A 57,671-nucleotide genomic window follows, 5' to 3' on the forward strand; every position below is an offset into this window, starting at 1 on the left:
CATTCCGGCGGAGACCGCACAACGTCGAAACTCCTCGATCATGGGCCGGGCCGACTCCTCGTCCTGGCACAGGGTGTCGACGAGGATGAGAGGACGCGCACCGACACACAGCACCTCCAGGAGTGGCACTCGCGCAGCCAGGTGGGCGCACCAGATCGGGTCAGCCGGGTAGGAGTCGTCGGGACGTGGACCGATCCCGCCGGTGGTGTCGCAGGCAATGACGAGACGGGAAGCTGGGACATCGGCGATGAGCAGGTCACGCAGCCTCGTGACAGGCAGTGGGGAGGAGGTGGCATGGTTCGGGGCGGTCACGGTGACATTCAACCGCGACCGCCCCGAGACCACCGACTCGCTTTCACGGAGTGCAGGTTCCGCGAGATTTACTCGTGAGCTTTATCACATTCTATGGCGGTCGGTGTCAGGGCGCAATGTCGTGTCTGAGCCGGGTGCCATACTTGCCACTGGACACGGGGTGCGTCGTGTGGGCGCTGAGAACACACCCGTGGAACCTGATCTAGTTCGTACTGGCGAAGGGATGTCCGAGATGACTTCTTCCACCTTATCCGTCGATCTGTCGCAGGGTTCAATCCCGCGCGTGCTCTCCATTGCAGGGACGGACCCCTCCGGGGGTGCCGGCACCGCCGCCGACACTAAGTCGATCACCGCAGCCGGAGGCTACGCGATGACGGTCGTCACCGCCTTGGTTGCTCAGAACACCCAGGGGGTGCGGGCGATCCACACCCCGCCCACGGAGTTCCTGAAGCAGCAGTTGGCGGCGGTCACCGACGACGTGTCTATCGATGCCGTCAAAACCGGAATGCTTGGGAACGTCGAGATCATTAACACGGTTGCGGAATTCCTCGACGAGCACCGTCCTCCCGTTGTCGTCGTCGACCCGGTGATGGTCGCCACCAGTGGGGATCGCCTGTTGGACGCCGACGCCGAGGCTGCCATGCGCGACTTCTGCCGTCGGGCCACCGTCATTACCCCGAACATCCCCGAGCTCGCAGTGCTGTGCGAAACCGAGCCGGCGAAGAATGCCGAGGAGGCTTTGGAGCAGGCGCGCGGCTGGGCCAAGGAGACCGGGGTCGCCGTCATCGTCAAGACCGGGCATTTGGACTCCCCGCGCGTCGACAATATCTGGGTGACTCCGGAAGGGGCGACGTACACCGCCCAGGCCACTCGGGTGGAAACGACGAACACCCACGGCACCGGATGTTCCCTGTCTTCGGCCTTGGCAACCCGGTTAGGCGCAGGAGACGCTCCCGGTGACGCTCTGGTATGGGTCACCGACTGGCTGCATGAGGCCATCCAGTACGCAGCCGCCCTGAGGGTCGGCCAAGGGCACGGTCCGGTGGACCACTCCCACCGGACCCGACGACTCTGCGCCAATTCCTCGGCGTCCGCATGGTTCGGGCCGATCGAGCCGCTGGAATCGCCCGAGTCTCTCGCCAGAGTGTCTGAGTCCCTCGCCGGATCATCCGAGTCTGCACCTGCTGCTGCGGTGACCCCGGTTGGTCCGTGGACGACGGCTCTGTGGCACGCCAGCGCGGATCTGGCCCGCCAAATCCAGGCCTCGGACTTCGTCGCTGCCCTCGTTGACGGCACCCTTGCTGGTCACGCCTTCGACTTTTACCTCGGCCAGGACGCCCAGTACCTGACGTGGTACTCACGAGCCTTGGCATCTTTGGCGGCGCGCGCTACTGACCAGCAAGAGTCGGTGTGGTGGGCCCAGTCCGCCGAAAACTGCATTGTCGAAGAGGCCGAACTGCACCGCACCTGGTTGGGGGGACGCGACCAGGTCCCGGCCGGTCCGGTGACGACGGCGTACACGAACTTCTTGCTGGCTCACACCTTGGGTGACGACTACGTCGTCGGCGTGGCGTCAGTTTTGCCGTGCTTCTGGCTATATGCCCAGGTGGGGGCCGGCTTGCCGGAGGTTCCGCAGGACCACCCGTACGCGCTGTGGCTTGATACGTACCGTGACCCCGAGTTCACCAAGGCCACCTCTCACACCCTCGGGATCGTCGAGAAGGCTTTCGAGCAGGCTGGTCCTGCTGCTCGGGCTCGTGCCGCCCACACATACCTGACGGCGTGCCGTCATGAGTTGGAGTTCTTCGACCAGGCGACGCGTGTTTGACTGGCTCACTGCTCCCCAGACGCAACTTCCTAGGACCCGAGTTCATGACTACAACAGCATCACTGCCGACCACCTTGGACACGTCGCCGAAGGGGTTAATGCCCCCGGAGGGGCGGGCCGCTCTGCGCGCCGGGGTCGTCGGTAACTTGATCGATAACATCCACGTCTTCTTGCCTCTGACAGCACTCGCCCCAGCGATGGCAGTCCTCGCCGGGCCTTCGGCCAGCGCCAGCGCCGGTGCCCTCGTTGTCATCGCCATGTTGCTGGGGCGTCCCCTCGGCGGAGTGATTTTCGGGCGGATCTCTGACCGGTTGGGACGTACCCGGACCACCCGTCTGGCCATAGCCGGCACTGCCACCTGCGCCGGGCTGATTGCTGTTATGCCCACCCACCAGCTCATCGGGGCATGGACGATCGGACTCATTCTGCTGCTGCGGTTTTTGGGCGGAATCTTCGTCGCCGGGGAATACTCGGCTGCCATCCCGCTGGCCATGGAGTGGTCGTCACCGCACAAGCGTGGCTTGGCGTCCGGGGTCATCTTGTCCATGGCCCCCTGGGCCCAGGCATTGATCGCCTTCGCCGTTGCCGCCATGCTCGCCGTCCTCGGCCCGGATCAGTACGCAGTATGGGGGTGGCGTGTTCTTTTCGTCGCCGGTGCGGCCATGAGTATCGGGATGATCGTCTACTACTCCCGACGTGTTTGTGACGCCCCGCTGTTTCGCCGTGCCCGTGACTCTCGAGAAGCCTGGCAGACTCCGACCCCTGGTGTTCGTGAAGTCATCGCAGGGGCGTGGGCCCCGGCTTTTTGGCAGGTGTTTACCCTCATGACGGGGTTGTGGCTGCTCACCGACACCACCGTGCTGATTCTCACCGCGCGGCTGAGTGCCGACGCCCATCTGACGGCGACGGCGGCCTCCTGGGCGGTGGGGGTCGCCTCGGTGGGTCAGGCGGTCTTCATGGCCCTGGCCGGGCACTGGTCGACGAGGGTGGGGCGACGCCGCCTGCTGGTGTGCTGGGGTATCAGCGCTGCCGTTCTGGGGCCGCTGTTGTGGTGGGGGGCGATTAGTTCCTCCTCAGCCGGCAGGGCAGCCCTGTTCGCCGTCGCCCTCCAGGTAGCTACTGTGTCGGCTTACGGCCCGATTTCGGCCTATCTGTCGGAAAGATTCCCCACCGAGGTGCGCTCAACCGGTTATGGCATGGGATACAGCCTGTCCCTCATCCTGCCGGCCTTGTACCCCTTCTACCTTTCGGGCTTGGAGAGGGTTTTCGGACATCTGGGAGCGGTGCTCGTCTTAGTTGCTCTCGGTGGTGTGTTGGTGGTGCTCGGTGCCGCCCTCGGACCGCGACTGTCTCGGGATGACATCGACGCTGACATTGATGACGTGGCGAGGGTGTCATGACGATCGACAGGGTGGTGGCAGCCGTCAGATCGAGCCCGCCCATGGTTCACTGTCTCACCGCAACGGTGAGTATGTCCTTGGTAGCTGACGGATTGCTGGCTGCCGGGATGCGCCCGATGATGACCGAGACTCTTGAGGAGGCACCGGTTGTTGTCACCGCTGCTGATGCCCTGTCGGTGAATTTGGGCACCTTATCCACCGATGGCATGGCCGGTATCCCGGCCACAGTTGCTGGCCGTCCGAAAGACATCCCGTGGGTCCTCGACCCGACGGCGATCGGGCTGGCGCCAGTGCGCACCCGAATGGCCCGAGATTTCCTCGCTGAGGGGCCGGATGTCGTCAAGGGGAATGCGTCGGAAATTCTCGCCCTTGTCGGAGGACGAGGGGGACGCGGGGCCGATTCGGTTGACACTCCGGGACACGCCGTTGACGCAGCTGTCGAGGTGGCCCGCCGAACCGGAGGAGTCGTCGTGGTGTCAGGGCCGACGGATGTCATTGTGACTGCTGGCGGCGTAGCCGACAAGGTTTCCAGAGGTCATCCGCTCATGGCCCGGGTCACCGGGACTGGGTGTTTGCTGGGGGCGCTGACCGCAGGGTGTCTCGTGGCGGCCGACGATCCGGTGGAGGCCGCAGTAACGGCCGTGACTTGGTTCGACGTCGCCGGCGAGGTCGCGGCGGCCCGTGTCGGCGGACCCGGCAGTTTTCGTGTTCAACTGCTCGACGCCCTCGACGAGGTCGCGAGAACTGGAGTGGAGGAAACGAGATGACCCCGGATCTGCGTTGCTATGTGGTGACATCGGGAACTGAGCGTCGCACTGTCCAGACAGCTGCGTTGGCCGCCGGGGCAGGTGCCGGGATCATCCAGGTGCGAGCCAAGACGCTGACTACTCGCGATCTGTTGTCATTGGTCCTTCAGGTTGGCGAGGCAGTGCGTCGTTCGAATCCAGAAACCCGGGTGGTTGTCGATGATCGGGCTGACGTTGCTTGGGCTGCGATGAGGGCCCGAGGGAACGTCCACGGGGTGCATTTGGGGGTCCAAGACCTTCCGGTGCGTGACGCCAGGGCCTTGCTCGGACCCGAGGCCATCGTGGGGTACACCACCGGAACCCTGGATTTGGTGAGGTCGGCTGAGCCCTTCGCTGATGCCCTGGACTATCTGGGTGCCGGGCCTTTCCGACCCACCCCGACCAAGGACTCTGGACGCCCGCCGCTGGGGATCGAGGGATACCCGGCCCTGGTGCAAGCTAGTTCCCTACCCATTGTCGCGATCGGCGACGTTCAGGTTGACGACGTGGCTGCCTTAGCGGGGTCCGGTATCGCAGGCGTGGCCATGGTTCGTGCCGTGATGGGTGCTGAGGACCCGGCTGCGGTGGTTTCGAAGGTGATTGCGGCTTTCGACCGGGAGAGGTGATCCCCCGGTGCTCTTAGGTGAGGCAGAGCGGATGTCGTCGGCCCCGACATACGATCACTTTCGGCCCTGTTGGGTGGCCGGCCCACCTGCGAGTCGCACCGCCTGGCGCACGCTCACCTTCGACGCCATGCTCAGTCGGGGGCGGTGGCGCGGTTGGTGGCTTCGTCGCGGGCGGCGCGTAGTTTGGTGTTGTTGGCGCGTAGGTTTTGGATGAGGTCCCAGGCGCGTTGTGAGGTGAATTGGTCGTCAGAGCCAGCGGTGGGGTGTCGGTCATGGTGTTCCTCCTGGGCATAACAAAACCCCGCAGGAACTTCCCACGGGGTTGGTCTCGGGTCGGGCTAGCTGATCGCCGCCAATCGCTCCTCAACAGCGAGCATGTCAGTCAACGGTTACTTCTCATTGAGAGCATAGAACAGTTCCCGGGCCTCTTCGCCCCACTCGATCTGCTCCTTGACTGATTCAAGCATGGACTCAGGCTATCTTCTTCTGAGTATTCTTACGTTTGGTCTTCTTCTCGAAACGAGCGTCAACCTCGGTCCAGTTCAACGGCATAGAGGTTTGCTTGGTGCCCCCTGGGGTGTCCTTGTCTCTGTCGTTGCGAACGACACCGTTACCATTAACCGGATACGCGGAATAGAAACTCAGGCCTTCCGTCCGCTGGCGCCGGTACGGCGAGGTTGTGGCGTCGCAGATGGGTACTACGGCGCAGTTGCAGCCGGTGTGGAACCGGTTCGAGGGTGCTCCGACCCCGGGGGTTTCGGTGTGGCGCTCAACGCCCCGGCAATTTCGGCTGAGTTGTAGACCGGGCCTCGGGAGGCGATCACTATGCACCAGGGGCACTCCTTCTTGACACCCCGCCGACGCCCAATCCGGTCAAGATCCTGCAGGAGCATGGGCGTTTGCCCTAGTCAGAATCTTCACCCCGGCGAAGTCGACCATTGTCACGGCGTCACCCCGCTCACCACTATCGTGAACAATGGCTAGGGGTAAGGCCGCCCGGGCCACTGGTGGAGCATAGGGGATTCGAACCCCTGACCTACTGCTTGCAAAGCAGCCGCGCTACCAACTGCGCCAATGCCCCGTGGACTCGGACAGTCTAGGGGAACTTAGCCCGTTTAGGCGAGTCACACACCGGGGCATTCAGCCAAATCTGCCAAAAAACGGCCAAAATGGCGTTGATATCGCGATTTCGGGGCAGTTTTTGGCAGATTTGGCTGACATCGCTACGACAGCACCTCCGTGGGGTTGACAACGACGGGTTCCAATCCGCGCTCGGTCAGCGCTGGGGCCAAGTCCTCGGCTCGACCACAGATCCCGATTCGCCAATCGTTTTCGTTGAGGAGTTGGCGCCACGCATTGTTTGCCGACCATTCCTGGCCATCCGCCCTTACTGAGGACATCGCAGCTAGGTGATCGTCGACCCAGGTCGGGGCCAGATCTGCCCTCACGAGGGCGGCTACCTGGTGGGCGACCGCACCGGCAGTGTCGTATTGCAGCGGGGCGATACCCACCGAGTGATCGCGGGCAGCATTGACCTCTTCGTCACTCAGATCGTCATCGCAGGTGAGAATTCGAAGCGCCTCGGCAACAGCGGCAGCTCCGACCTCGGTCCGGAAAGACCCAGCGACTGTCGCCACCCCGCCATCAAGTAGCGGGCGAGAGGACATACCGACCCCGTAGGACCACCCCTTGTCCTCTCTGAGAACTTGGTTGAGTCGGGACCCGAAGGTTCCGCCAAGGGCACCGCAAGCCACTTTGAGGGCCGGCCATCCCGGATGAGTCCGCCCGACCGTGGTCTGCTGGATTCTCACATCGGCCTGCACGGCGTCTGGGCGGTCGACGACGATTACTCGTGGTCCATCAATCCGAGGCGTGGTCGGGGGCACCTCCACCGGCGACCCACTGGCCGTCCACTGTTCGAACACTGATAGATCGAGACCCTCGACCCCTTCGCCGGCGACCACCAGCACGGCGTTGCTGAGGGTCCAGTGCGCGGCCCAGAACTCCCGGGCTGCTTCCGCACTTAGCCTGTCCACCGATGACAAAGTGCCAATGGTGGGCAGAGCCGACCGCGACCCCTCCGGCCAGAGGGCACGAGCGGCTGCCTGCCCGGCCAGGGCCGACCCACGCTGGCTGGTCTGGGCCAAAGAGGCTCTCGCTACGTCGATCTGGCGGGAAATGTCAGCCTCGGCCAGGCTGGTCGTCTTCAGCAGCTCGACGAAGAGTTCGGCCGCAGTACCAAAGCGTGTCACGGGCACATCGACACCAATATGGCTGCTAGCCAACCCGGCTGCCCCGTCGTAGCTCGCTCCGATCGACTCCATGGCCTCGGCGAAGGCGGTGTCAGGATGGGGACCGGTCGATTCGTCGGCAGTGCGGACAACGAGTCCGGCGAGTCCCTCGAGTCCGGCCGGTTCAGCACGCAGAGGGGCGTCCAACCCGATTTCCATAGTGATAATGCGTTGCCCGGGTATCGGTACGCGTACTACCGTCAGGCCACTCGACAGGGTCTCGACCATGCACTCGGGGAAGGACCACGGCGAACCAATACGTACTTCAGGACGATCGTTGAGGGTCTTCATCACGCCTCCTTGTGGATGACAGTCGAAGCTCGGTCGGGAGAAAGCCAACGTTTCGCGGCCTCGGCGACCTGGTCGGCAGTGACCGCGCGAACCCGGTCGAGGTAGGTGTTAACGAGGTTGGCGTCGCCCAACAGGGTCTCGTGCATATTGAGCAGGTCAGCCCGTTCGTCGACGACCGCCAGGGACTCCAACCAGCCCCTCTCCACCTGGGCTCGGGCGCGTTCCAGTTCGGCTTGGCGCGGCCCCTCGGCGGCGACCGCGGCGATGATCTCGTCAACGGCCCCAGTCAGCTCTTCCTCACAGACCCCCGGCTTGAGGTGGGCCGACAGCAACGCAGCCGAGGATCCTCGCGATAGTCCGAAGTCGTTCATCGCGACCCCATCGACCAGATGACGTTCCCTCTCCAGGGTGCGGACGAGACGCGAACTCATCCCGGACCCGATGACGTCGATGGCCATCGCCACGGCGAGATTGTCGGGGTCGGTGATGGGCGGGGTGGCCCAGGACCGGGTCACCGAGGTTCGAGGTACCGCACGTTCGACGACCACTCTCGGGTTGTCGTGGCGAACTGGTCCCTGGATGCGCGTCGGGAGGCTTCCGGTGGCAGCAGGGACCGCCCCCAGATATTTCTCGGCGAAGGCGAGACCCTCGTCGGCCTCGACGCACCCAGAAATGACGAGAACGGCGTTGTCGGGCCGATACCAGGTGGAGTGGAAAGATGCCACGTCGTCGAGGCAGGCGGCATCGAGGTCGGGAACCGACCCGATCGTTGAATGGCCGTACGGGTGCGTTTTCCCGAATCTCCCGTCCAGGAGCAGATCGAGCAGATCGCCGTACGGGGTGTTGTCGTAGCGTTGCCGCTTCTCCTCCTTGACGACCTCCCGCTGGGTGGTGAGGTTCTCCTCGGTGACGGCGAGGTGGGCCAACCGCTCGGCCTCCAACCACAACGCCAGTTCGAGAGCCCCGGCGGGAACCGTCTCGAAATAGTTGGTGCGGTCGAAGCTGGTTGAGGCATTGGCCGATCCACCTACCGACTCAATGGTGGCCAGGTGTTCGCTCGACGCGATTCCGCTCGTGGTACCCGAGAACATCAGGTGCTCGAAAAGGTGGGCAAACCCGAAATGGCCCGCCTCCTCGTCAGCCGATCCCACCCGGTACCAGATGTTGACGGCCACCCCGGGAGAGGTGGTGTCCGGGTTGACGACCACGCGCATCCCATTGTCAAGGGCCGTGCGGTGTATGTGAAGTGACATGGCTTCGAGCATAGGGGCAATCGGTAACGATGTAACGCGGCTCATGGTGGTGATTCGGTGTGCAAACGGTGGTGCTGTCACCCCTCATGGCAGGGGCCGCAGTTTTACCCCGATCACCACAGGCGGGCAACACCAAGCTCCGTGTGACAACCGAGAACACCACCTACCCCAGTTCGTCGTTATCGCGCCGTACTCTGGAAGATATGCAGACGCAGCGAAACGTGGTGTCCCACGCCTTGCAACGCCGTCACACCCTGGAGGCGTTGCTCAGCCCCCAGGTCGACCTCAACGCTCCCACAGCGTGCGATGCCGACCCCATGCTGGTGCGCGCCGCCATGCACCACGGCGAACCTCTAGACCATGACTGCCCTGTCTGTGAGTCCCCTCGGCTGGTCTTGCTGCGCCACGTGTTCGGTCACCAATTGGGTCAGTACTCGGGGCGCATCCGTACTCTCGACGAGCTCGAGGAGATGGAGCACCAGTTCGGTGAGTTCCGTGTCTACGAGGTAGAGGTTTGCCCCGACTGCCGCTGGAACCACATCCTCGTCGATTACGTCCTTGGAGATGGTCGACGTCGCCGCCCGCCGCGCCATCAGCCAACCGTGGAGGACCTTTATGGCTGATCGCAAATCTGCCAAGCGGTCAGCCCGCCGAGGGGGTTCCACATCCAAGGGCGGTGCCCGATCAGCCCGCCGCGCTACCAGGCCACAGCTCAGCTCGCACCGCAAGACGGCCCCGCACCGCAAGACGGCAAGGCGCAACAAGATGACAGGGCGCAGCAAGAAGGCACAGCGCAGCAAGACGACCAAGTTCCTGCGGGGCCTGATCGGAACAATCTTGGCGTTGGCGATCATCGCCGTCATTGGCGTTTTCGTCGCATATCAGCGCACCGACCTTCCCGACCCCAACCACGACTTCCAGACGAACACCTCGTTTATTTATTACCGTGACGGGAGCCGACTCGGGTCGTTCTCGGTCCAGAACCGTCAGTCGATTCCGTATGAGTCAATGCCCAAGAACCTTCGCAATGCCGTCGTATCGGCCGAGAATCGCAGCTTCTGGACGGATCCCGGTATCTCGGTCAAGGGCATGATTCGTGCCGCATGGACCATTGCTCGTGGCGGTGAAATGCAGGGTGGTTCGACGATCACTCAGCAGTACATCAAGGTGTTGTACCTGTCCCAGGAACGCACCATAAGCCGTAAGTTCAAGGAACTCTTCCTTGCGGTCAAGACGAGTAAGGAGGTGCCCAAGGAGGACATCCTTGCGGGTTACCTCAACACTATTTATTTCGGCCGGGGCGCATACGGGGTCCAGGCTGCCGCGAAGGCGTTCTTCTACACGGACGCCTCCAAGCTCACCTTGTCCCAGTCGGCTGTGCTGGCCTCGGTCATCAACAGCCCGGGCAACTTCGACCCCAACGGCGGAGTGGCCGCCCGCGAGAGGTTGTTGCAGCGGTACCGCTACGTTCTCGACGGTATGCTCGAGGCCGGCAACATTACCCAGGCCCAGCATGATGAGGCCTATCGCGAGTTGCCGAAGTTCCCGAAGGTCCCCAACTACAACCGGTGGGCTGGAACCGACGGCTACCTGATGAAGATGGTCCATGACGAACTCATCGCGAACGGGTTCTCAGACCAGCAGATCAAGGGCGGCGGGCTGAAGGTGACGACCACCCTCGATCGAAAGGACCAGCAGGCAGCGGTTGCTGCCGGACAAAAGTACAAGAAGATCGCCGGTCGCAACGCGGGTTCCAAGGGGCCTCAGAACCTTCATCCTGCGCTTGCGTCGGTTGATGTCAAGACCGGTGGTGTGTTGGCCATGTACGGCGGTGACGACTACATCTCCAACACTCGTAACTGGACTCGCACTCCGCGCCCGGCAGCGTCCACCTTCAAGGTTTATGCGGCTGTGGCGGGAATGCGGCGTGGGTTTAGCCTGCGCTCTCAACTCAACGGCGACACCTTCACCCCTGACGGCGACACGGCTGCGGTTCACAACGACAGCAACGTGAACTACGGCACCGTCAGTCTGCGTCAAGCTACCGCGAAGTCGATCAACACTGCTTTCGTCGACATGGTCTCGCGGATGAAGGACGGCCCGAAGAATGTCGTCAAGGCCGCTAATGATGCCGGGGTTTCCAAGGGCACCGGATGGGACCTGAACAATCGCATTGCCTTGGGTACCGCTGAGGTGAGTCCACTGGCCCAGGCCGGCGGTTACGCCACGATCGCCAACGATGGGAAGAAGGTCACTCCTCACGTTGTGGACAGGGTCGTCGACCAGTCAGGCAAGGTCGTCTACCACGCTCCTTCGCCATCGAAACAGACCATCCAGGCCGATATTAGCCACGACCTCACCTACGCCCTGCAGTCGGTGGTTGACGAGGGTACCGGTCGGAGTGTGGCCGACTTCGACCACGAGGTCGCTGGAAAGACGGGCACCTCCGGCGTCGAGGACAGGGTCACAGCGGCGTGGTTCGTCGCCTACACCAAGCAGATTTCAACAGCCGTCATGTTCGTCGCCGGCGACACCGGCAACGAGGACCTTGACCCTTACGCTCGTGAAGGTGCCTCTGGATTTCATGGCGGCGATTACCCGGCACGAACTTGGCTCGACTACATGGACACGGCGATGAAAGGGATGTCTGATGAATCCTTTGCTGACCCCGACTGGGTGAACCTGTCCGGCAAGCATTACGGGGAGACTGCGCGTCCGGAAGTGGAGGGTGACGAGGATCCCCGGGATACCTCAGACGACACGACCTCTGACGACTCAAACTCTGACGGCTCAAACTCGGATGAATCGTACTCAAGCGATTCAGATTCAGGTGATTCAGACGCAGACTCGAACTCAGGCGAGTCGGAGACAGACGATTCAGACCCGGATGGCTCCTCGAGGTCGACTCCCCCGGCCACGTCGACCCGTCGCGCTAAGCCGAAGACCCGTCAGGAACCTCCCGAACCGTCGAGGAAGTCCGAGCCAACCCAGCGTCCAACCCATGCCGCCAGACCGACGCACACCAGCCACCCCACGACGGGAGACCCGCCGCGCAGCGAGCGTCAATCGAGCGATGAGGCACACAATGGGTAGCCTGACCACGTGACCATCCCCGACCCGAAAGATGACGACGTGGCTGCCGACAGCCATGCGAACACTGAACCCACCAGTTTCGTGGCTCGCCGGGGCCTTGACGTCCCGCAGCGATCTCGTGTTTCCCGGCTGGGACTGGATCGCCGCATTGGTGGACGCATGGGACGTCATGCTTGGCCACGCGGCATTTTCTTCGACCCAGCCCCTTGGGCCATCATGAGCGCGATTGTGGTGTGGCTGCTTACGATCTACCGTGTCACCCCCTGCGTGCAGCATGACGCAGCCAAGGCCGTCGATCCCTACCAGCGGCAGTGTTACTCGGATATTCCGACGATTTACCGGTCCTCGGGAATTGGTCACGGCGGGTCTCTCTTCACCAATCCCGACCTCGCCCAAACCCCCCTCGTCACCGTTCTGATGGCTTTCTGTCGTCGGGTGGCGTGGGCGTTCGGGGCAGAAGTCTCCCCGAAGGCCACAGACCAGCAGGTTCTTGACGCCGCCAATGCCTACTGGGGTGTCGCCCAGGTTGTGCTCTTTGTAGCCTTCCTGGCCGTTGTCATTTCTGTCATGCTGCTGGGACGCGGCTCGGACACCAACCTTCTCACCGACGACAAAGGACGCCCCACCCAGGTTCGACGCCGTTCCTGGGATGTCTTCTGGGTAGTGCTGTGCCCAGTGGTTTACCTGGCCGGACTTATCGACTTCTCCATGGTTCCGGTAGCCCTCGCCGCAACGTCCATGCTGGCCTGGGCTCGTCGCCGACCGTGGTTGGCTGGGATTCTGATAGGTCTGGCCTGTGCGGGAAGTCTACAGACGGCTGTGGTGGTTTTCGCTGTGCTGCTGTGCTGCCTGCGCGCTACTCGGCTGTCGGAGCTGGGTCGCTACCTGCTGTCGGCGGGAGCGGTCCTGGCGGTCTGTCACGTCAGCGCTGCCTGCCTGAGTCTGACGAGCTGGTGGACCTACCTGCGTTCGGCCTTCTGGTCCGGAACTGGCCTGGGCACGATGTGGTACGTCATCCAGGACGCTTCTGGCGCGACGATCCCCGGTATTGGCTGGATCACCGGCACCTTGACCATTGGCGGTCTGCTTGGCCTGGCCTGGATGTCGATGACGGTCCCGCGACGTCCGCGTATCGCCCAGATCGCCTGCGTGGCCTTGCTGATTCTTTTCATCACCAACAAGGTGTATTCGCCGCAGTGGGCGCTGTTGCTCGTCCCGCTAGCCGCTTTGGCCCGCCCCGATTTCCGCGACTGGGCTGTTCTCATGGTGGGGGAGTCCTTCTACTCGCTGGCCGTCTGGGCCCATCTCGGCGGGCTGTCCCTGCCGGGAGGTTCGGACGCCGACATTGTGTACTGGGCCTCCGTCATACTGCGTTTGGCCTGTGAGGTGTGGTTCGCATGGGGAGTTCTCGACGACATCCGACGACCATGGAATGACGTCGTCAGAGTGGGCTACGCCGACGATCCCACCGGCGGGGTGTTGGACCATGCGCCCGATCCCGTTCCTGAAGGTGATCTCGCTGCGGAGGCTGCCCAGTGACGCGCGCCGGAGCACGGAAATCGACACGGGTCGCGAAACCATTCACCCCCGCCGATGATGGGCGCTTGGTGGCTCAGACATGGCTGGGCAGTCGGGCGATCCTGTTCATCGTGGCCGTGATCGTGATGGCTGGGTATCACCGCACTTTCTCCCAAGTGGTAGCGAACTGGGACGTCCAGCACTTCATCTCCATCGCCCGCAATGGGTATGCCGACCCTCTTGAAATGGCTTTTTTCCCTGGCCTTCCGACGGTATTCAAGGCTGGCAGTTTCATCGGTGTGCCGATGGAGGTCACCGGAGTTCTGGTCGGCCTGGTCGGGTCGGCCTTGGCAGCCTGGGCGCTGTTTCGTATCGGTGGGACGGTGCCGGCATGTTTGTGGCTGATTGCCCCAACAGCGGTCTTCACTGTCGTCGGGTACACCGAGTCCCCGTTCTGTGCCGCCGCATTCTGGTCCTGGGAGCGGGCCAGAGCCGGAAAATGGTGGCCTGCTGCGCTGCTTGCTGGGTTGGCGTGCACCTTCCGAGTGTCGGGGCTGTTCCTTGTCGGGGCATTGGCAGTGATGGCGGTTCTTGGTGACGGCGACCAGCGTCGTCCCACCAGCAAAGCGGCCCGCCGCCGTCGTACCACCGAGGTCGTTAATCGGCTCTGCACCCTGCTGGTGCCGACGGCTGTCCTAGTGGCCTTTGTGGTGTGGCTGCATCGTCTCACGGGGTCGTGGACGGCTTGGTTTCAGGCCCAGACGAACGGTTGGGGACGCGGTTTCACCACGCCGGTTGACACCTTGCGACACACCTTGCCGGCGACCCACGCCGAGACGTGGCAAACCACCTACGGGTCCGGGGCGGCTGGGGTAGCGATCGTGTTTCGCCTTGAGTTGGTCTCGGTTGTCTTGGGAATCCTCGTCTTTATCTACTGCCTGGTTCGTCGTCGCTGGGCCTCAGCATCGTGGGTTGGCATTCAAGTTGTGGCCTTTTCGATCGGGTATTGGTACATGAGCGTCAACCGTGCCACGTTGTTGTGGTTCCCGCTGTTTGTGGCACTCGCTGAGATCACTCGTGGTCCGTCTAGACCGCCCGGCTTGGTGTTACTGTGGCGAGGAATTATGGGAATCGTTGTCGTCGCCGATCTTGCCGTTATGACGTGGTGGGGCTGGCGATTCTTCACCGGGGGGTGGGCCAGTTGAGTCCAGAGCCCGGGGTTGTGGGTTGGTATCGACGGTCGATCGGTTCGCTGACGACGTGGGGTTTGACAGCCCTCGTCATCGTCGAGACTTTTGCCGACCTGCGGCATGGGTTGACACCTCCTCCGTGGCTTGTCAGCAGCTACCTGATCGTTGATGTCTTGGTCATCCTGGCGTGTGGACCGGCGGTGTGGCTGCATCGTCGTAATGTGGGGCGGGCAGGCACCTGGATGATCGCTGCGGCTTTCGGTCTCATGGTCTGGGCGCTGGCGTCGGCCAGTGTGTGTCCGTTGCCAACTCTGGGGACGGCGGTGACCAGAGAGTTCCTCGTTATGCCGGCCCTCACTTCCATGACGACTTTTCTGGCAGGTCTGGCTGTCGCCTTCGGATTGTCGTCCCAGGCTTCTGTCCGTGATGTTGTTGCCCGGCTGTGGTGGCCCGCCATGGCCCTCACTATTGCATCATTCCTGCAATGGCCTCGTGCCATGAAAGTGCACGAATCGACACGGCTCGCTACCGGAATGGGAGGATCAGCCGTCCTTCATGTTCCTCTGTTGCTGGCTTCCGGTGTCTTGGCAGTTGCTGCGATTGCCGGACTTCGACGTATCGCGAGCGTGGTATTCGCACTTGCTGCTCTGCTTGCCGTAGTTCTGACAGGATCTCGGGCTGGTTTGGCTTGTGCTGCTGTCTTTACGGTCGGATATGGGATCGCCTTAGTGGTGTGGCGTCATTCCGAACCGGATCGTTTCTGCCGTCACAGAGGTCTGGTCTGGGGTGGACTTGTTGCGGTGGCGCTGGCAGTCGTTGCCGTGGTGGCTCTGGTACCTGGGATGCGCCGCGTGCTGAGCCTGTCGGATCCGTTGAGGTCGCAGACTGTGCATCTCGGACTTGATTTGTGGTCCAGCGATTGGATCCACGTGCTTGTGGGGCACGGGTATGGCCGGTTATGGCCCTGGTACCTTTACGACTCGCATGCCCGGCGCGAGCCGTGGCGGGGCATGATAACCACTGAGTGGGGCCAGACCCTCGGGAGCGCCCACTCGACTGTGCTGGCAATCCTGGTTGAGCTGGGACTGATGGGTCTTCTCATGCTTCTCATCGTCTTGGCAGTACCGATGGTTCGTCTGGTCGTCGCGTTCACCCGTGGGCTGCGTTCGCTGGAATACGCGATTCTCCTGTGGGCTGTGGTAGCCACCATGCCGGCATTCCTGCTCGACACTTACCTTGTCAAGAATTATGGGGTGAGTATGTGGTGGTGGGTGGTGGCCTTCGCAGCTGTTCTGCATGGCGGTCAGCGTCCGTGGAGCACCTCGCGGCAAAAAGCCGGATAGACGACGGAATCGCGGAACTGGTGCTCCCAAAGCTGTCGGGAAGCCAAGCAGGTGCGCCGATATTCATCGTCGGGCACGGTCGCCAGGCGTACTAGGGCTTCGACAGCTTGCTCGTCAGTGAACTCGGCAGGAAGCAATTGTCCATTGGCAGACGAGACGATCTCGCTGACGCCGCCGACGGTGGTAGCCACGATCGGTATGCCTAGGGACGCCACCTCCATCATGGATACTGGAAGCCCTTCCGACAACGATAGATTAATGAAGACGGTCGGGTTGAGACTGCGCTGAGTTTCCGTGACTGCGGCGTTGTCAACGTGGCCAAGAAGAGTGACCATGTCTTTGACACCATGAGCAGAGATTTCCTGGCGCAGCGCTCCCATCTCCGGCCCATCACCCAGATGAGTCCACCGGGCGTCAATCCCGTAGCGGCGAACTGTTGCCAGGATCGCCGGCATCCGCGTCATCCTTTTGACTGCTCCAAGGTGAGCACAGCTGATGATGGTAAACGGTTCCCTACGGCACGTGGCCATGGTGCAAGGATCGGGGGTTCCAAGGTGACGAGTGTGGACCTTGTGGGCGAACTGCGGCCAGGTACTTTGCAATTCGCGAGTGCCTTGGTTAGACACAGGACACACTTCGTCGAGTGACCTCAGCAGCAGTTTTCGCTCGGGAATGTGGTTTCGGGGAGACCTACTGGGGTACAGGTCGTATCCGTGGGCGCGGGAGACGACGCGGTCCACGGTGATGCCCTGAGCACGCAGCTGCTCGGCCAGCAGGGTCGCGGTTCGGGCCGTGATGTGGAGCCAGAAAGAGTAAATCGTTACGCGGCTGTCGGGCGACAGACGCAACTGCGGCAGCAGGGCTAGCAGCTTGTCGAGAGCGTCCTGTGCGCGTGCCTCGAAGAGAGCGTCCGAAGCGACGAGGCGAGGTTTATGTCGGGCAGCTGCCCAGTCCACTCCGTGTATCGGCAGATCACGTAGCCCTTTGACCAGTGCTAGACCACGGGCAAGACCTTGGGGAGCTGGACTCCCGATGCGGAAGACCCGAGCGTTGTCGGGAATCGTTCGGGTCATGTCGTCGTCTTGTCGTGCTTGTACTGGAGCGATAATGACGTGGTCGAAGGATCGACATAAGTAATTGATCTCGTTCTCGAGGAATTCTTCCCCATGCGCCAACGGGTACGAGTTGGTCAGGAGGATCAGCGTCGACTTACGATCTGCCATGTGCTAACCCTACCCATGTGTGGTGGATGTCCCCTGCGGGAAGCGTCTCGGGTACCGTTTGGCATGAAGTGCCCGGTGGATCGGAGGATTAGTCATGTCGTGCACTGACCGTGAGGTCCGACGCTGTATCTACCATGTGCCATACCCACTCAACCCGGGCACCACATTTGGTGGCCAAAAACGAGCGGTAGCGATGTTTAAGGCGCTGACCGAGTGGGGAGAGGTCTGGTTGGTGGCGGGAAACGCAGCCCAGCGGTGCCGCCAGATGAAGGTTGTTATGGAGGCGGTCAGGGCCGGCACGCGATTCGAGTTTTGCTACTCGGAGTCGTCTACGATGCCGACAGCCCTCACTGAGCCACATCACTTGCCGACCCATCCATTTGAGGACTTCACATTCCTCTTTCATGTGCGCCGCCACGGTATCCCGGTTGGCTTGTTCTACCGAGATGTGTACTGGAAGTTCCCGATCTACGGTAAGGGAGTTCCGAAGGCTAAACAGCTTGTTGCCCAAGCGATGTACCGCTACGACCTGTTCGCCTATCGACAGTGTCTCGATGTACTCTTCCTTCCTTCGCTGCGAATGGGGGACTGGGTTGACGTTGGTGATCGGGTGCGCAAGGTGGCTCTTCCCCCCGGTCACGACATCATTGAGTCCCCGGAAGCCACCCCGTCCTCTCCGCTGTCATTGTTTTACGTTGGTGGGTTGGGAGTCCTTTACGATTTGAGAGCGTTCTGTGAGGCGGTGTCGAAGGTTCCTGAGGCATCTCTGACAATCTGTACTCGGCCCAAGGAGTGGGAGCAGGCTCGCAAAGATTACGAGCCTTTCATGACCGGCAATATCAAGGTCGTCCACGCGAATGGTAAGAAGGAACTTGAGCCCTATTTCGCTGCAGCAAATGTGGCGGTGTTAGCTATGGCCCCGCACGAATACCGCGATTTTGCAGCCCCCCTCAAGTTTTTCGAATACGTCGGCAACGGCAAGCCGATTATTGCAACGGAGAACACCTTCGTCGGCGATGTGGTTTCTCGTGATCGGACCGGGTGGACGGTGAAGGCCTCGGTTGATGAGTTTGTTGAGCTGTTGAAGGACCTTGTGGAGCATCCGGACCACATCGACACGGCTCGCGAGCATGTGATGGCGGCCCGCAGTAAGCACACGTGGACGGCTCGTGTGGAGCAGCTCTCTGATGCCTTGGCGGCGGTGGATCGACGATGAGTGCGGTTAGCCCTGCGGCGGCGTCGGAGTCCACGGCGGTGCCGCAGGTGGTTTCGCACCGAGCCGTGGCGGCTACGTCCACAACCGGCACGTGGTTGAGTATTGTTGCAGCATTGCTCATCATGCGGTTGCCGATGAGCTTCATTCTGCTTCTCGTCGTGCCTTGGGCTGTCCTGCTTGTGCAGAAAAGGTATCGTTCCAGTCTCAAGGTTGGACCGCTGGCTGCTCTCGAGGTTTGTTGTATGGCTGCCGCTGTGATTGCCGTGGTGGTGTTCCATCCGAGTCTTCTCGTTAGCACCGGCAACAGCGCCGTTATCATGCTTGCTGTTGTGGGGTTCACCTTGGCGGTATTTCGCTCCGCTGAACCCGGCAGGACGGCCCGGCAAGCACTTTCGGGGTTGTACTGGGGGGCCATCATGGTCTGGCTTATCGGCTTGGGGGAGATACTCACCGGCGTCAAGCTTCTCCCACTGCTCTATCCAGGAGCCAACACAGTTTCAGCGGTCTCGAAGAGCAGGTGGATTGTCACTGCGACGTACCCCAACTACAACGACTATGGCATCGTCATGACCATGCTGTTCACAGCCCTGCTGGCCAGGATGTGGTTTGACCCGAGGCAAGGAATGGTCACTCTGGGCCGAGTGTTCGCTCTGGTGACATGTTTCGGGATGATCTTGGTGGGAGGCTCTCGTGGAGCCTTACTGGGATGTATGTGCGCGGTGGTGCTGCTGGTCATCCTAAATATCCGTCGTCTTCATGACGCGGCCATGGGGGTGAGGGCGTTCTTCTGGGGTACCGCCTTGGCCATCGTGGCCGGGGTTGGGTTGTGGATGAGCCCCTATATCCAGGATCACTCAACGGCGGTGAGGGGGAGGATCATGGTCAACGCGGTGAGCATGATTATGAGCGATCCAATATCTCTCTTATTTGGGTACGGGTCTCTGTCGGAATACAAGGACGAGGCGGCGGCTCGTTTCGGAGGTCTTTTGATGGATCCTCACAACCTGTTGTTGGAACTGGTGCTCGACTACGGGATCCTGGCGATGGTTCTCTTCGTGGTGTGCTGGCTGTGGATTTTGGTCAAGGGATTCCTGCCACGCCGTCCCGCTGTGGACTGGCAGGCTGCTTTTGGACTGACCGTTGTCATACTTCTTCCGGTCCTTGGAATCATCCCGTCTTCTAGCCTGCGATATCACGTGATCTGGCTCTATCTCGTTGCCGCCAGCTGCATCACTGCAGAGACTGTCCTAGCAAATCGGACCGGCTAGGTGTAGTTGCGCATGACCTTGCTTACGCCTGTGGGCAGTGGGGGCGAATTCATGGGTAACGCCTTCGCCGGCCAGCATGGATGGAACATGTAGCTGGCCTGCCACGGGCCGTTATCGGTGACTGTCGTGATGGTGCCGATACCGTGGGTCGCGTATGAAGGCTTATGAAGGCTTTCGCGCGACGCCACCACCCTCCCAGTGTGGCAGCCATCTGGACAGCACAAGGCTCGGTGTAGGCCAAGCGGGAGGATGAAGCGTACTGGGTTCGTCCCGCCCCGGTGGTGCGGTATGCACCGTTTGGTCAGTTGTTAGCCCTGGAGCGGCGTGAGGAGCGATATTCCAGGATTCCCATGACAACCAGTCCGAGAACCACTCCGGCGGCCACCCCCACAATCGGGGACGAGAACTCGGAGGCGAGCTTGGTGCCGTCGTCGGCGTTTTCTGGAGGTGCCGGGTTCGGGTCCGACGGGAAAGCTGGCCCAAGGATCGTCAGTTTTGGCTGCGGGAGGCCAGCGACCGGACTCGGGACCAGGTCGTTCGCTTTCTCGGTGAAGGCACGAGCATAGGCGTTGGCACGTTGAACTGCCTGGTCTTCCGTGGTTCCCGTCGCGTAGATGGCGATGACCGTTCCTCCTCCGCCCCAGTAGGTCGACGCCGCTTTTTTGAGGTCCTCGGCAGTGGTGCCGTCATGAAGATAGTTGAGGGCTGCGGTAATGATGGGATCAGGAGTGGTGAGTGCTTGGTAGTTGGTCATGATTGTCTGGACAGCGGCAGACTCGATGGTCGCCTGGGCCTCGGTGCTAGGTTCCGGAAGGGTGGCCATTACGTGTCCATGGGCAGCGATTGAACCAACATTATCCTTGGGGGCAAAAATGGCGGAATAACCCACGAGGATGCCAGCGACGATGACGAAAGTAATCAAGCCGGCCAGCCAGTGTTGTGCCAACCCCTTGAGGAACCCGAGTAGGTCGACGGGCTGATTCCTACTGCCGGCATTTCGGGGCGCTGCTGCGGTGGCATCGCGCTCAGGTTTAGTGGACTCAGAGTCCGCGGCCGGGGGTTCTGGTGGGAGGTTGCTCACGTCAGTGAATGGTACACAGGGTAGAGGAGGGAACCGATGATATTCAGGGGGAGTGCGGGCTTTTCGAGTGGTCTTCTTGCGACAAGTTCGGTCGCGATGGCGCGGGGGTTAATGGTAGTGGTGCCCGGCGCGAGTACGCTGGACCCGATGCAACCGGCATGAAAGGCGTCCCATATGGGTGAACCACGGATCATCGACACCGCCGATCTGGACGACGGTGTGACCATCGGCGACGGTTCGTCGATTTGGCACCTCTCCCAAGTCCGCAGCGAAGCTGTGCTCGGACGCAACGTCGTGGTGGGCCGGGGTGCCTACATTGGCGAGGGTGTCCACGTCGGCGACAACTGCAAGATCCAGAATTACGCGCTGGTCTATGAGCCCGCGAAATTAGAGGATGGGGTCTTCATCGGCCCGGCGGTGGTTCTCACCAATGACCACTTCCCGCGCGCCATCAACCCTGACGGCTCCCTCAAGTCGGCTGACGACTGGGAGCAGGTGGGTGTGACCTGCAAACGCGGCAGCGCCATCGGTGCCCGCTCGGTGTGCGTCGCCCCCGTCACTATTGGCGAATGGGCGACGGTGGCTGCCGGATCAGTCGTCACGAAGGATGTCCCGGCATATGCTTTGGTCGCTGGTGTTCCGGCTCGTCGTATCAAGTGGGTGGGTCGTTCTGGCTTCCCGCTGGATCCTGATGGTGAGAACAAGTGGATTGACTCGCGTACCGGTGACCGGTTCGTCGAGGACCCCGAGACCGACACGCTGACCCTCGTCAGCGAGGGTGAGCAGGCGTGAGGCCGTCATCCCCCAATCCAAGTACCCTTCCGTGGGTGCCACGGCGCCCACAAACCGGACTATCCGTCCGAACAGTTAGGAGCTTTCAACGTGACTGCCCAGTTCATTCCAGCCGCCAAGCCGATTCTCGGTGACGACGAGCGCAAGGCCGTCGACGAGGTCATCGCCTCCGGCATGGTCGCTCAGGGTCCGCAGGTCCACGCCTTCGAGGAGGAGTTTTCCTCCCAGGTTGTCGACGGGGTCCACTGTGTGGCCGTCAATGCGGGTACCTCGGCCCTCCACATTGGTCTGCTGGCCTCCGGTATCGGTGAAGGCGACGAGGTTATCGTCCCCTCCTTCACCTTCGCTGCCACTGGCAACTCGGTTGCCTTGTCGGGTGCCAAGCCGGTCTTCGCCGACGTCGACCCGGTGACGTTCAACCTGGACCCGGCCTCCATTGAGGCCTCTATTACTGACAAGACCGCCGCGATCATGCCAGTACATCTCTACGGTCTGCCAGCCAACATGCCAGAGATCCTCAAGATCGCCGAGAAGCACGGTCTCAAAGTTTTCGAGGACTGCGCCCAGGCCCACGCCGCCAGCATTGATGGCAAGCACGTCGGTACGTTCGGTACCTTCGGCGCATTCTCCTTCTACCCGACCAAGAACATGACCTCGGGTGAGGGCGGCATGATTACTACCTCCGACCCCGAGGTGGCTCGCAGGGCTGCCATGCTGCGTAATCAGGGCATGGAGAAGCGCTACGCCAACGAGTACGTCGGTCTCAACAACCGCATGACCGACATCCACGCCTCCATCGGCCGGGTCCAGCTCACCAAGCTGGCCGGCTGGACGAAGACCCGTCAGGAGAATGCGGCTTTCCTGTCCGAGAACATCACCGAGGCCGTTACCCCCACCGTCCCGGAGGGGTACGTACACGTGTACCACCAGTACACGATTCGTCTCGAGGGAGCCACCGGCGAGGAGCGTGACCGCTTCGTTACCGCGCTGAAGGAGGAACACCAGGTCGGCTCGGGCGTCTACTACCCGATCCCGAACCACCGTCTGCCTTCGCTGGCCCCGTACGCTCCGGGCCTTGAGCTGCCGAACACCGAGAAAGTTGCCGCCGAGTGCGTCTCGTTGCCGGTCCACCCCTCGCTGTCCCAAGCTGACCTTGAGCGCATCGTCGCTGCTGTCAATGCTTGTGCGAAGGCAGGTGCCTGATGACGAATCTGCGCGCCGGCATGGTCGGCATCGGCTCGATGGGCAAGAACCACGTCCGCAACCTGCGCGCCATCGACGGCGTGGACCTGGTTGCGATTGCGGATGCCTCTGGCAAGGACCCGTTCGGGGTTGCCGGGGACCTTCCTGTCCTGCCTGATGTCGATGCGGTCATTGAGGCTGGAGTCGACTACTGCGTCGTCGCCGCCCCGACCAAGTTTCATGAGGAGATTGGTCTGAAGCTGGCCGAGGCGGGGGTTCACGCCCTCATCGAGAAGCCGCTGGCTTACGACACTGCCGCCGCCACTCGTCTGGCCGAGGCTTTCGAGAGCAGGGGACTCGTCGGTGCCGTCGGCCACATTGAGCGCTACAACCCGGCCCTGCAGTCGCTGCGCAAGCGTCTAGAGAACGGTGACCTCGGGGACCTCTACCAGGTGGCCACCCGTCGTCAGGGTCCGTTCCCGGCGCGTATCGCCGACGTTGGCGTCGTCAAGGACCTCGCCAGCCACGACATCGACCTCACCGCATGGGTTACCCAGCGCGAGTTCGAGTTGGTCGCCGCCCGCACCATGTTTAAGGCTGGCCGCGACTACGAAGACATGGTCTCGGCGACCTGCCAGCTCTCTGGTGGGTTGATGAGTAACCACCTCGTCAACTGGCTGACCCCGACGAAGGAGCGTCGCACCTACGTCACCGGCGAGAAGGGTATGTTCGTCGCGGACACTCTGACCGCTGACCTCACCTTCTACTCCAACGCCAAGGTTGCGACGGTGTGGGACGACATCGCCAACTTCCGTGGTGTTGCCGAGGGTGACGTCACCAGGTTCGCTATTCCCAAGCCTGAGCCGCTGCGCACCGAGCACGAGAACTTCCGTGACGCCGTGCTAGGTAAGGAGTCCGACATCGTGACGATGGCCCAGGGCGCCAAGGTCGTCCAGGTGTGCGAGGCGATGATTGACTCCGCCGCCACCGGCGAGTTCATCAAGATCTCCTGACACCTAGCGGTCATCATCGGGCCGGGCCGTCAAGGCCCGGCCCGATTGCGCTTACCGGCGCATTCTGGGCACCTGAGTCGTGCCCGAGTTCACAGGTAGAATGCCTGACATCTTTGGTCACTGCGAATCACTTGACGGCTTGCGGGTCGTGACGTCATTACGCTCGAGCGACCCCGACCAATGGTTGAGCGGGGCGGCCGAGGCCGTCGTCGCATCCCTTTTCCTCGCCTGCACCTATGCCACGGTCAACCGGCCATTGTTTGACAATGGTGCCTGCCCACTCATGCTTCCGCTCTTTGGGGCGGCTGCTGTGGTGTTGGAGGTGTTGTGCATCATGAGGGATGTACGGGGGACACCGACGTCTGGTGAATGGTCCGGCCCCCTCACCATAGTGGTGTGCAGTTTCCTCGCCTTGCTGGCCTGGGCTGCTGTGTCGATTCCCTTCCACGACCACGTCATCTATGACGATTCCATGGGGATCATCAGGGGGCTGCCGCTCTATACACTCGTCGTTCCCTTGGCCGAGGCGACGGTGACAATTCTCGTTGCAGTCTTCGCGTGTCGGCTTCTTGCAGCGGAGAACCTCAAGGCAGCTGTGTGGCGACTGTCCATGCTGATGGCGATCGCGAACCCCATTGCACTTGTCAACCAGTACGTGGCAGGTCATACGACGGGTTGGCGAGTCGCCACCAAGCTCGGTGGGGCCGCCGTCTGTCACGTGGTGTTGATACTCGCCTTGGCTGTTGCCGTCGACGCTGTCATCCGGAACTATCACCGGGGAATTTCGAGTGCGGCCGGTGTCAGTCATGTGGCCTGTTTAGCCGCCTCCGGATCGCGTGCCGGAATGATTTGCTTGGCCCTCTTCATCGTCGGTGTGGTGCTTTTCGGGCCTGGCCGCCGCAGCCGTAAACAGTGGGTTATCTTGGTAAGCGTAGGGACAGTGCTCGCCGCAGCCGCCACATGGCTCCTCACGACGGTCCGGACGGGGTCTTTGGTAGACCCAGACCGGGCTAAGACCTGGGCCTTGGCAGGACGGGTCGTCGTCGAGTCGCCGGGACGTCTTTTGACGGGAACCGGCTATGGGACCATCTGGCCGTGGTTCGCCGTTGAATCCACTTTCATGCCGAGGTCCTCCCACGGGATGCGCCAGACCCTATACGGGTACACCCTTCCCCACGCGCACAGTCTGTTTGCTCAAGTTCTGGGGGAGCTGGGCCTGATTGGACTCGCCTTGGTGTTGGTGTCCGTGGGTACCGTCATCGCAGTGTGTGTCAAGGGGATTCGCGGAGAATCGACGGTGCTGTGTCTCGGGGTGCTTGCGACGATCCCGGCCTTTTTCATGGACACCTACCTCATCAAGAACTTCCCGGTCGCGCTGTTCTGGTGGGTCTTCACCCTGGTTGTGTGTCGGCTCGTGACAACCTCAGGGTGGGCGAAAGATCCACACAGGGAATTGCATGTTAAGGGCTGACTTGTGCGGATAATCACAGGGTTTTCTGTGATGAGTTAGTGGCTCGCCAGCAAAATAGCGCAGCTATGCAGTAGGCTGAATGGGTATACAATCCATGTTTGCGACGATGTCGTCGCCCGGCGATGGAGACCGGAGCCGCGCCCAAACATTGGGAGTATCGGATTCGTGACGCCCCGAACATGGGAAAGGAAAAGAACGAGATGTCCCTTGAGCCGCTCGACGCGGATGCTGAAGGCGTCACCGCAGCTGGAAGGGCAAGGGGTTTCAGACCCAAACACCTTGTGACCGGCCCCTCGCGTGAGGACACATCATTCCTCGGTCATCCCGGTGGGCTGCCGTGGATGCTCCAGGTGGAGATGTGGGAGCGGTTCTCCTGGTTCGGGATGAGGGCCATCCTCGTGTACTTCATCACTGACACCCTGGCAAACGGTGGCCTCGGGCTACCCGTCAATGCTGGTCAGGTGGTCATGGCCTCCTACGGCGCTGCGGTGCTGCTGATGACAATTCCCGGCGGCATTTTTGCTGACAGAATCCTTGGCCCGTGGGTCTCTACCCTGTGGGGTGGACTCATCATCATGACGGGTCACGTCATCCTGGCGATACCGCAGGTGGTGACGTCGTGGATTGGCCTAGTCTGTATCGCCATCGGTACTGGTTTCATCAAGCCAAATCTGTCGACCGTGGTTGGTGGTCTCTACGACGACGGTGATCCGCGCCGCGACCAGGGCTTCCTGTACTTCTACATGTCGATCAACATCGGCTCCCTGTTCGCTCCGCTCATTACCGGTCTGCTCAAGGACCACTACGGCTACCACGTCGGGTTTATTGCAGCGGCCATCGGTATGGCCCTGGCCCTCGTGGCCTTTTTCCATGGCCGTTCCAAGCTGCGCGAATTTGCCTTTGACATTCCTAACCCGCTCGCCCCGGGTGAGGGACGCCGCATGGTGCCGAAAGCCCTCGGAATCATCGCGATTGGTGTTGTGCTGCTGATTGGGTTCAATGCTCTGCTGGGTGAGTGGACCTCGGCGATCGCTTATTCCTTGTTCACCTTCGCCACAGTGACATCCCTGGGCTACTTCGTGACGATGTTCCGTTCTCCGAAGGTGACCGCACGGGAGCGTGGTCATCTGTGGGCCTTCGTCCCATTGTGGGTCGGCCAGGTGCTCTTCGTGATGATCTTTGAGCAGGCGGCGGGAAAGATGGCCACGTTTGCCAAGGACAACACCGACGGTCACATTGCCGGCTCCGCCCTTCTCAAGCCCGAGCAGTATCAGATGATTAACCCGGCGGCGGTGCTTATTCTCGCGGGGTTGTTGGGTATGTGGTTCCGGAGACGGGAGGGGAAGTTCCCCAACACTCCGCAGAAGTTCGCGATCTCGGTATTAATCATCGGCCTGAGTGCCGTCATGATGGGGTTCGGCTTCCAGAATTGGCCGGGCGGGGACAACCTCGCTCCGTGGTGGTTCCTGGCCGTCGTCTTCGTTATCCAGACCGTCGCTGAGCTGTTCATGAATCCGATTGGGCTGTCGACAGCCACCAAGCTGGCCCCGAAGAAGTTCGCCTCCCAGAACATGACCCTGTGGCTGCTGGCAGCGGCGTGCGGTCAGGGCCTGGCATCGGTGACGATCGAGCGCACCAAAAACCTCGGCGATGTGGCGTTTTACTACGGCTTGGGGATCGTGACGATCGTCGTTGCGGTTGCGCTCTTCGTGATCGCCCCGTGGACTCAGGCAAAGATGGAGGATGTCGACAGCGGGGGCGAGGAGGAGACCGCAGGCGAGCCACGAGGGGAAGGTCACTGATCTGCCTGGGGTCCCGCTTAGTGGGGCGGGTCCTAAGTGTGGTGGCGGTTGTGCCGATCAGGTTGGGTTTTCAGGGGATACTGCCACCGCGTGTGGTAATCAGGTTGGTGGCTGCTTCCCGTGCCATCTCACGTGGTAGCCGACGGGTTCTGAAACCGATATTCCACCAGTGTCGTGGGTCACGCCGGGTACCAAACCTCGGAAAATGCAGGGGGTGGCTTGGCTACGCGTGTTTCGCAGCGGTAGAGAGGTCAGGGAATACCAGCTCGGCTGATGAAGGCGCACCTCACAGGCGGGTCAGGTTGACGTGGATAGCGTCAGCCTGGGAACGGGTTGGCGTAGTTGATCCCGGTAGGGCTGCGGCAGCCGTGCCCCAAGCAACGGCAGTACGCAGGCAGCTGGTGGGCTGGTCTCCGTGGGTACGAGCCAGTAAGAATCCGGCCAAGGAAGAGTCTCCGGCGCCGACCGTTGATTTCACCGTGATCGGGTCCGGCCAGGCGTGCCATGCGTCGGTTTCGGTGACGAGCAAAGCTCCTGCTCCGCCGAGAGTGACCAATACCTCGGAAATGCCGTGCAGATGTCGGGCGGCAGTGACAATGTCGTCAAAGTGGCCCTGCGCGGCGGAATGCTCGAGGGAGTCGCCGTCGATTCCGCAGAGCTGACCGAGCTCGACAGAGTTGGGCTTGACGAGATCGGGGGCTGCCTCGGGGAGCTTCCCAGACAGTTCATGCAGGGGCTTGTCCGAGGTGTCGACGGCGACTTTGACGCCGGTCATGTGCAGTCTGCGGGTCATGGTGGCGTACCAGTCCGACGGGACGCCGGGGGGTAGAGAACCGGACAGAACAACCCATTCGGCGTTGGTCGATGTCGCGAGGATGGTGTCCTCAATCGCGGTCAGCTCGTCGGCGGTGAGAGTGGGGCCGGGTTGGTTGATCTTGGTTGTGGTGCCGTCGGGTTCGGTGATGGTGAGGTTAGTCCTTGCCGGTGCCGAGATCGGAACGGCGACGTGTGGGATCTCGTCGTTGGTAAGACCGATGACGAGTCGGTCTTTGGTCGCTGCCGGTACCACGGCGCAGGTGTCGACCCCTGCTCCGCAGAGGACTCGGGAGATGTTGACTCCCTTACCAGCGGCAACTTCGGTGGAATTGCCGAGTCGGTTCACCTGTCCGCGCTGCAGCGGTCCAGGTAAGGACGCAGTGCGGTCAATGCTCGGGTTGAGCGTGACGGTGACGATCACGTGGACTCCTTCGTCGCTTCCCCCAACGGTCCCTCGGGGCTGAGTGACTACACAATGTCGGGATGTGTGACACTCTAAACCGCGCACAGATAAAGCAACAACAACACAGTAAATCAGACATTTGAGGGTGTGGCGATGTTGTGACTGTGGCGATAGGCGTGACTGCGCCGAGGGTCGTGTGAGTGCGGCGAGAGGCGTGGTCGTCTGGCCGGCGGGCAAATTCCAGCCGCTTGTGTGGCGATTGGGTTCGCGAATAGGGATGGTGCGACGTGGGGTTGCACGTGTCGATGTCAGAAACCTAAACACCACACACGGTGCGGGTACGTCTCGAGAGCGGGCGTGATGGGGCGGACGCTGGCCAGGGCGACCTTAGGCGATGACGATCTCGACGCCGGACTTCTGCAGCATTTCGACCTGTTGGGGGGACACTCCGGAATCAGTGATGATGACGTCCACGTCACCCAACTCCGCGAATCTCATCGTCGACTCCGCTCCCATTTTTCGGGAGTCGGCCAACACGACGACGTGGTGGGCACTCGCGATCATCGCCGCCTTGGTCGCGACCTCGTCGGCGTCCGGGGTGGAGAAACCATGATCGACGGAGATGCCGTTGGTGCCCATGAACGCGACGTCGACTCGCAGTCGGGAAAGAGCGTCGACATTCCCAACGGTGGCCTGGGTGGTGGGGCGCAGTCGCCCGCCTAGTAGGTGTACGTCGCATGAGCTGTGCGTGGCCACCGTGCTGGCGATCGGCGATGAGTTCGTGAAAACGGTGAAACGCCTTGTGGACGGGATGATCGCGGCAAGTCGTCCCGTCGTGGAACCGGCGTCGAGGATGATGGACCCGTTGTCAGATGGCAGCTGGGGCAACGCGGCCCGGGCGATCTGTTCCTTCTGAGTGACTGCGGAGGAATCACGGGTGTTAAGGGGCTGGTCCCCCAGCAGGTCAAACTCGATTGGGATAGCCCCGCCATGCACGCGCCGCAGCATTTTCTGGCTGCATAGTTGGTCCAGATCGCGGCGAATGGTCTCCGGGACGACTCCCAGGGCGGCTGACGCCTCAGACACCGACACTCGACCAATTTCACGGGCGGTGTTGATGAGCCACTTGTGTCTCTCGGCGGGGTACACCGGCCCTCCTCACGTAAAAGTCAGCCAGCGTGACCAAGGGAACCCCTAGTCAGGCGCGTCATGTGGGCTGACTGTGATGGCGTGAGCATAACACGAACCCATTAATGGTGGCCCTCCCGGATAGACTGACGGAGTATCCGCGAATCCCAAGGAGTTCAGGAATGAAAATTGCCGTCGTCGCCATGGGCAAGATCGGGCTTCCCCTGGCCGTGCAGTTCGCAGAGAAGGGTCACGACGTCATCGGCGTCGACGTACAGCAGCGCGTCGTGGACGAGGTCAACAAGGGTAACGAGCCCTTCCCTGGTGAGGCCTTCCTCGATGAGAAGCTGAAGAAGCTTGTCCCGGCTGGCAAGCTCAGCGCCACCACCGATTACTCGAAGGCGATTCCGGGCGCCGACGCGATCGTCATTGTCGTCCCGCTGTTCGTCAACGATGAGACCTGGGAGCCGGACTTCGGCTGGATGGAGGCCGCCACCAAGTCGCTGGCCGAGCACCTCACCCCTGGCACCCTCATTTCCTACGAGACCACCCTGCCAGTCGGTACGACCCGCAATCGTTGGAAGCCGATGATCGAGGAGATTTCCGGACTAACCGAGGGTAAGGACTTCCACCTCGTCTTCTCCCCGGAGCGCGTCCTTACCGGTCGTGTCTTCGCTGACCTGCGTCGCTACCCGAAGCTTGTCGGCGGCCTGAACGACGAGGGCACTGCCAAGGGTATCGAGTTCTACCAACAGGTCCTCGACTTCGACGATCGCGATGACCTGCCGCGCGCCAACGGTGTGTGGAACATGGGCACCGCCGAGGCCGCTGAGATGGCCAAGCTCGCCGAGACCACGTACCGCGACGTCAACATCGGCCTGGCCAATCAGTTCGGCAAGTACGCTGCCGCCAACGGCATTGACGTCTACAAGGTCATCGATGCCTGCAACTCGCAGCCGTACTCTCACATCCACCGTCCTGGTATCGCCGTCGGTGGCCATTGCATTCCGGTCTACCCGCGCCTTTATCTGTGGACCGACCCGGACGCCACCATCGTCCGTACCGCTCGCGAAGCCAATATGACGATGCCGCAGTACTGTGTCGACCAGGCCTCGTCGGTGCTGGGTGACCTGTCCGGCAAGAAGGTTGTCGTCTTGGGGGCCTCCTACCGCGGCAAGGTTAAGGAGACGGCATTCTCCGGTGTCTTCCCGACCGTCGAGATCTTGGCTAAGGCGGGCGCTGACGTCAGCGTTCATGACCCGATGTTCACCGACGAGGAGCTCGCCAAGTTCGGCTTCAAGGCTTATCACCTCGGGGAGTCCGTCGACGGTGCCCTGCTGCAGGCCGACCACCCCGAATACGCCGAACTGTCCCCGGCCGATCTCCCGGGTATCAAGGTTCTCGTTGATGGTCGTCACGTCGTCGACCCGGCCAAGTGGGATGGTGTCAAGGTCATCGTTGTCGGTGACGGGGAGGCCTGACTCGGGCGGCGTTCTCGCCCGCATCGCGGGGATACTCCTGGCATTTCTCCCGGCCTCGGCCCTTCTGGGGTCGAGGCCGGGGTTGGGCCTATTTTTCCTATCGGGTCCTTACCGCCGCTCTTGCGGGCTGTCCTCTGGTGGGTTGGATTCGCCCTACTGTGGTGTGGCGAATGGGCCGTGGTATCGCCGCAATTGTCGTCATTGCCGTTGTCTGGGGAACGGTGGGTCTGGTCGGCGCAGCTCAGCTGAGGTCGTCGCGAGAACTGTCGAGCCTTGTTGGTTCTTGCCTTGCGCTTGTCAGCGCATGGGCAGTGTCGCGACTCATTGTTGACGGGCATATCACTCGGCTCAGAGCGTTGCGTGATCGTGGGCGGTAGTCATCTGGATGGGTGCCCCGGTGGCGGTGTGGGAGATATTCACGGGTCAGCAGCTCGACACTTATATCTCTGGCGTGTGGCGCAATCATCCCGGACTCTATCGCGCACCGGCTGCGTGGTTGACGAAATGCAGTCTTCTTGACTGTTGGACTTGTGTTGGTTGGGGTTGTCGGCGTCGGTGAACAGTCCCGTTTGGTGTGTGCTGCTGCGGTCGTGACGACCATCGCTGGCGCGGGTTTAGTTGCGGCGACCGGTAGCCAACTTGTGTACATTGCCCTTCTTACAGCGTTGGGTGTGTGTCTTTGGGCGGTGCCGAGGTGGCGCTGGATGTTGTCGACGCTGACCCTCGTTGAGGCCGCAGTAATAGTCGTGGTGCATCGTCGACATGTCGGGTCCAACATGCCGGGTTGACGTGACACAGGTTCGTAGGCGTGCTTTTGCAGCATAACAATGAGGGGCCGTCGTCATTCGCAGTTCGTACAGCTCTGCTTGCCGGCGGATTAGCTCTTGTTGTCGCACATCCGCTGTTCGGGGCCGGACCGGGCGGATTCCGGGCCGCGATCATGGATCACCCGCGGCGGCGGTTCACACATGGCAAGACTGACCCCCCATAACGTGGTCCTTGAAATTGCGTCCCAGTATGGCCTCATCGTTACCGCCATGCTGGCAGTGTGTTGGGTGTGGGGCATAGTTTCCTGCTGATCGTCATGCCGGTGTTGTCGCCGGCCAACAGCACATATCTTGTTCAGTCGGTGACGCAGCTCCCGTGGTTATTGTGCGCGGCAGTCCTAGTCCGCGGTACTGCTCACAGCGTTGACAGAGGGCAACCGTTGAACGGTGCGGGTTGGGACTTTTAGTGCTGAGAGATTCCTATCTGTGCGAAGACTCCGTGGAGGTGGGAAACAAGATAGCTTGGGACGGCACTCCCTTAGCGGTTGAGGTGCCGGTTTCACGATAGGCTGGCGCCAGCTGATCTGCGTAATGGCATTGGGTCGGCAGAAGGAGGAAGCGTGCGAGTACTTATCGTCAGTGCGGCGTCCTCGATTCACACCGTGCGATGGGTTAACGGGCTTTCCGGTCGAGGACATGAAGTCCACTTAGCCTCCGTTCATCCGGCAGGGATTCACGCGATCGATACAAAAGTCTGCCTGCACTTGGCTCCGCACCCTGGTAAGACGCGATACGTCGTCAATGCCAGGTGGCTGCATTCCTTGGCAGACAGAATCCGGCCCGACATCATCAACGTGCACTATGCAACTGGGTATGGGCTGCTCGGTCGACTGGCCAAATTTGACGCTCCAACCCTGCTATCGGTGTGGGGCAGTGACGTATACGACTCGCCGAAGAACCCGCTCATGAGGCGGATGGTCAGGGGGAACTTGGCTGCTGCGACCCGTATCGCATCGACTAGCCGTTGCATGGCCAAGGTCACCCAAGAACTTATGGGCAATGACCGGCCAATTTCGATCACCCCTTTTGGCGTCGATACGGATGCTCTGACGCCATCGGACGTACCAAAAGATGGTTCCGTCGTACGAATCGGCACGGTCAAGGCCCTCTACGCCAAGTACGGCATCGGGGAGCTCATCCGTGCCTACAGTCGCGTTCACGACGAGCATCCGGCGACGAGCCTGCACATTTGGGGTTCGGGCACGGAGGAGGAGAGCCTCAAATCTTTGGCGGCACGTCTTGTCCCGGACGGGTCCGTGGAGTTTGCTGGGGCCATCCCGCATGACCAAGTGAGAGATGCTCTCGTTAGCCTGGACGTCTTTGCAGCCCTCTCCACCACATCGGAGTCCTTCGGTGTGGCAATCATCGAGGCCGGCGCGTGCGGTCTCCCAGTCGTGGTGAGCGATGCGGATGGCCCCGCTGAAGTCGTCAATGAGGGTGTTACTGGTTTCGTGGTACCCACTTGTGATGTCCTCGCTAGTGCAGAAGCGCTCAACCATCTGGTCGATGACGTGGACCTTCGTCATCGGATGGGAACGGCTGGTCGGGAACATGTCGTCAGGGAGTATTCCTGGCAGCACAGCTTGGATCTCATGGAGGAGGCATATCGACAGACCATCGCGGATGCCGAGAGTCGGATAGCCTGAGACGGTACCGGTCGGACGGTTGCAAGTTGTCAACATCAGAGAGGTGTCACTCGTGCGCGTCGTAAGTATCGTCGGGGCTCGTCCCCAGTTCGTGAAGTTGGCTCCGGTGGCCAAAGCCTTCGCGGCTGAGGGGATCGATCACAAGATCATCCACACTGGCCAGCACTACGACGTCAATATGTCGGACTCTTTCTTCATCGAGCTGGGTATCCCGAACCCTGATCTGCATCTGGGCGTCGGCGGTGGTTCTCACGGCGTCATGACCGGGCGTATGCTCGAGCAGCTCGATCCGGTGCTGGAGGAGATGAAACCGGACTGGGTGCTCGTGTACGGCGACACCAATTCGACCATTGCTGGCACTCTTTCCGCCGTCAAGATGCACCTGCCGGTGGCCCACCTCGAGGCCGGCCTGCGTTCCTTCAACCGTCGTATGCCCGAGGAACACAATCGCGTTCTCACCGATCATGCAGCCGACCTGTGTCTGGCCCCAACCGAGGTGGCTATGGGCCATTTAGCTGACGAGGGACTAGCCAAGCGTTCTGTGCTCGTCGGTGACGTCATGACCGACGTCTGCCTGCAGGTGCGTGATTCTGTTCTCGCCAACCCACGCCCCGTGCCCGGCGTGAAGGAGGGTGAGGAGTACGTCATGGCGACGATCCATCGCGCCGATAACACCGACGACCCTGAGCGTCTTTCCCACATCCTTGACGCCCTCGGCGCCCTGGACCGCAAGATCATCCTCCCGGTCCACCCACGCCTGCGCGCCCGCGCCGAGACCGACGGCATCACGATCGCGCGCGAAAATCTCACCACCATCGACCCGCTGGCCTACCCGGACATGGTCAATGCCGTCACCCATGCTGCTGGTGTCATCACTGACTCTGGCGGTTTGCAGAAGGAGGCCTTCCTGCTCGGGACTATATGCACCACGGTGCGTACCGAGACTGAGTGGGTGGAGACCATTGAGAACGGCTGGAATGTGCTCGACCCCGACGCTGAGCACCTCGCTGAGTATGCCACCCGCCCGGCCCCGGAAGGCGATCCAGGACACCCCTACGGGGATGGCAAGGCGGCTGTCAACGTTGCCAAGGTGTTGATCGAGGCCGGTAAGAGGGACTGATGACCGATTCCCCCCGTATCGGCAGGGTGGTGTCTCTGTCGACGGTGCATCACGGCCACGACAACAGGGTTTTCAACAAGGAGGCGCGGGCCTTGGTCCAGGCCGGCTATGACTATCATCTCGTCATCTCTGCTGAACGCGACGGGATCGATAATGGGATTCCGGTCGTCGCATTGCACCGTGAGGAGGGGAGGGTCCGTCGGCTGATCCTTAGCCAGCGAGAGGCGTGGCACTACCTGCAGGTGCTTCAGCCCGAGGTGCTGCACATTCACGATCCCGAGCTCATTCCGCTAGCGCTGCTGTGGGGGCATCGTGATCACTGTAAGGTCATTTACGACGCCCACGAGGACCTCATCGGCCAGGTAGACACCAAACCGTACCTCGGTAAACTGACGCGGCCGCTGGCCCGGTTGGCGGCGCGCGGGCTTGTGGGGCTAGCCGACCGTGGGGCAGACGCGGTCGTCGCCGCGACCGAGACGGTGGGGCAGAGATTCCACCACTCCCCGGTGACAGTGGTGCGCAACTATCCTTGGCTGGGCAATTACGACGTGACCCCGGACCCGGTCCCGGGCCGTCTGGTGTACGTCGGAGATCTGTCCGAGGAGCGCAAGCTTTCCTTTATGATCGAGGTGACGCGCAGGATTCGTTGTCAGGTTCCGCAGGCTCATCTGGTGTTGGCTGGACGGGTACTTTCAGGGTGTCAGAACACTGTTGATCGCGCTGTGGGTGAGGGGTTCGTCGATCACTTGGGCCTTGTCAGCCCGACCGAAGTACCGAAGGTGTTGGCCAGCGGTCAGATTGGGCTGGTGTTTCTCAAACCGCTGCCGAATTATGTCGCCTCCCTGCCGACCAAGTTGTTCGAGTACATGGCTTCGCGGCTGCCATTCGCCGCGTCCGATTTTCCGGCGTGGCGAGAAATGTTCGGCAGATATGGGGCCGGGATCTTTGTTGACACCGAGGACATCGCGGTGACCGCCGGGTCCCTCGCCGAGTTGCTGGCCGATTCGAACCGGTGCCGTGAGATTGGCCAGGCCGGACGGCGAGCCGTTGAGGCAGGCCTGAATTTCGAGTCACAGGCGGAGGCGCTGACCGGGCTGGTGGGTCGCTTACTCGAGGATTGAGGGAGCCAGCGCGGTCCGGGTGGCTCGCAGGCCATCGATTCTGTGGGCCACATGGTGGGTCTCCTTTTTTGGGCAGGCCTGGGCAATCACCGCAATCCAGCTCGACACCACACAGCGAGGCTTTCCAAGGCGGGCCTTACCGATCGCTGCTGTGGCGATCGGGTTGATGATCCCTCGTTGAGTCGGCGTAGGTAGCAAGGCCGGGCCTCAGAAGACGGTTTTCCACAGGTGCGTCGGCGGCCCAACCGGAGTTATCCACAGAATCGAAATTGCCTGGCGGAAATCGCGGTGCCCGACGATAAATCTGGGTGTGAGGAACTTTCAAGAACAACTCGACTACCGAGGCGTTGCCCGTGTTCACCGTCACAGTTACATTCGCGGTCAGGCAGACCGAGCCGTAGCCCGGGGAGACGCTGTCCGTATCCTGCCAGGAGTGGTCGCCGCGACAGCCCTGGCGAGAGACCCGAAAACGATCATCCGCGCTCTGCTGCTGTGGCACCGCGAGGTGGTGATTGTCGGAAAAGCAGCCCTTCTCCTACTCGGGATGACCGCCCCCGGCACCAACAGGCCGATGGATTTCCGCACAGTCAACGAAGTAGAAGCCTTTTCCTCAACTCGGCGTCTCGTTCGGCCGGGCATTCGGGTGCGTCGCTGGCATGTGCCCTACCGTTTTGTGACCGAGCGGGAGCGGGTTCGGATTGCCACCGCTGAGGTATCAGTCCTCGTCCTCGCGATTCAGGGGGAGTGGGAGTGGGTTTGCGAGGCCCTCCGGCAACGGATCGTGACTCCGGAATCGTGTAAACAGGCGCGCAAAAGCCTGACAGGCCGCTATCCCAAAGCTGAGGTCGATGCTGCGGTGGCTGACATTCTTCTGGCCGCCTGGTCGATTCCGGAACTGGAGATGAGCAGGGTGCTGCGCGCGACCGGAATCACTGGTCACAAGCCCAACCGTAAGGTCCGAGTCGGAGATCGGTATTACTATCTCGATCAAGCCTTCGACGCCGAGAAGGTCGCGTTGGAGATTGATGGCCGATCAGTTCACGGCACCGTTGAGGGGTACGAGGAAACAATGATGAGATCAGCTCATCTGGACTGTCACGGCTGGAAAGTGCTGCACGTCACCCCAACGATGTTCCGCAAGAATCCCAGGTTCATTCTGGACTGGCTTGCCTCTCATCTACATCGACGTCACCGGCCCAGAAAGATGTTCACCGAGGCCGCTCTGCGGCAGATCATGAGCGGTGTTGCACCAGCGTGAGGTATTGGGTGATCTTCGCCGTGGCGTCGGACCGTAGCCAGTCGTTCGCGCCTACATTTGTCGGCTCAATCTTGAGCTGTACGTTTCCGTCTCAGGCGTCCTCCACTGTCGCGCTGTGGAAAACGGGGCGCTGACCACCTCATCTGCGCCGTGACGGAGCACCATCGGCCATTAGAAACCCCATTGCCACACGAGGCCCTGGTCATCTGCTGGGTCCGAGTCTGTGAAGCGCGGTACAAAAAGGGCGAGGGAGCGCTTATCGCGTCACCCTCCCCCCGTCCACTGCTAGGAGTAAATCGTCACTTGTAGGAGTAGAAAGCTGGGGCGCTCGACACACGCCCGGTGCCACCCATAGGCGTGGCATGACCGTCGGCCCGCGGGTCACGTCGGCGAACCCTTCGGCCGCCGGCAGGCTTGCGCTTGGCCAAATCATCGAACACGGCCGGGTCATGAGAAGCCGTCTTCTTATCCTTGGGTCCCCTGTGCACCGCCATCAGTACGATTCCAACAACAGCGACCGCAACCGCCGCGACAGCGATCACGGTTCCTTTGTCGACCTGTTCGGCGTTGATCTCGGTCTTGCTCATGTTCACTTCTTCCCGTCGATGGGCTTGGCACCCTTCTCGTCATCGTCGCGAAGAGCGTCCTTGGTCTTATTCTCCTTGCCTTCCTCGGTGAGGACATCACCGACGATAGCCCCGGCCTCACGATGGAACGCGATGTAGCGAGCGCCGAGGTTAATCATCGCCTGCAGACGGTTACGACCGCCCAGCAGGGTGTAGACGTGTACCGTCACCCAGGTTAGCCATGCGGCGATGCCAGTGAACTTCAGTTTGTCGGACAACTGGACGACAGCCGAGTTGCGGCCGATCGTGGCCATGGTGCCCTTGTCCTGGTATTCGAACTTTTCCAGCGGCTCGCCGAGTTCGAGGTGGACGATCTGGCGGGCGACGCACGCACCTCCCTGAATAGCGGGCTGAGCCAGCTGAGGCTTTGGATCTTCGGTGTTAATGGCACCGTCGCCCACCGCAAAGACGCGCTCCTGGCCGTTAACCCGGAGGGTGCCATCGGTGGCGATACGACCGCCGCGGCCCTGCTCGAATCCCCAGTCGGCAACGGACTTGTGGGCCCCGACGCCAGCAGCCCAGATCACCGTATCTGCGGGGAGGGTCTGGCCATCCTTGAGAAGCACCGAATTCTCCCGCACCTCGGCGATGGCGGTGCTGGTGCGCACATCCACGCCGCGCTTCTGTAGCTGACGGCGAGTGTAGTGGCGCAGAGCCGGGTCAAATGGCATGAGAAGGTGGTCAGCCATCTCGACCAGGGCGACGTGGACGCGGTCGGTGGAAACGTCGGGGAAGATCGCCGGGATCCCGATCGACTTCATCTCGGCCAAGGTGCCGGCCATCTCGACGCCGGTCGGGCCGCCACCAACGATGATGACGTCAAAGGTCTTGTCACGCTGGGTGTCGAGATCCTCGAGGTATGTGAAAATGGCGTCACGTGCGCGCAGCGAGGAGGCGCGGGTGTAGATGGTGTAGGAATGTTCGGCGGCACCGGGGGTACCAAAGAAGTTGGCTCCGACGCCCTGGGACAAGATGAGATAGTCGTACCTGATCGGGTCGCCGTTGTCGACGTTGACAATGCGGTTCTCGGTGTCGATACCGGTCACAGAGGCACGGCGGAATCGGGTGCGAGGGCCGTTCTGAGCGGCGAAAGAACGTAGGCGGTAGGTGACATCACCAGGATTCAAGCCTCCGGTAGCGACCTGGTACAACAGCGGCTGGAACGTGGTGTAGGGGTTACGGTCGATCAGGGTGACATCGCACCCCGCTTCGGCAGTTTTCTCAGCGGCGGTCAAGCCACCGAAACCAGCACCGACGATCACGACGCGGGGTTTGGAACCCGCCAAAACCGGTTTACGACCCAGGCCCGGCAGACCAATGTCCGACAGCAGGGTAGCGATGTCCATTTGATCCTCCGAATAGTCGTTTTACAGCGTTATTGTCCCAAGAATGAGCGCTATTTCGCAATGTGTTTGGCTTTATTGGCAGGATATGGATGGGCGCTTCAGCTTGCAGCGTGACAGGCTTGGGTTATGCCACATCTCCACACCCAGCCACACGGACATGACATCACGATCAGTGCCTGGATCCTCAGGCGATTCCCGTCCGACAACCCTCGTGGTTGGCAATGGAAAGCCCTGGTGCACAAACACCGCAAAATGAACCTGTGGATCCAGCCGGGTGGGCACGTCGAACACACCGAGAACCCGTGGCAGGCCCTCGTCCATGAGCTTCATGAAGAGACTGGCTACCACATCGATCAGTTGAGTGTCTTACAGCCGTGGAATCGACTTCCCGACGGAGTACATGACCTTATGCACCCGACGCCGGCGCTCCTGAACACTCATAGCCCGTACTCAGGTCACTTTCACTCCGACATTGTCATGGCGATGATTGCCGATGAGGACCCAGCAGAGAAGCCCCGTCCCGGCGAGTCCCAGGAACTTCAGTGGGTCAGCCCGGACGAGTTCGCCGCACTCCCGGATGCTGAGCCTGACGCTGTCATGATTATGACGATGATCGTCGAGAGGGTGGCTGATTCTTGGATTCCGATCCCGGCGACAGACTGGTCTTTGAGGGATGCTCCCGCAGAAGCGATGACAGACCGCACGGTTGCCGAGGCCACCGCACCCGATCCTCTCGACGAGAGGGAGACCGAGGGGTGGGAGACGGCCCAGTGAGGCGCGCCGTTGACCTTGACGTAGTGGGCAAGGGACTTCCGGTTGCCTCTTATCGCGACGACATCACCACAGCGGTGCGTACTGGGAGGGCCGTCATCGTCGCTCCGCCGGGCACTGGTAAAACGACCTTCGTCCCGCCTCTGGTCGCGTCGTGGAAATCTGGTCGGGTTATCGTCACTCAGCCACGACGCATGGCAGCCAGAGCCGCCGCACGCCGACTTTCCACACTCACCTGCACCCGCCCCGGCGAGTTCGCCTCTCACACCGTGCGCGGAGAATCGACGACAACTCGAGACACCAAGGTCGAGTTCGTGACAACCGGGGTTCTGCTGCGTCGGTTACTGCGTGACCCTGACCTGACAGGGGTTGATGCCGTCATCCTCGATGAAGTCCACGAGCGTCACCTCGACGCTGATCTCGTCGTCGCCATGGTTTGTGAGGTGGCCCAGTTACGCGAGGACCTCACGGTTGTGGCGATGTCGGCCACTGTCGATAGCTCGGGGTGGGCGAACCTGCTCGGGGCGGGCGGGTCGGCGCCGGTCGTCGAGGTTCCTTCGGCCTTGCATGAGCTCGAAATCGAGTGGGCTCCCCCTCCTGGATCACCTGTGGATTCTCGGGGTGTGACACGCGAATTCCTCAGACACCTTGGCAATGTCACCGTTGAGGCTCTTGATCGCCACCGCAATGGTTCAGCGTTGGTCTTTGTGCCGGGCGTGCGCGAGGTTGACCATGTTGTCGCCGATCTGCGCTCCCGGCTCGACAACGTTGAGGTCGTAGGGCTGTCAGGGTCCATGTCAGTGCGTGAGCAAGATCGTGCCCTGTCAGACCCAGGTCAGACGCGCCGAGTCATCGTCTCGACGGCGGTTGCGGAGTCTTCCCTGACGGTCCCGGGAGTCAGACTCGTCGTCGATTCCGGACTGTCCCGTGAACCGCGTCTGGACCGTGGTCGTGGCATGACGGGTTTGGTAACTGTCCGGGAATCGCAAGCTTCGGCAATTCAGCGAGCGGGTCGTGCAGCCCGCCTCGGACCTGGCGTTGCGGTCCGGTGCCTGCGTTCCCAGGACTGGTCCGGGATGGACGCCGCCCCTCCTCCCGAGGTCGATCATGCTGATCTTGTGGCACCGCTGTTGGCGCTGGCCGTCTGGGGTTCTCCGCGTGGCGAAGGTATGGGTTTACCAACCCCATTACCACAGGACCGGGTGGCCGAGGCGGAGCAGGTGTTGCGTGATCTTGGGGCTGTTGACGCCGAAGGTCGTGTCACCGAGAGAGGACGTCAGCTCGCAACGCTGCCCCTCGACCCGCGTCTGGCAAGGGCTTTGACTGACGGGGCACCGCTTGTCGGATCCCGCCGGTGCGCCGAGATCGTCGCCATGCTCGGCCTTGAGGATGGACAGGTCGATCTGGTGGGGCAGTGGCGTCAACTGCGGAATGGTCGTCACCCAGATACCAAGACGTGGCGTCGCGAGGCCGACCGGCTTTCCCACCTCGTCGCAGATTATCCACACACCGGCATCACCGACGACAATGCTGCCGCCGCTGTGGTGTCCATGGCGCGCCCAGGGTGGATCGCTCGCAGTCGAGGCGAGGGGTCATCGTCTTACCTGCTGGCCTGTGGTACCGGGGCCGACTTGCCTCATAGCTGCCCGCCCGGGTTAATCGGACAACCGTGGCTGGCGGTTGCCCGCACCTCTCGTACTGCCGGCGGTGCCCTCATCCGGGCAGCGGTCCCGCTCTCGGAATCGGCGGCTCTCGAAGCTGGTGCGGCCATGCTGGAAACCGAGACTACGGTTAGCTGGGATGATGGGAAGGCACATGGCAGGCGTATTTCGCGTCTAGGCGCCATCGAGTTGTCGTCCACCCCAGTCCGGCCCGAGCGCGGTGAGGCTCGTCGGGCGGTGCTGGAAGCCGTGAGATCCCGGGGACTCGAGGTAGTAGGGCTGACGAAGAACGGTGAGTCCTTGAGACGTCGGCTCGCCCTGGCCCACCGGGTTCTGGGCGAGCCTTGGCCCGACGTCAGTGATGAGGCTCTCATTGCTCGGGCCGAGGAATGGCTTGACCTGGATGGCCTGGCGGCAGGCAGAGGGAGTGACGCCACCTCTGGGCTGCGCAACCTGCTGGGATGGCAGGAATCAGCACGCCTCGATGAAATGGTGCCTGAGACGATCACGGTTCCTAGTGGGTCGCGAATCCGCGTTGACTACCCGGAACCCGGTAGCGATGCCGCTCCTGTCCTCGCGGTTAAGCTGCAGGAGTGCTTTGGCTGGACCGACAGTCCGACGATCTGTGGTGGCCGTGTCAGGGTGGTTCTCCATCTGTTGTCTCCGGCCCGACGTCCGCTGGCCGTTACCGATGATCTGGCTAGCTTTTGGGCCAACGTCTATCCCTTGGTGCGAGCGGAAAACCGTGGACGATACTCCAAACATCCTTGGCCCGAGGACCCTGTGTCAGCCGTGGCCACTAAACGTACCAACCGGGCGTTGGGACATCGCTGACGACGGTGCTACCCGGTACCCGACCCCGGGTTCCAAAACCGACCCCTAAACCGACAACGTGTCGGCCGTGCCCCTGTGGACATCGGGGTTATAACAACGGGACCTGCCACGTGAGATGGCACGACTCAGGTTTACCACCCCGATTTCCACCAAAGGGTTAGGTACTCAACGCCGCCACAGCCCGTGCCACGGACCCAGGAGACGCCCGAGCCTATGATCGCCGTCTCGCGATGGAGACATCCCCCTCAAATGTGACTACGATGGGCTTCAACGACAGGGGAGCATCACCAGATGCTGAGAGTGGGCACCGCCCAGACCCTCGAACCTGAACCGGTTAGGACCGGCGTAGGGAGTCGGGCTCTTCGCGCATGTGCGCCCCCTTCCGAATGAACGGAAGGACTTCCATGACCAACGACAAACCCGCTTTGCGCTACCGCACCATTGACATCGTGACCCCTGTGATGATCGCGGTGGCTTTCGGGGTCATCTTCCTTGGCTACAGCGCGCTCTATAGCCTTCTCAAGCCGGTGACCTCGTTGTACGAGCCGGCAGAGGGCATTCTCGCCGGTATCTGGTTCCTGCCTGCCCTCATTGCTGGCCTTATTGTCCGCAAACCCGGGGCTGCTCTCCTCGCGGAGATCCTCGCCGCCTCCATCGAGGCTGCTCTCGGTGGTCAATGGGGGGTCGGTACTCTCATTTCGGGTGTCCTTCAGGGGTTGCCGATGGAGTTGTGCTTGCTCGTCGTCATGTACCGCAAGGCTGGACCGAAGCTTGCTGTCGTCGCTGGTGCCCTTACTGGTGTCGTTGAGGCCGTATACGAGCGCATAGCCTATTACCCGATGTTCCGGTTCGGCGACACCGTCATCTACTTCATCCTCATGATTGTGTCCGGTGCTCTGCTCGGCGGTTTGGTGGCCTGGGGCATCGTCCGTGGTTTGGCGGCCGCCGGTGCCCTCAACCCCTTCGCAGTCTCCCGTGACTTGCGTAAAGCCAAGGGTGCCAAAGCCTCTCGAAACCTGTCATGACCGACGTCTTGGCTCGAGGCGATCAGGTCGCCGAGGTCTCCGGTCATCGCGCCGTGTCAGTGGACGTCGAAGGACTGACGGTCGGTGTCCCTGCCCGCGACACCCCTATCCTCGGACCCATCGACCTCCACCTGACAGCGGGTGCAAGAGCGCTCGTCACGGGGCCTTCGGGGGCTGGCAAGACAACCCTGTTGCACGCCATCGGCGGTCTGTTGGACGAGGAGAGCCACGACCTGACCGGCCATGTGAGCACGTGGGACACCGGCGTCAACATCGGTCTGTTGCAGCAAGAACCGATTCACTCGATCGTCGCCGCGACCTGTGGCCGTGACATTGCTTTCGGCCCCGAGAACCATCGCGTCCCCCGCCAGCAGATGTGGTCGATCGTGGAGGATTCTCGACGGCGTGCCCGGTTCACAATCCCTGTCGACCACTCCACCACGAAGATGTCCGGCGGGCAGATGCAGCGTCTCGTTATCGCTGGCATTTTGGCCACTGACCCGGGCCTTCTCCTCCTCGACGAGCCGATCTCGATGCTTGACGAGGAATCGGCCACCGCAATCCGCGACGAGGTTGCCCGCATGGCGCACGACCGGACGGTCCTCGTCGTCGATCACCACCCCGATCAGTGGCGCGGGATCCTTGACCAGGTTGTCGAACTGACCGATCACGGCACCCTCAAACACATCTGGGACTTCGAGGATTACCTTGATTCGCGGGAGCCGACCGAAACGCCACGGCACGCCGTTAACGCCGGTGAGACGGTCGCTCGTGCCGTCGCCCTCGATGTGCACCGGCCGCAATGCGACGACGTGTTGCTTCGTGGGGTCGAAATGTCGGCTCGGCGCGGTTACATCACCGCGTTGTCAGGGCCCAGCGGGGTCGGCAAGTCCACCCTGCTGAGGCTGTTGGCTGGCCTCGACGCCCCGGCTGACGGCGACCTGACCCTCCCGGAACCTGGACACACCGCCTGGGTACCCCAGAACCCGGAAAACTACCTGGTCGCCCGTACAGCCGCTGATGAGCTCTTCGCGTCCCCACTGGTTGCTGAGGACGCCGATCTGCGCGGCCTCGTGAAAACCTTCGGCCTGACTCCGATCCTTGATTCCCATCCCATGACCTGCTCGGGAGGGGAGAAGAGGCGCCTCGCCATCGCGGCTGCACTCGCCCAAAAACCCGACCTACTCCTGCTCGATGAGCCGACCGTTGGTCTTGACGACGACCGTGGCACCAGTGTGCTGGCAGCTATTCGTGCCGCGGCTGATTCTGGGGTCGCTGTCGTCGTGTCCTCTCATGACCCCCAAGTCATTGAGATGGCCGACGAGGTGGTCGACGTCGCCTCGTATCGCCTCCCGGATCCCGCGCCGGCCCAAAAGCCCCAGGAAAAGTCGGCTTTCCTGACGACGATCAACCCGCTCGTCGTTCTCCTCATCGCGGTCGCGGGCATTGTCGGGTCCCTCTTCGTGCGGTCCCCGCTCATTGGCGCAATCGGCCTCATCCCCGCCGTTATCATGGCCCCGATGTGCTCGCGCCGCGTTAAGCCCGTGGTGGTGCGGACAGTTCCGGTCCTCATCGCTGCGGTCATGCTGGTGTGGACGACCCTGCTGCTCCACAACGGTTTCACCAGTCCAGCGGTGTGGAGTGAGGCGATCCGTCAGGGGCTGAGGATCCTGGTGTTCGTCCTGCCCGGGGCACTGGCCTCGGCGGCGGTTGACCCCACCCGTTTTGGTGACGCCTTGGCCCAGCAAACCCCTCTGCCGCAGCGTCCGGTGGTGGCCTCGGTAGCAGGCGTGGTTCGGATGGGGCACCTGGGCGACCAGTGGCGCATCCAGTCCGACGTACGTAACTTGCGCGGGATGGGGCCGAAACGCTCCCCGTCCTCGCGTATCAAGTACATGTCTTCGATGACTTTCGCGATGGTGCTCTACGCCCTGAGATCATCGGAGGTGCTGAGTCGTGCCATGGATTCTCGTGGCTTTGCGACGGCAACTCAGCGCACCTACGCCGTCGAGTCGCGCTGGAGAATCCGAGACCTGTGGGGCGTTGCACTCGCTGTCCTCGTCGTGGCAGTCCCAGCTGTTGCGGCGGCTCTCATCGGCTGACAGGAAACGGAGCTGACAGGAAGCAGAACGCGCGATTCACCTCAGCCACTCGGTCCAGGTCAGGGGGTACAGACTCGAGGTCAGCGGTACAGGGCCTTGTCCAGCACTGTCTCGAGTTTGTCGACCGACGTCTGCAGTGAGTATTTCTTCGTCATGAGTTCTCGAGCGCGCTCGTGCCAACGTTTCATGGTGGCCTCGTCGGCGTCACGCACTCGCTGAATACCAGCGACGAGTTCATTCGGGTCAACGCAGGCCCCTACCTCGTCGTCGCTGATGACGTCGCGGATCGGCACCTTGGCATTCGAGACGACGGCCAGCCCGGCAGCCATGTAGTCGTAGAGCTTGTTGGGACTCATGCCCTTGTCAAAGACCGACTGCGGGGAGACGGTATGCAGACCGACGTCGCAGGCCGACAGAATGCGCACCAGCTCGGACTTGGGCACCTGGTCGTGGAACGTGACGTTCGTCAAGCCCAACTTCTTAACCTCGTCGATGGCCCATTGCTTGCGCGCACCAGCGCCGACGAGCAAGAAGTTGACGTCAGGCAGACGACGGGCAGCGTCGACGATGAGGTCCAGGCCGACGTAGTTGGCGTGGGTGCCGGAGAACACCGCAGTGAATCCCTCGATACCGAACTCCTTGCGCAGGTCCTCGCGGGATTCCTTGACCTCGTACTCGGCCAGGTCGGCACCATTAGGGACGACGGTCACCTTGTCGACGTTGATTCCGAGTTCGCGGAAGTGATCCTCCCAGCCTTTCGTCACGACGACGATCTGGCGGGCGTGAGCGTAGATGGTCTTCTCCAACCCCTGAAGTACCTTGTGGAGGGCCGATCCTTCCTTAAGGGCTCCGCCAGAAATCAGGGATTCTGGCCACAGGTCGCGCACTTCGACGACGAAAGGCTTGCGACGCAGAGCTGCGACGACCATGCCAGCGGCAGGGGCCAAGATCTGCGGGGAGGAGGCGAAGATGACGTCGGCTGGGCGCACCAGAGCGCGGGCACCGGCCCCGGCGGCGAATGCGATCCAGCCGAGAACACGTTTGGCCCCGTTCCCCTGGTACTGCGGGATCGGGACCAAGGTGTAGCGCGGGTCGTCGACGGTCATCCGCTCCCCGGAGGTGTGGTTGATGTTGGCGGCATAGAAGTGAGGCCGCCAGCCACGCAGCCGCGAAAACATATCGAAGTTGCGGGTGATACCACCCGACCCGGGCGGGAAGGCGTAGTGGTTGATGACACTGACCTTGCGTTGCGGCATCTTTCCTCCTGGGTCGGGACGCTAACTAACCCTACCGTGCTGCTTGCGGGCGGCACTGCGACGGCAGCTGGGCCGATCAGTCCTCCCGGGTACCTTCCAAGGCCAGCCCCACCAGGATGGGCTGGAAGAGCAAACGGATCGCACGTTTGCGGTCGTCGTCGAGGCCGAACCCATCCTTGCGCTCGACAAACTGGGCGACGTTGCCGGGGAAAATCGCGGCGAAGAAGGCAGCGGCGCTGCGTCCCCAGAATTTCTTGTGGCGTCCCGACAGGAGGGCGGTTCCCAAGACAATTTCGGCAACGCCTGACAGCAAGACAACGGTGTCGTCGTCCAAGGGCACCCATTCGGGTACTTGGGCCTGGAATTCCTTGCGCACGAAGGTGAGATGTCCGATCCCAGCGTAAGTTAGCAGACCCCCGACGCCGAGGCGGCTGAGGGTGCGCAGTGGATGGCGCTTCGGTGGCGTAGGGGCGTTGAAGTGGGATGGGTGGGACATGGAATCCTCCTGACAAGCGGAAGTGGTACCTCACCGATGGTAACGCGTGGACATTGGGGTTCCTTGTGACCGACGGTTCGGCCTCGGCGGCAAGGTGGGCAGACTCAATCATCCGGGTACCGGCCACCAGTGCTGCCGCGGTGGAATTTCGGTTGGTGAGCGATGGGGTTGCGACGGAGGATGGCAGCTGGCCCTTTCATGACCCCGATTGCCACACGGGGTTGGGAGGAGACCGAGTGGGGGAGGCGATGGGGAAGGGACCGGGGGGAGGCGATGGGGTCCAGGAGGAGAATCAGAGGCGGCCTAGGAGGATGGGGGCCAGGACCTGAGACGGAGGTGGGTGCCCTGAAGCGACATAAAACGAGGGGCCGGCGGTTACTGCCACCAGCCCCTCAGCCGTGAATTCGTCGATCAGGATCCGTAGGTCGTCTTGGCCTTCTCGAGGGCCGCGACGTAACCGTTGCGCTCGTACTCCGAGGTCGAGGCGTCGGCGGGAATAGCGAGCATACCGCGCAGCTTGTCGAGGTCGACTTCCTTGCGCTGCAAGTAGGACTCCAGCCCCTTCTGCAGCTCGGCTGCGTAATCGGCACCGTGGCGTATGAGCGCCGAGGTGGTCATAACGACGTCAGCTCCGGCAAGCAGGTACTTGACGACATCGTCGGCGGTCTCAACACCCGAGGACGCAGCCAGCGAGGCGTCGATACGACCGGACAGGGCCGCAATCCACGTCAGTGGCAGACGAGCGTCGGCTGGCGAGGACAGCCACACGCCGGGTTCGACCTGCATCTTCTCGATCTCGATGTCGGGCTGCAGGAACCGGTTGAACAGCACCAAAGCATCGGCCCCCGCAGCGTCCAGACGAGTGGCCATGTTGCCCAAGGCCGAGAAGAACGGCGAGAGCTTGACAGCTACCGGTACGGTCACAGCATCCTTGACGGCCTGGACAATTTCGACGTGACGGTCCTCGACCTCCTGGGAGGACTGCTCGAGGTCACCAGGGACCATGTAGATGTTGCACTCGATACCAGCGGCACCGGCGTCTTCCATCCGCTTGGCGGTCTCGACCCAACCGCCGTTCGTCGCGCCGTTGAGCGAGGCGATGACGGGGATGTCGACGGCCTTGGCGCTGGCTTCCAGGTGGCTGAGGTAGCGATCAGTGATACCGCCTTCGTCGCTGGGGATAGTCGGGAAGAAGCTCAGGGACTCAGCGAATGAGTCCATGTACTCCAACTCGATCTCAGCCTGGCGGGCCTCCTCGTGCCTCACCTGCTCTTCGAACAGGGAGTACATGACGATGGCTCCGACCCCGGCGTCTGCAAGGGCTTTAACCCCGTCGACCTTCTGCTGAATGGGGCCGGCGGAGGCCACCAGTGGCGACCTCAGGGTAAGCCCCATGTACCTGGTGTGAAGATCACTCATAAAACGTCATTCCTTCGTGGACTGTCAGGCGCGGTTGGATGAAGCGGCGAACTTGGACATCAAGGCATCGACGGCGAAGTCTTCGGCGGGACGCGAGGCCATCTCGGCGTATTCGGCATACCGCCGCTCCACCTGACGCTGACCCAGATCCAGCATACGTTCTGCCTCTTCCGGGTGAGCCTTAGCCAGCCTCCGGTAGCGCAGCTCCAGCTTGGTGTAGTCGCGCCACGTCTTGTCTGGCTTGGGAGAGTCGAGCAGGAACGGGTTGCGCCCCTCATCGGCCAGCACCGGGTTGTACCTCATCAGCGGCCAGTGTCCACAGTGGACGGCCTTGTACTGCTGATCGAGACCGTTGCGCAGGTCGTAACCGTGGGCGATGCAATGGCTGTAGGCGATGATGAGGCTCGGGCCAGGGTACGCCTCGGCCTCGCGGAACGCCCGCAGGGTCTGCTGTGGATCGGCTCCCAGAGCCACCCGAGCCACGTACACAGAACCGTAGGCAATGGCCTGCAGAGCCATGTCCTTCTTGGCGGTTGGTTTACCAGCGGACGCGAACTTCGCGACGGCACCCAACGGAGTCGACTTCGATGCCTGACCACCGGTGTTGGAGTACACCTCGGTGTCGAGCACAAGGACGTTGACGTCGCGTCCGGAGGCGAGCACGTGGTCGACGCCGCCCGAACCGATGTCGTAGGCCCAACCATCACCACCGATAATCCACACCGAACGGCGCAGCAGGTGGTCGGCGACGCTCATGAGGTCACGCACCGCCGGGGTCTGCTCCATGTCGGCGAGCTTGGCCTGTAGTTGCTTGACGCGGTGCTGCTGACGCTGCAGGTCGTGCTCGGTCAGCTGCGGGGCGTGCAGCAGATCATCGACGAACTCCGGGTCGAGCTGATCGGCGACTTCCTGAAGACGACGCTTGGCCAGGTCGGTCTGGACGTTGGCAGCCATTCGCATACCCAGCCCGAACTCGGCGTTGTCCTCGAACAGAGAGTTCGACCATGCCGGTCCGCGACCTTGAGCGTTCTTGCCCCACGGAGTCGTCGGCAGGTTGCCGCCGTAGATTGAGGAGCAGCCGGTTGCGTTGGCCACCTCAGCGCGGTCACCGAAGAGCTGGGTGATGAGCTTGACGTACGGCGTCTCACCACAGCCGGTGCAGGCTCCCGAGAACTCGAAGAGTGGCTCCAAGAACTGGGTGCCTCGCACGGTGGCGAAGTCAACGCGGGAGCGGTCGTTGACCGGGATGGTCTCGAAGAACTTCACGTTCTCACGCTGGACGGTCTTGTCGAGGTGCTCCTCGAGGTTGATGGCCTTGCGGTCGGGCTCGCCGACCGGGTGGGCCGGGCAAGCTTCGACGCACAGCCCACAGCCGGTGCACTGGTCGGGGACGATCTGCAGGGTGTAGCGGGACTCCGGCAGGCCGGCGGCGTTGAGCTCGGCTGACTGGAAGGATTCCGGGGCACCCTCAAGCTGCGACTGTGGATAGTACTTGGCGCGGATGACACCGTGCGGGCAAACGAAGGAGCAGTTACCGCACTGGATACAGGCCTTGGGTTCCCAAGTGGCGATGACGTCGGACAGTGTGCGCTGCTCGTACTTCGTGGTTCCGGCGGGGTAGGTGCCGTCGTCTGGCACAGCCGAAACAGGCAGCAGGTCGCCGAATCCCTCGATCATCCGGGCGGTGACATCCTTGACGAACTTCGGAGAGTCCTCGCGCACCGCAGGAATGAGGCTGTGGTTGGCGGTCATATGGTCTGGCACCTTGACCTGGTGCAGATGTTCCAGCGAGGCGTCGACGGCTGCGAAGTTCATGTCGACGATCTTCTGGGACTTCTTGCCGTAGGTCTTCTGGATCGAATCCTTGATTCTGACGATCGCCTCATCCTTGGGCAATACGCCAGAGATTGCGAAGAAGCAGGTCTGCAGGATGGTGTTGGTGCGGTTGCGCAGACCCACCTTGCGGGCCACGGACAGCGCGTCGATGGTCCACAGATCGAGGTGCTTGTCGAGAATCTGACGCTGCATGGTGTCAGGAAGCTTGTCCCACACCTCGTCGGGTCCGTAGGGGGAGTTCACCAGGACGGTGGTCCCCTCCCGAGCCATCGTCAGCACGTCCATAGACTCCAAGATTCCCCAGGCGTGGATACCAATGAATCCTGCCTGGCTGACGAGGTAGGGAGCCTCAATCGGGTCGGGGCCGAAGCGTAGGTGAGAGGTCGTCTTCGATCCGGATTTCTTGGAGTCGTAGACGAAGTAGCCCTGGGCGTAGGTGTTCGGGTCCGCGCCGAGGATTTTGATGGTGTTCTTGTTGGCACCGACGGTACCGTCAGAACCCATGCCGTAGAACACCGCGCGGATGGTCTTGGGATCTTCGATGTCGAGGGGCTCCCACGGCAGTGACAGGCCGGTCACGTCGTCATCGATACCGATGGTGAAGCGGGGACGGGGACGCTCCAGCTCCAGCTCGGCGGCGATACCGGCAACCATGCCGGGGGTGAACTCCTTCGAGGAAATGCCGTAGCGACCACCCGAAACGAGAGGCATATTGTTGCGTGTGCCGCGTGAGTAGGCCTCTGACAAGGAGGTCAGGACGTCGAGGAAGAGCGGCTCGCCGTTGGAGCCGGGCTCCTTGGTGCGGTCCAAGACGGCGACCGTGCGGGCCGTTTCCGGGATGGCCTTGACGACCTCGGCAGCCGGGAAGGGACGGAACAGGTGCAGCTCGACCAGACCGAGCTTGTGCCCCTGGCTGTTGAGGTAGTCGATGGTGTGCTCGATGGTGCGGGCACCGGAACCCATGCACACCATGACCTCGGTGGCCTCGGGATCGCCGTGGTATTCGACGAGGTGGTACTGACGACCGACAACCTGGGCGAACTCATCCATGAGGGACTGGACGATCCCCGGTACTTTCTCGTAGTACTTGTTCGCAGCCTCACGGGCCTGGAAGTGGATGTCCGGGTTCTGAGCGGTGCCTCGGATAAACGGGTGAGCCGGAGACAGCGCGCGCTCCCGGTGGGCGTGAACGAGGTCGTCAGTGATGAAGTGACGAATGTCGTCGTCAGACAACATCTCGAGAACGTTGAGTTCATGGGAGGTGCGGAAGCCCTCGAAGAAATGCATGAACGGTACCCGAGAGTGCATGGTCGCAGCCTGGCTGATGAGTGCTAGGTCGTGGCATTCCTGCACCGTCGAGGAGCACAGCATGGCGAATCCGGTCTGACGACAGGCCATGACGTCCTGGTGGTCACCGAAGATCGACAGGCCTTGGGCGGCCAGCGATCGGGCAGCCACATGGAAGACCGTGCTGGTGAGCTCACCGGCGATCTTGTACATATTCGGGATCATGAGGAGCAGGCCCTGAGAGGCCGTGAAAGTGGTGCTCAGGGCACCACCCTGCAGAGCGCCGTGCATGGCGCCGGCGGCACCTCCCTCGGACTGCATCTCCACGACGGTGGGGACGTCACCCCAGATGTTCTTCCGTCCGGCAGCGGACCACTCGTCGGCGGTCTCGGCCATCGGGGAGGACGGGGTAATTGGGTAGATAGAGCACAGTTCGTTGCAGCGATAGGCGACCGAGGCGGCGGCGGTGTTGCCGTCGGCAATGGTGCGGACGCGGGAGTCGGAGCTAGTTGCCATGGTCAGTCCTCCTTCTCAGTTCTCGGAGTTGACGGTGAACTTCATCGAAGCTGACCGTTGTGGATTGGGTTCAGGACGTACTGCCCAGCCAGGAGTGGGATTACCAGATCCCTGGATGGTGGCCGGGTCAGTGTCCTCGGGGATCATCTCGATGGCATGGACCGGGCACTGGTCGAAGCAGGTGGCGCATCCAATGCACTTGTCGTAGTCGAACTTGTAGCGGTGACCCTTGCCGAGCTTGATAATGGCGTCCTCGGGGCAGGAGCCGAAACAGCCGTCGCACTCGAAGCAGTTACCGCAGGACAGGCATCGTCCTGCCTCGAAGTGGGCCTGCTGCTCGTCGAGTCCGCCGACGACCTCGTCGAAGCCGAGACGCTGAGTCGGGTCGAGCTCAGGCTGGTGACGACGTAGATGGTCGCCGAAGTACCACAGGTTGAGGTCGTTGAAACCAACTGTGGTGTTCTTGGGAGCCGGGTAGCCGGACTGACGGTTGAGCCAGAGGTTGATCTGACGGGCGGCACGCTTGCCGTGGCCAACGCCGATCGTCACAGTGCGCTCCGAGGGAACGGTGTCGCCGCCAGCGAAGATACCTGGGACGTCGGTCATGAGGGTCGAGGGGTTGACGTCAACGACGTCATTGCGGAATCGCATTCCGGGCAGTTTGTGCAGGAAGCCGGTGTCGGCGTCTTGTCCGACGGCCAAGATGACGGTATCGGCTTCGAGCTTCTCGTACCGTCCAGTGCCGTGCGGCTTGCCATTTTCGTCGAGTTCCATGACCTCAACAGTCAGGTCGTCGCCGACGTCGGTGATGGTGCGCAGCCAGTTCATCTGGACGCCCTCACGCTCGGCCTCCTCGCGCTCCTCGGCGTGAGCCGGCATCTGCTCAGCGGTGCGTCGGTAGACGACGATGGACTCCTCAGCACCCAGCCGCTTGGCGACACGAGCTGCGTCCATGGCGGTGTTGCCGCCGCCGTAAACCGCCACGCGGCGTCCGATGAGGGGTTTCTCGCCAGCGGCGACATCGTGCAGGAAGCTCACCGCGTCAACCATGCGGGAGGCATCGACGGTCGGGATGTCGACGCGCTTGGACAGGTGAGCGCCGATGGCCACGAAGACGGCGTCGAAACGTCCCTTGGCCTTTTCCTCCATGAGGTCGTTGACGGGATGGTTGAGGACGATCTTGATACCGAGATCGGTGAGACGCTCGACCTCGGCGTCGAGGATCTCGCGGGGTAGACGGTATTCCGGAATGCCATAGCGCATCATGCCGCCGGCCTTGTCTCCGGCGTCGTGGATCTCGACGTCGTGGCCGAGCATTGCCAAGTGGTAGGCGGCGGACAGACCGGCCGGGCCAGCCCCAATGATGAGGATTCGGTGTCCGGAACTCTCAGTGGGCTTGATGAACTTCCAGCCCTTCTCGATGGCGAGATCACCGAGGTAGCGCTCGACGGAGTGGATCGAGACTGCGCCGTCGAGGTCAGCGCGGTTACAGGCCACCTCGCACGGGTGGTAGCACACGCGCCCATGGATGGCAGGGAAGGGGTTGTCAGCGGTGAGCTGACGCCATGCCTTCTCCTCCTCGTGAGCTTTGATGAGCCGCAGCCATTCCTGGATGTTCTCGCCTGCCGGACAACCGGCATTACAGGGAGGGAGCATGTCGAGGTAGACGGGTCTGCGGGTGCGGGTCGGTGTGACGCGACCTGTCGTTTGGGCGAGGTCAGGACGTGGGGTGATGTCCTGATTCTCCCTGATGACGTACCCGTTTTGATCATCGGTGACTGTCATGTCACTCGTCGTGGTCTCGGCGCTCATACCTGGCTCTTCCTGTTGGAAATGCGGCATTTCGGATTGTGAATGTAGAGTCCACAAGCCAACTGCATTCGATGTTAGACCACGATGAAAGGTTGTGCAGGTAGAGACATAAGGATTGAAATTTGGTGCAGAAAGCGTTGCTTAAACATTTTCAACAATGTCTCAATTCCGCACGTTTGACGTATCGAAAATGGATGGTGTCCACCCCTCCTGGCGGCTCGGGCAGTTGAGCTCCGCAAGGGAACCCCCATCCACACATCGTCCACCCCTGGCGGCTCGGGTGCTGTCCTCCCCACGGCCGCTCACACCTCACCGTGGCGCCACTGTTCCCTGGCGGCTCGGGCAGTTGAGCTCCGCAAGGGAACCCCCATCCACACATCGTCCACCCCTGGCGGCTCGGGTGCTGTCCTCCCCACGGCCGCTCACACCTCACCGTGGCGCCACTGTTCCCTGGCGGCTCGGGCGGTGTTCTTGTTGGCAAAGATCACGGTGTTCTGGGCGAAGGTCGATCGGTGTGTCGGTGAGCGGTGCAACACTGAGGCCATGATCGTTGCTTTCAGTCTTGTACCCAGTGGTGGTCGCGCTTCGAGGGAAGACGGTGGGGTTGCCGACGCCGTGGCCGCTGCCGTGCGTGTCGTCCGTGACTCCGGGCTGCCCAACCGCACCTCGTCGATGTTTACCGAGATCGAGGGGTCCTGGGATGACGTCATGGGTGTCGTCAAGAAGGCCGCCGAGGCGGTCGGGGAGTACGGCACGCGAGTGTCGTTGGTACTCAAGGCAGATATTCGGCCCGGACGCACCGGCGAGATGGACGCCAAACTCGAGAGGCTTCAGGCTCAGCTCGACAAGCAGCAGGGCTGACTGTCAGCAGAACTGACTTCGGCGCGACGGAAAGAGGTCGGCGTTACTGCCGCCCGACTAAGAGAGTCTCGTAAGCGTTGCGGATGTGCGCTTCGGTGACCTCAGCTGCCCGGATTGGGTCGCCGTCTTCGATGGCGGTGAGCATGTTCTCGTGATCGCAAACCAAGCCGTCGCGCCAGTTCTCCCACCCGATGAGGGAGTGCTCTGCCTCCAAGATGGGGCGGTGAACAGCCTTGCGAATCGCCACTGTCAGGTCGCTCATGAGGCGGTTGTCCCCAGCCTCAGCGAGGGCGACGTGGAAGGCCGTGTCGAGGGTGTTGAAGGAGTCCGGCTGCATGGCGTCATGCATGTGCTCCAGCAGATTAGCGGCACGAGCCAACGGTTCGGGGGCGCGGACTTTTGCTGCCGCCGCGCAAGCAGCCTTCTCAAGGGCGACTCGGGTTTCGGTGAGGTCGGCAAAGGAGACGACATCGAGGGCGAGTTGCAGACGGAGGATACGTCCCATCGCGTCGGAGGGATGGGCGTCGACCCTAGTCCCATTGCCCCGTCCAGTACCCGAAGTCAAGATTCCTTGGGCCTCCAGAGTCCGGATGGCTTCCCGGACGGCTCCCCGGCTGACTCCCAGGGAGGCGGCGAGTTCTCGCTCCGGGGGCAGACGTGAACCGTTGACCCACGTTCCGGTGAGGATTTCGTCGTCGATGTGGTGCATGACGACCGAGAACCCGCCGGATTTCGTATCAGCGCGTGAAGCTGGGCGTGGCTCTGGCGCCCCGGGGGCGGCGTGTGCGTCTGGCCGTCCGGCGTCGCGAGTCTGTGTCATGGCTGGGATCCTCGTCGGTGAGTCTCCTCATTGTCACCAAATGCGTATGGGACGTGCAACAAATACGTGAAGAGGGGGCTGAAAACGGCTTTGAAAATTAGGCAAGCCTCATCATTGCACAGATGGCCAACGGTCTATTCATCAATTGAACGGAAGTGCTTGACGGCGATAAGAAATGGTCTTACCGTTGTATTGGTCGGACCAAATGGGTCCGGTCTTGCCATCGGTTAGCCGACCGGAGGCAATAGGTTGAACAACGGAGTTCATCGATGGTTCTTTTTCAGACCTTCACCCCATCGGCCAACCCGCTGGGGTCGCAGTGGCTTTCGGCCCTGCTTGCCGTGCTGCCAGTGCTGTCCATGCTCATCACCCTCGGTGCGCTGCGCTGGAAGGCGCATTTGGCTGGCCTGTTCTCGTGGGGCGTCGCCCTCATCGTGGCAATTACCGCATTCCATATGCCGATCGGTATGGCACTCTCCTCGAGCGTTCAGGGATTCCTCTATGGCCTGTTCCCGATCTCGTGGATTCTGCTGGGTGCCATCTGGATGTACCAGGTGACGGTCATCTCGGGGCGTTTCGACGATTTGCGCCGCACCTTCTTCCTCATTAGTGATGACCCGCGCGTCCTCGGTATCCTCATCGCCTTCTGCTTCGGCGGCCTGCTCGAGGCGCTGGCAGGATTCGGCGCTCCGGTGGCCATCGCGGCCGCCATGTTAATTGCCATCGGTTTTGGAAAGCTTCGCGGTGCTGTCACCGCCCTGGTTGCCAACACCGTCCCGGTGGCTTTCGGTGCCGTGGGCCTTCCGGTTCTGATGGCTGCCAAGACTGGCGGTCTGGACGTCTCCATGGTCGCTCCAGTGAGCGCCCGAATTTGCGCCGTACTGTGCCTCGTCGTCCCCTTCCTCATGCTGGCGATCATGGATGGCCGCAAGGGTGTTCGGGAATGCTGGCCGTTCGGTTTGTTCGTCGGGATCGTCTTTGGCGTGACCAAGATCATTGTCGGCGGTACCCCGGTCTACAACCTGACCGAGATCTTCGCTGCCGTCGTCACCGTTGCTCTCTCGCTGCTCTTCCTCAAGGTGTGGAAACCCAAGGGCGGTCGCGAGGCTGCCGAGCGTATCGGGATTCCGATGGACCCGACCGTTGAGACCGAGGCGGTGGAGGCTCAGGAAGTCAACACCTCAGACCTCACCAGCAGTCGTATCTTCATGGCACTGGTTCCGTACATCCTCGTCATCGTGGTGTTCGGTATCGCCGCCGTGCCCGCCGTCAGTGAAGGGTTTAAGGCCGCCGACGTCAAAATGGCCTGGCCCGGTCTGTCGGGGCTCATGGGAGCGAATGGCGAGGCTGCTGCGCACCAGGTCTATACCTGGCAGTGGCTGTCCCAGCCGGGCTTCCTGCTTGCTGTCGTCGCCATCCTCGTTGGCCTCATTTACCGCGTGTCCCTCTCTGATGTCTTCAAAGAGCTGTGGGTCAACACCAAAAAGATGAAATTCTCGATGTTGACCATTGGTCTCGTGGTTGCCCTGGCCTATGTCATGGGTGACTCCGGCCAGACCTTGGCTCTCGGTGTATTCATTGCTGGCGCTGGTGCGATCTATCCGTTCCTCGCCCCGATCCTTGGCTGGATCGGAACGTACGTCACCGGATCTGACACCTCCGCCAACATCCTGTTCTCCGGTCTGCAAAGCAGTGTCGGACAGCAGATCGGCACCGGGTCGTACCTCAGCGTCGAGGGTATGCGTCACCTGCTGGTCGGTGCAGGTGCCTCCGGCGGTGTCGTCGGCAAGATGATCTCCCCCCAGTCGCTGACCATTGCGGCCACCGCGATTGGTCTGGCGGGCGGCGAGTCGGTCATTCTGCGCAAGGTTTTCAAGTTCTCACTCATCCTGCTCGTCCTGATGTGCATCATCGTCGGCCTCATGTCGACCCCGGTGCTCGGATGGATGGTCCCCTGATTTTGCTGACGGTTGATACCGCCTGGCAACCGTTTGTCATCAATGGAGGTCGCTATGACAACCACCACGAGTCCTGGTACCAGGGCTGCCTCACCCGGCTTACCGGGGATGGGCATGACCGTCGGGCTGTTCATCACGTGTATCAACGACGTGATGTTCCCGCAGACCGGCGTGGCCGTCACCACCTTGTTGGAGCGTTTGGGTTGCAAGGTCGAGTTCCCTCGGGAACAGACGTGCTGCGGCCAGATGACGACCAACACCGGATAC

42 protein-coding genes, 1 tRNA gene, 2 pseudogenes and 2 riboswitches (2 of these 47 only partly in view) are annotated in these 57,671 nt (G+C 61.8%); of the genes and pseudogenes, 29 read left to right on the forward strand and 16 right to left on the reverse strand.

The features are described 5' to 3' along the window. A protein-coding gene (locus Q4B98_RS06205; protein ID WP_303196256.1) for an AIR synthase related protein crosses the window boundary here: on the reverse strand, nucleotides 1-312 show its 5' end (the start). Its footprint begins 459 nt before the window's first position; the window shows 312 of its 771 coding nt (coding positions 1-312); the start codon lies at nucleotides 310-312; the stop codon falls past the left edge of the window. Nucleotides 313-458: 146 nt separating this feature from the next. Then, nucleotides 459-553: riboswitch (TPP riboswitch) on the forward strand. Here Q4B98_RS06205 and Q4B98_RS06210 point away from each other — a divergent pair. The 4 genes from Q4B98_RS06210 (at nucleotide 536) to Q4B98_RS06225 (ending at nucleotide 4,951) form a co-directional block, all read left to right on the forward strand. Continuing rightward, nucleotides 536-2,140, forward strand: coding sequence for a bifunctional hydroxymethylpyrimidine kinase/phosphomethylpyrimidine kinase (locus Q4B98_RS06210; RefSeq protein WP_303196257.1), 1,605 nt, complete (start codon nucleotides 536-538; stop codon nucleotides 2,138-2,140). (Overlaps the previous riboswitch by 18 nt.) A gap of 44 nt (nucleotides 2,141-2,184) precedes the next feature. After that, a complete protein-coding gene (locus Q4B98_RS06215; protein ID WP_303196258.1) occupies nucleotides 2,185-3,540 on the forward strand; it encodes an MFS transporter in 1,356 nt (451 codons plus the stop codon). Then, nucleotides 3,537-4,307 (forward strand): hydroxyethylthiazole kinase, encoded by a 771-nt coding sequence (gene thiM / locus Q4B98_RS06220; protein ID WP_303196259.1) that lies wholly within the window; start codon nucleotides 3,537-3,539, stop codon nucleotides 4,305-4,307. The genes Q4B98_RS06215 and thiM overlap by 4 nt, the downstream gene beginning before the upstream one ends. Continuing rightward, nucleotides 4,304-4,951 carry a thiamine phosphate synthase gene (locus tag Q4B98_RS06225; RefSeq protein WP_303196260.1) on the forward strand — a complete coding sequence of 216 codons (648 nt, stop codon included), beginning with the start codon at nucleotides 4,304-4,306 and terminating at the stop codon, nucleotides 4,949-4,951. Before thiM ends, Q4B98_RS06225 begins: the two co-directional genes overlap by 4 nt. A 1,005-nt stretch (nucleotides 4,952-5,956) precedes the next feature. On the opposite strand, the gene Q4B98_RS06230 is transcribed toward Q4B98_RS06225, so the two are convergent. The 3 genes from Q4B98_RS06230 to Q4B98_RS06240 form a co-directional block, all read right to left on the reverse strand. After that, a tRNA-Ala gene (locus Q4B98_RS06230) sits at nucleotides 5,957-6,032 on the reverse strand. Between the two features lie 142 nt (nucleotides 6,033-6,174). Next, a complete protein-coding gene (locus Q4B98_RS06235) occupies nucleotides 6,175-7,425 on the reverse strand; it encodes a pitrilysin family protein (protein ID WP_303196383.1) in 1,251 nt (416 codons plus the stop codon). Nucleotides 7,426-7,532: 107 nt separating this feature from the next. Then, nucleotides 7,533-8,831 carry a pitrilysin family protein gene (locus tag Q4B98_RS06240; RefSeq protein WP_303196261.1) on the reverse strand — a complete coding sequence of 433 codons (1,299 nt, stop codon included), beginning with the start codon at nucleotides 8,829-8,831 and terminating at the stop codon, nucleotides 7,533-7,535. Nucleotides 8,832-8,989: 158 nt separating this feature from the next. On the opposite strand from Q4B98_RS06240, the gene Q4B98_RS06245 reads away from it, so the two are divergent. From Q4B98_RS06245 to Q4B98_RS06265, 5 genes are all read left to right on the forward strand, one after another. Next, nucleotides 8,990-9,409 carry a DUF5318 family protein gene (locus Q4B98_RS06245; RefSeq protein ID WP_303196262.1) on the forward strand — a complete coding sequence of 140 codons (420 nt, stop codon included), beginning with the start codon at nucleotides 8,990-8,992 and terminating at the stop codon, nucleotides 9,407-9,409. A gap of 142 nt (nucleotides 9,410-9,551) precedes the next feature. Continuing rightward, nucleotides 9,552-11,879, forward strand: coding sequence for a transglycosylase domain-containing protein (locus tag Q4B98_RS06250; RefSeq protein ID WP_303196384.1), 2,328 nt, complete (start codon nucleotides 9,552-9,554; stop codon nucleotides 11,877-11,879). 159 nt (nucleotides 11,880-12,038) lie between these two features. Next, on the forward strand, nucleotides 12,039-13,418 hold the full coding sequence (locus Q4B98_RS06255) for a glycosyltransferase family 87 protein (protein WP_303196385.1): 1,380 nt from the start codon (nucleotides 12,039-12,041) through the stop codon (nucleotides 13,416-13,418). After that, entirely contained in the window at nucleotides 13,415-14,602 is a 1,188-nt protein-coding gene (locus Q4B98_RS06260) for a mannosyltransferase family protein (protein ID WP_303196263.1), read from the forward strand. Before Q4B98_RS06255 ends, Q4B98_RS06260 begins: the two co-directional genes overlap by 4 nt. After that, nucleotides 14,599-15,930 (forward strand): hypothetical protein, encoded by a 1,332-nt coding sequence (locus tag Q4B98_RS06265; RefSeq protein WP_303196264.1) that lies wholly within the window; start codon nucleotides 14,599-14,601, stop codon nucleotides 15,928-15,930. The genes Q4B98_RS06260 and Q4B98_RS06265 overlap by 4 nt, the downstream gene beginning before the upstream one ends. On the opposite strand, the gene Q4B98_RS06270 is transcribed toward Q4B98_RS06265, so the two are convergent. Beyond that, nucleotides 15,891-17,153: a glycosyltransferase gene (locus Q4B98_RS06270; RefSeq protein WP_303196265.1), complete on the reverse strand. Its 1,263-nt coding sequence runs from the start codon at nucleotides 17,151-17,153 to the stop codon at nucleotides 15,891-15,893. The two genes, Q4B98_RS06265 and Q4B98_RS06270, sit on opposite strands and share 40 nt — an antisense overlap. A 94-nt stretch (nucleotides 17,154-17,247) precedes the next feature. Between Q4B98_RS06270 and Q4B98_RS06275 the strand changes: the two genes are divergently transcribed. Next, nucleotides 17,248-18,369: a glycosyltransferase gene (locus tag Q4B98_RS06275; RefSeq protein WP_303196266.1), complete on the forward strand. Its 1,122-nt coding sequence runs from the start codon at nucleotides 17,248-17,250 to the stop codon at nucleotides 18,367-18,369. After that, a pseudogene (locus tag Q4B98_RS06280) lies at nucleotides 18,366-19,625 on the forward strand (O-antigen ligase family protein); the annotation flags it as partial. The gene Q4B98_RS06275 and the pseudogene Q4B98_RS06280, both read left to right, overlap by 4 nt. Nucleotides 19,626-19,938: 313 nt before the next feature. Here Q4B98_RS06280 and Q4B98_RS06285 read toward each other — a convergent pair. Continuing rightward, nucleotides 19,939-20,718, reverse strand: coding sequence for a chain-length determining protein (locus Q4B98_RS06285; protein ID WP_303196267.1), 780 nt, complete (start codon nucleotides 20,716-20,718; stop codon nucleotides 19,939-19,941). A 174-nt stretch (nucleotides 20,719-20,892) separates the two neighbouring features. Here Q4B98_RS06285 and Q4B98_RS06290 point away from each other — a divergent pair, with 174 nt between their 5' ends. From Q4B98_RS06290 to Q4B98_RS06310, 5 genes are all read left to right on the forward strand, one after another. Continuing rightward, nucleotides 20,893-21,510 (forward strand): acyltransferase, encoded by a 618-nt coding sequence (locus Q4B98_RS06290; protein ID WP_303196268.1) that lies wholly within the window; start codon nucleotides 20,893-20,895, stop codon nucleotides 21,508-21,510. Nucleotides 21,511-21,600: 90 nt separating this feature from the next. After that, a complete protein-coding gene (locus Q4B98_RS06295) occupies nucleotides 21,601-22,713 on the forward strand; it encodes a DegT/DnrJ/EryC1/StrS aminotransferase family protein (RefSeq protein ID WP_303196269.1) in 1,113 nt (370 codons plus the stop codon). After that, the gene (locus Q4B98_RS06300) at nucleotides 22,713-23,705 is read left to right on the forward strand and encodes a Gfo/Idh/MocA family protein (RefSeq protein ID WP_303196270.1); all 993 of its coding nucleotides are present in this window, start codon (nucleotides 22,713-22,715) and stop codon (nucleotides 23,703-23,705) included. The genes Q4B98_RS06295 and Q4B98_RS06300 overlap by 1 nt, the downstream gene beginning before the upstream one ends. A 100-nt stretch (nucleotides 23,706-23,805) precedes the next feature. Next, complete coding sequence (locus Q4B98_RS06305; RefSeq protein WP_303196271.1) at nucleotides 23,806-25,176, forward strand: O-antigen ligase; 1,371 nt, start codon at nucleotides 23,806-23,808, stop codon at nucleotides 25,174-25,176. 200 nt (nucleotides 25,177-25,376) lie between these two features. Beyond that, complete coding sequence (locus Q4B98_RS06310; protein ID WP_303196386.1) at nucleotides 25,377-26,978, forward strand: peptide MFS transporter; 1,602 nt, start codon at nucleotides 25,377-25,379, stop codon at nucleotides 26,976-26,978. A gap of 286 nt (nucleotides 26,979-27,264) precedes the next feature. On the opposite strand, the gene Q4B98_RS06315 is transcribed toward Q4B98_RS06310, so the two are convergent. Both Q4B98_RS06315 and Q4B98_RS06320 read right to left on the reverse strand, forming a co-directional pair. Further along, nucleotides 27,265-28,215, reverse strand: coding sequence for a 1-phosphofructokinase family hexose kinase (locus Q4B98_RS06315; RefSeq protein WP_303196272.1), 951 nt, complete (start codon nucleotides 28,213-28,215; stop codon nucleotides 27,265-27,267). 369 nt (nucleotides 28,216-28,584) lie between these two features. Continuing rightward, nucleotides 28,585-29,346 carry a DeoR/GlpR family DNA-binding transcription regulator gene (locus tag Q4B98_RS06320; RefSeq protein WP_303196273.1) on the reverse strand — a complete coding sequence of 254 codons (762 nt, stop codon included), beginning with the start codon at nucleotides 29,344-29,346 and terminating at the stop codon, nucleotides 28,585-28,587. A 161-nt stretch (nucleotides 29,347-29,507) separates the two neighbouring features. Here Q4B98_RS06320 and Q4B98_RS06325 point away from each other — a divergent pair, with 161 nt between their 5' ends. The 6 genes and pseudogenes from Q4B98_RS06325 to Q4B98_RS06355 all read left to right on the forward strand — a co-directional run bounded on the left by Q4B98_RS06325 (nucleotide 29,508) and on the right by Q4B98_RS06355 (nucleotide 36,778). After that, a complete protein-coding gene (locus tag Q4B98_RS06325) occupies nucleotides 29,508-30,806 on the forward strand; it encodes a nucleotide sugar dehydrogenase (protein ID WP_303196274.1) in 1,299 nt (432 codons plus the stop codon). After that, a pseudogene (locus Q4B98_RS10575) lies at nucleotides 30,790-32,040 on the forward strand (O-antigen ligase family protein). Before Q4B98_RS06325 ends, Q4B98_RS10575 begins: the two are co-directional and overlap by 17 nt. A gap of 153 nt (nucleotides 32,041-32,193) precedes the next feature. Beyond that, complete coding sequence (locus tag Q4B98_RS06340; RefSeq protein ID WP_303196277.1) at nucleotides 32,194-33,279, forward strand: glycosyltransferase; 1,086 nt, start codon at nucleotides 32,194-32,196, stop codon at nucleotides 33,277-33,279. A gap of 52 nt (nucleotides 33,280-33,331) precedes the next feature. After that, nucleotides 33,332-34,399 carry a non-hydrolyzing UDP-N-acetylglucosamine 2-epimerase gene (wecB, locus tag Q4B98_RS06345; RefSeq protein WP_303196278.1) on the forward strand — a complete coding sequence of 356 codons (1,068 nt, stop codon included), beginning with the start codon at nucleotides 33,332-33,334 and terminating at the stop codon, nucleotides 34,397-34,399. After that, entirely contained in the window at nucleotides 34,399-35,520 is a 1,122-nt protein-coding gene (locus tag Q4B98_RS06350; RefSeq protein ID WP_303196279.1) for a glycosyltransferase, read from the forward strand. Before wecB ends, Q4B98_RS06350 begins: the two co-directional genes overlap by 1 nt. Nucleotides 35,521-35,830: 310 nt before the next feature. Next, entirely contained in the window at nucleotides 35,831-36,778 is a 948-nt protein-coding gene (locus tag Q4B98_RS06355) for an endonuclease domain-containing protein (protein ID WP_303196280.1), read from the forward strand. Nucleotides 36,779-37,077: 299 nt separating this feature from the next. Here Q4B98_RS06355 and Q4B98_RS06360 read toward each other — a convergent pair whose 3' ends face one another. Next, nucleotides 37,078-37,365, reverse strand: coding sequence for a hypothetical protein (locus Q4B98_RS06360; RefSeq protein ID WP_303196281.1), 288 nt, complete (start codon nucleotides 37,363-37,365; stop codon nucleotides 37,078-37,080). Nucleotides 37,366-37,367: 2 nt separating this feature from the next. Next, nucleotides 37,368-38,750, reverse strand: coding sequence for an NAD(P)/FAD-dependent oxidoreductase (locus Q4B98_RS06365; RefSeq protein WP_303196282.1), 1,383 nt, complete (start codon nucleotides 38,748-38,750; stop codon nucleotides 37,368-37,370). Between the two features lie 126 nt (nucleotides 38,751-38,876). On the opposite strand from Q4B98_RS06365, the gene Q4B98_RS06370 reads away from it, so the two are divergent. The 4 genes from Q4B98_RS06370 to Q4B98_RS06385 all read left to right on the forward strand — a co-directional run bounded on the left by Q4B98_RS06370 (nucleotide 38,877) and on the right by Q4B98_RS06385 (nucleotide 45,143). Next, the gene (locus tag Q4B98_RS06370; protein WP_303196283.1) at nucleotides 38,877-39,524 is read left to right on the forward strand and encodes an NUDIX hydrolase; all 648 of its coding nucleotides are present in this window, start codon (nucleotides 38,877-38,879) and stop codon (nucleotides 39,522-39,524) included. Continuing rightward, a complete protein-coding gene (gene hrpB, locus Q4B98_RS06375) occupies nucleotides 39,521-42,016 on the forward strand; it encodes an ATP-dependent helicase HrpB (protein ID WP_303196284.1) in 2,496 nt (831 codons plus the stop codon). The genes Q4B98_RS06370 and hrpB overlap by 4 nt, the downstream gene beginning before the upstream one ends. A 265-nt stretch (nucleotides 42,017-42,281) precedes the next feature. Then, a riboswitch (TPP riboswitch) is annotated at nucleotides 42,282-42,385 on the forward strand. Between the two features lie 35 nt (nucleotides 42,386-42,420). Next, a complete protein-coding gene (locus Q4B98_RS06380; RefSeq protein ID WP_303196285.1) occupies nucleotides 42,421-43,041 on the forward strand; it encodes an ECF transporter S component in 621 nt (206 codons plus the stop codon). After that, nucleotides 43,038-45,143, forward strand: coding sequence for an ATP-binding cassette domain-containing protein (locus Q4B98_RS06385; protein WP_303196286.1), 2,106 nt, complete (start codon nucleotides 43,038-43,040; stop codon nucleotides 45,141-45,143). Before Q4B98_RS06380 ends, Q4B98_RS06385 begins: the two co-directional genes overlap by 4 nt. A gap of 80 nt (nucleotides 45,144-45,223) precedes the next feature. Here the strand turns inward: Q4B98_RS06385 and Q4B98_RS06390 are convergent, their stop codons facing one another. The 5 genes from Q4B98_RS06390 to Q4B98_RS06410 form a co-directional block, all read right to left on the reverse strand. Further along, nucleotides 45,224-46,399 carry a glycosyltransferase family 4 protein gene (locus Q4B98_RS06390; protein ID WP_303196287.1) on the reverse strand — a complete coding sequence of 392 codons (1,176 nt, stop codon included), beginning with the start codon at nucleotides 46,397-46,399 and terminating at the stop codon, nucleotides 45,224-45,226. A 76-nt stretch (nucleotides 46,400-46,475) separates the two neighbouring features. After that, nucleotides 46,476-46,895 carry a DoxX protein gene (locus tag Q4B98_RS06395; RefSeq protein WP_303196288.1) on the reverse strand — a complete coding sequence of 140 codons (420 nt, stop codon included), beginning with the start codon at nucleotides 46,893-46,895 and terminating at the stop codon, nucleotides 46,476-46,478. 411 nt (nucleotides 46,896-47,306) lie between these two features. Further along, complete coding sequence (locus tag Q4B98_RS06400) at nucleotides 47,307-48,314, reverse strand: dihydroorotate dehydrogenase-like protein (RefSeq protein ID WP_303196289.1); 1,008 nt, start codon at nucleotides 48,312-48,314, stop codon at nucleotides 47,307-47,309. A gap of 24 nt (nucleotides 48,315-48,338) precedes the next feature. Next, entirely contained in the window at nucleotides 48,339-51,953 is a 3,615-nt protein-coding gene (gene nifJ, locus Q4B98_RS06405) for a pyruvate:ferredoxin (flavodoxin) oxidoreductase (protein WP_303196290.1), read from the reverse strand. Nucleotides 51,954-51,968: 15 nt separating this feature from the next. Next, complete coding sequence (locus tag Q4B98_RS06410; protein WP_303196291.1) at nucleotides 51,969-53,795, reverse strand: NAD(P)-binding protein; 1,827 nt, start codon at nucleotides 53,793-53,795, stop codon at nucleotides 51,969-51,971. 513 nt (nucleotides 53,796-54,308) lie between these two features. On the opposite strand from Q4B98_RS06410, the gene Q4B98_RS06415 reads away from it, so the two are divergent. Then, nucleotides 54,309-54,626, forward strand: coding sequence for a thiamine-binding protein (locus Q4B98_RS06415; RefSeq protein WP_303196387.1), 318 nt, complete (start codon nucleotides 54,309-54,311; stop codon nucleotides 54,624-54,626). 43 nt (nucleotides 54,627-54,669) lie between these two features. Here Q4B98_RS06415 and Q4B98_RS06420 read toward each other — a convergent pair whose 3' ends face one another. Next, nucleotides 54,670-55,335: a FadR/GntR family transcriptional regulator gene (locus Q4B98_RS06420; RefSeq protein ID WP_303196388.1), complete on the reverse strand. Its 666-nt coding sequence runs from the start codon at nucleotides 55,333-55,335 to the stop codon at nucleotides 54,670-54,672. 380 nt (nucleotides 55,336-55,715) lie between these two features. Between Q4B98_RS06420 and Q4B98_RS06425 the strand changes: the two genes are divergently transcribed. Together Q4B98_RS06425 and Q4B98_RS06430 are read left to right on the forward strand one after the other, a co-directional pair. Continuing rightward, nucleotides 55,716-57,404 carry an L-lactate permease gene (locus Q4B98_RS06425; RefSeq protein ID WP_303196292.1) on the forward strand — a complete coding sequence of 563 codons (1,689 nt, stop codon included), beginning with the start codon at nucleotides 55,716-55,718 and terminating at the stop codon, nucleotides 57,402-57,404. A gap of 42 nt (nucleotides 57,405-57,446) precedes the next feature. Continuing rightward, a protein-coding gene (locus Q4B98_RS06430; protein WP_303196389.1) for a (Fe-S)-binding protein crosses the window boundary here: on the forward strand, nucleotides 57,447-57,671 show its start. Its footprint extends 582 nt past the window's final position; the window shows 225 of its 807 coding nt (coding positions 1-225); its start codon is at nucleotides 57,447-57,449; the stop codon falls past the right edge of the window.

Source organism: Cutibacterium sp. (assembly GCF_030525615.1).
GTDB lineage: Bacteria > Actinomycetota > Actinomycetes > Propionibacteriales > Propionibacteriaceae > Cutibacterium.

Coding starts and splice junctions, on each gene's coding strand:
- Q4B98_RS06210 (WP_303196257.1), top strand. CDS start 536: ATGTCCGAGATGACTTCTTCCACCTTATCCGTCGATCTGTCGCAGGGT.
- Q4B98_RS06215 (WP_303196258.1), top strand. CDS start 2,185: ATGACTACAACAGCATCACTGCCGACCACCTTGGACACGTCGCCGAAG.
- thiM (WP_303196259.1), top strand. CDS start 3,537: ATGACGATCGACAGGGTGGTGGCAGCCGTCAGATCGAGCCCGCCCATG.
- Q4B98_RS06225 (WP_303196260.1), top strand. CDS start 4,304: ATGACCCCGGATCTGCGTTGCTATGTGGTGACATCGGGAACTGAGCGT.
- Q4B98_RS06240 (WP_303196261.1), bottom strand. CDS start 8,831: ATGAGCCGCGTTACATCGTTACCGATTGCCCCTATGCTCGAAGCCATG.
- Q4B98_RS06245 (WP_303196262.1), top strand. CDS start 8,990: ATGCAGACGCAGCGAAACGTGGTGTCCCACGCCTTGCAACGCCGTCAC.
- Q4B98_RS06250 (WP_303196384.1), top strand. CDS start 9,552: ATGACAGGGCGCAGCAAGAAGGCACAGCGCAGCAAGACGACCAAGTTC.
- Q4B98_RS06255 (WP_303196385.1), top strand. CDS start 12,039: ATGGGACGTCATGCTTGGCCACGCGGCATTTTCTTCGACCCAGCCCCT.
- Q4B98_RS06270 (WP_303196265.1), bottom strand. CDS start 17,153: ATGGCAGATCGTAAGTCGACGCTGATCCTCCTGACCAACTCGTACCCG.
- Q4B98_RS06275 (WP_303196266.1), top strand. CDS start 17,248: ATGTCGTGCACTGACCGTGAGGTCCGACGCTGTATCTACCATGTGCCA.
- Q4B98_RS06290 (WP_303196268.1), top strand. CDS start 20,893: ATGGGTGAACCACGGATCATCGACACCGCCGATCTGGACGACGGTGTG.
- Q4B98_RS06300 (WP_303196270.1), top strand. CDS start 22,713: ATGACGAATCTGCGCGCCGGCATGGTCGGCATCGGCTCGATGGGCAAG.
- Q4B98_RS06305 (WP_303196271.1), top strand. CDS start 23,806: ATGCCTGACATCTTTGGTCACTGCGAATCACTTGACGGCTTGCGGGTC.
- Q4B98_RS06310 (WP_303196386.1), top strand. CDS start 25,377: ATGTCCCTTGAGCCGCTCGACGCGGATGCTGAAGGCGTCACCGCAGCT.
- Q4B98_RS06325 (WP_303196274.1), top strand. CDS start 29,508: ATGAAAATTGCCGTCGTCGCCATGGGCAAGATCGGGCTTCCCCTGGCC.
- Q4B98_RS06350 (WP_303196279.1), top strand. CDS start 34,399: ATGACCGATTCCCCCCGTATCGGCAGGGTGGTGTCTCTGTCGACGGTG.
- Q4B98_RS06360 (WP_303196281.1), bottom strand. CDS start 37,365: ATGAGCAAGACCGAGATCAACGCCGAACAGGTCGACAAAGGAACCGTG.
- Q4B98_RS06365 (WP_303196282.1), bottom strand. CDS start 38,750: ATGGACATCGCTACCCTGCTGTCGGACATTGGTCTGCCGGGCCTGGGT.
- Q4B98_RS06370 (WP_303196283.1), top strand. CDS start 38,877: ATGCCACATCTCCACACCCAGCCACACGGACATGACATCACGATCAGT.
- Q4B98_RS06380 (WP_303196285.1), top strand. CDS start 42,421: ATGACCAACGACAAACCCGCTTTGCGCTACCGCACCATTGACATCGTG.
- Q4B98_RS06385 (WP_303196286.1), top strand. CDS start 43,038: ATGACCGACGTCTTGGCTCGAGGCGATCAGGTCGCCGAGGTCTCCGGT.
- Q4B98_RS06390 (WP_303196287.1), bottom strand. CDS start 46,399: ATGCCGCAACGCAAGGTCAGTGTCATCAACCACTACGCCTTCCCGCCC.
- Q4B98_RS06395 (WP_303196288.1), bottom strand. CDS start 46,895: ATGTCCCACCCATCCCACTTCAACGCCCCTACGCCACCGAAGCGCCAT.
- Q4B98_RS06400 (WP_303196289.1), bottom strand. CDS start 48,314: ATGAGTGATCTTCACACCAGGTACATGGGGCTTACCCTGAGGTCGCCA.
- nifJ (WP_303196290.1), bottom strand. CDS start 51,953: ATGGCAACTAGCTCCGACTCCCGCGTCCGCACCATTGCCGACGGCAAC.
- Q4B98_RS06410 (WP_303196291.1), bottom strand. CDS start 53,795: ATGCCGCATTTCCAACAGGAAGAGCCAGGTATGAGCGCCGAGACCACG.
- Q4B98_RS06415 (WP_303196387.1), top strand. CDS start 54,309: ATGATCGTTGCTTTCAGTCTTGTACCCAGTGGTGGTCGCGCTTCGAGG.
- Q4B98_RS06420 (WP_303196388.1), bottom strand. CDS start 55,335: ATGCACCACATCGACGACGAAATCCTCACCGGAACGTGGGTCAACGGT.
- Q4B98_RS06425 (WP_303196292.1), top strand. CDS start 55,716: ATGGTTCTTTTTCAGACCTTCACCCCATCGGCCAACCCGCTGGGGTCG.